This window comes from Nonomuraea sp. NPDC049378, from assembly GCF_055586745.1.
This window is the reverse complement of the sequence record NZ_JBVJHP010000023.1, coordinates 112,062-155,665: the sequence shown is the minus strand read 5'-3', so window position 1 is coordinate 155,665 and position 43,604 is coordinate 112,062. Positions and strand designations below refer to the sequence as shown.

Sequence of the window (43,604 nt, the reverse complement as noted above, 5' to 3'; positions counted from 1 at the left end):
AGGCCCGGGACCCGTACGTCCGGGTCGGCGTCCTTGTAATAGTGAACGCCCTGGACCAGCGACGACGCGCAGTTGCCGACACCGACAATGGCCACGCGAACCGAACCCATCGCACTCGCTCCCTTACTCATCAGTTGACGTGGTGTCTCTTCCGGGCTCTTCCGAGGCCCGGCGCTCCGTTGCGATCAGCTCGTTGAGCCAGCGCACCTCGCGCTCGACCGACTCGAGCCCGTGACGTTGCAGCTCGAGCGTGTAGCTGTCGAGGCGTTCCCTGGTGCGCGCCAGCGCCGTGCGCACCGCGTCGAGCCGCTCCTCCAGCCGGCTGCGGCGGCCTTCGAGAATGCGCAGACGGACTTCGGCCTCGGTGTGCCGGAAGAAAGCGAAGTGCACACCGAAGCTCTCGTCCTCCCATGCGGAAGGACCTGCCTGGGTGAGCATGTCCTGCAGGCGTTCCTTGCCCTCGGCGGTCAGTTTGTAGACGATTTTCGACCGGCCGCCGACGATCGTGGCGGGAGCGGGCTGCTCCTCCGCGATGAGGCCCTGAGCCAGAAGTGATCGCAAACAGGGGTACAGCGACCCGTAGGAGAACGCACGGAACATCCCCAGCAGGGCATTGAGCCGTTTGCGCAGCTCGTAGCCGTGTAGTGGCGTTTCGTGCAGCGACCCGAGCACGGCCAGTTCCAAGACTCTGCCCTGTCCGCTGGCCATGGGAACCGCCCCCCTCTCGTGTCGATGTATCGAGCCGATACATCTTGAGGATACGTCGTGGCGCTATATCGCCGCAATCTATGAATCCGCGGAGTCGTTGGGATGGACCCGCAAAACGCCGTAGTCTGGCGCTCATGTGGTCACAGCGAAGGGTGGTGGATTACGGTCTCGCGAAGAGAGCGGCAGTCCGCTCCCTGCGTTCCGGGCGAGCCTCGCGCGGTGACGTCTGTGACGCACAGCCCTACCTCCTTCGCGCGGCACGCCACTTCGGCGAGCCGACCGAACGACTCTGCCCGGTCTGCGAAAGGGAGAACGTCACTAATGTGACTTATGTCTACGGTGAGTGCCTCGGGCGCCATGCCGGCCAGGCAAAAGTCACATCAGAGCTCATCGCCATGGCTCATGATTACGATGAGTTCCGGGTGTACGTTGTCGAGGTCTGCCAAGGTTGTTCCTGGAACCACTTGACGGTTTCGTACGTACTCGGGAACGGACCGCCTGACCTCGTCGGCCAAGCGTGAAGACCGAGGGCGGCGAGGAGCCTCACGCCCTACCGCCGTTTCAGTTCCGACGACGTTGCGAGGACGTGTGAGTAACAGCATGAATGAGGGGACGGCACGCCAAGGAAGGCGCCGTCGCTCCAACTCATCCCGTTCTGTGCCCCAAGGTTCCTCTCGCCAAACCGGCGGACCCGGCTGGGGCGAGGAGCCGGAGGCCCGACGTCCTGAGGCGGCGTACGAGCAGACCGGCGCCATGGCCGCACAGCCGTACGACGAGCCTCCTCGACGCGGCGACCCGGCGGGCGAGCGCGGCGACCAGCCGCCGCCGCGCTCCCGCTCGCGCGAGGAGTCGCGCACGCTCGGTAACCAGGAGACGATGGTCAGCGACGCGCCGCGGCGCCGCAGAAGGGGGCAGGGCGGACCGCCCGAGCCTCCGGGACCGCCCGTCAAGAAGGGCGGCGGCGGCCGGGGCGGCTGGCGAAGGTTCGTGCCGAGCTGGAAAATCGTCGTGGCCGGCGTCGTGGTGCTCGCGGCCGGCATGTTCGGCATGGTCATGGTGGCGTACGCCAACACCCCGGTGCCGACGACCGTGCAGGCGGAGGCGACCGCGCAGCAGAGCACCATCTACTACAACGACGGCAAGACCGAGATCGCCAGGCTGGGCATGCCGCGCGAGAGCGTCGAGATCAACGAGATGGCCGACAGCGTCAAGGACGCCGCGATCGCCATCGAGAACGACACGTTCTACGAGGACTCCGGCATCTCCTTCTCCGGTATGGCGCGCTCCGTGTGGATGACCGCGACCGGTCAGCAGTTGCAGGGCGCCTCGACCATCACCCAGCAGATGGCCCGCGGTTACTACGACGGCCTCAGCCAGGAAGTGTCCATCGAACGGAAGATCAAGGAGATCTTCGTCGCGGTCAAGCTCGACGACACGCTGACCAAGGACGAGATCCTGCGCAACTACCTCAACACCGTCAACTTCGGCCGCGCGTACGGCGTCCAGGCCGCCGCGCGGGCCTACTTCGGCAAGAGGATGACCGCCGCGAAGCTGTCCCCCGAGCAGGGCGCCTACCTCGCCGCGCGGATCCAGCAGCCGGCCTGGGAACCCGACTCCCCGGCGCTGAAATACCGCTTCAACCAGACCATCAAGAGGATGGCCGAGCTCTGGCCCGAGAAATACGGCCAGCTCCCGCAGACCGCTAAGTTCCCCAAGACGAGGAAGAGCACCAGCAGCAACTCCCTGGGCGGTGACAGGGGCTACATGGTGCGGCAGGTGCTGAACGAGCTGGAATCGCGCGGCCTGACCCGCGACGAGGTCGAGAGCGGCGGCTTCAAGATCACCTCGACCTTCGACAGGAAACTGATGAAGGCCGCCCGGCAGGCCATGAAGACCACGATGCAGGGCATGTCGAAGGAGTTCCACGGCGGCCTGGCCGCGGTCAACCCGAAGAACGGCCGTGTCATCGCCTTCTACGGCGGCGACAACTACGTCAACGACCCGTGGAACGAAGCCTTCGAGTCGAAGAAGCAGGCCGCGTCGGCGTTCAAGCCGTACGTGCTGGCCGCCTGGCTGCAGGCCGGCTACTCGCTCAGCAGCTACGTGCCGGGCAACGAGACCGTGCCGAAGGAGCTGCCGGGGCAGCAGAAGGGCGGCATCACCAACAGCCACAACGTCGGCAGGGCCGTCGACGTGGTCAAGGCGACCGCCCAGTCGGTCAACACCGCCTTCGTCTCCATGGCGTACGCGCTGCCCAACCAGCTCGACGACGTGAAGAACCTCGTCGTGGCGGCCGGGTTCAACGAGAAGGCCATGACAGCCGACATCGAGGAGCACCACTACCAGTTCGCCATCGGCAGCGCCCCGGTGACGCCGGTCGAGCAGGCCGCCGGCTACTCCATCTTCGCCAACGCCGGGAAATACACCCGCTACCACGTCGTGCAGAAGGTCGAGCAGAACGGCCAGGTCGCCTACCCCGAGCAGCAGCTCACCAAGTCGGTCATCGACCCCGGAGTGGCCGCCGACTCCACCGTCGCCATGGCGGCGGTGCTGCGCAACGGCACCGCGGCGGGCAAAGGCCTGGGCAACAGGCCGGCCGCCGGCAAGACCGGCACCAACAACGACGAGAACGGCGCCTGGTTCGTCGGCTACACGCCGCAGATCTCCACCGCCGTCGGGTTCTACCGCGAGGAGTGCAGGACGAAGAGCGGCAAGGTCGTCCCGCCGCTGCACTCCAACTGCCCCATCACGCCCAAGGGCAAGGCGAGCAAGAAGTACGACGTCAACAACCCGTACACCAGACCGTACGAAGTGTCCCTGGGCTTCGAGGGCGCGGGCCCGCCCACGATCGCCTGGCAGCGGTTCATGCTGGCCGCGCACGAGGGCAAGCCGGTCGAGGAGTTCCCCGAGAAGGCCGAGATCGGCACGCCGGAGAACATCGTGCCGAGCCCGACGCCCACGCCGACGAAGACGCCGGAGAACCCGTTCGACGACGGCGAGAACCCCTTCGACGACGAGACCGGCGACGATCCCGACTGCCTCATCGGCTGCGACGGCGACACCGGCGACGAGCCCACCATCGACGATCCGCCGCCGGCCGACGACGGGTTCCCCGAGATCGACGACCCGAACGTCGCGGGCGGTGACAACGGGCCCGACAGGAGAGCCGCGGGCCCGGGGCCGGCCAACGGCAGGCTCGAGGGCCAGTGACGAGCACGGAGGTGCGCGCGCCGCTGGTGGCGCGAGCCATCCCGTACCTTCCCCTGGGGCTGTTCGCGGCCCTGGGGGCGTCTCTCGCGTACATCGTCCGGCTGCCGTGCCGCACCGGCGGCTGGAACGACCAGATCTCGACGTACACCAACTTCTGCTACACCGACATCTACCCGCTCTACTTCGACAGGCAGCTGGCCACCCAGAACCCCTACTTCGCCGATGTGCCGTTCGACAAGCAGGTCGAATACCCGGTGGTGCTGGGTGAGGTCATGCAGGCGTTCAGCTGGATCGTCCGGTGGCTGGAGCCCGACCAGGTGGCCCAGGCGGTCAGGTTCTACGACCTGACGGTCATCCTGCTCGGCGTCTCCCTCGTGGCCGGCGTGCTGCTGATGGCCGCGGTGGCCGGACCCACACGGCGGTGGGACCCGCTCTGGTACGCCGTCGCGCCCGCCGTGGTGCTGGCCGCGTACATCAACTGGGATCTCATCGCGGGCGCGTTGTCCATGGGCATGCTGCTGGCCTGGGCACGCAAACGTCAGGTGCTGGCCGGGGTGCTGCTCGGGCTGGCGATCGCCACGAAGTTCTATCCGCTGATGTTCGTGGGCGCGTTGTTCCTGCTCACCTGGCGGACGGGGCGATGGCGGCCGTTCCTGGTCACCATGGGCTCGACCGCCGCCGCGTGGCTGGTGGTCAACCTGCCCTTCATGGTCCTCGCATGGGACGGCTGGCGCCGGTTCTACGTCTTCTCCCAGGAACGCGGCGTCGACTGGGGCTCGCCGTGGTTGTTCTTCCAGAACAAGGGCTGGCCGGTCCTCGGCGAGGCCGACGTCAGCACGCTCGGCATGGCGTCGCTGGCCGTCCTGTGCCTCGGCATCGCCGTGCTCACGCTGGCCGCGCCGCGCCGGCCGAGGCTGGCGCAGATCTGCTTCCTGGCGCTGGCCGCGTTCATGATGACGAACAAGGTGTGGTCGCCGCAGTTCGTGCTCTGGCTGGTGCCGTTCGCCGTGCTGGCCAGGCCCAACTGGAAGCCGCTGGCGTTGTGGCAGCTCGCCGAGGTGTGGTATTTCGTCGCCATCTGGCTCTACCTGCTCGCGCAGCCGCCGCTCAGCAGGGACGACCTGGGCATCGGCGACGACACCTACTTCACCGCCGTCTGGGGGCGGGTCATCACGATCGGCATCATGATGGCGTTGGTGGTGCGCGACATCCTGCGCCCCGACAAGGACGTGGTGCGGCAGGCCGGGCTCGACGACCAGGCGGGCGGCGTGTTCGCCGACGCGCGTGACCGCTTCACCCTGGCGTCCATCACCCGATGATCACACGCTCGTCCGGCCGGGACGCGCTGCTGCTGTGGTGCGGCTCGCGGGCGGGGCTGCTGCTGGCGACCGTGCTCGGCGTGACGCTGGGCGAATATCTGGACAGGTGGCGCAAGTGGGATGCCACGCTGTTCATCACGATCGCCCAGTACGGCTACGACGGCGAGCCGGGCAGGCCGGTGGACGAAGGGCTGCCCGCGTTCTTCCCCGGGCTGCCCGCGGCGCTGCGCATGGTCTACCTGGTCGTCCCCGACTGGGCGGCGGCCGGGCTGCTGGTCTCGCTGGCCGCCGGGGCGGTCGCCATGATGGCGCTGGCCCGGCTGACCGAGTTCGAGGGCGCCTCCGGCTGGATGGCGGTGCTGGCGCTGCTGCTCTTCCCGATGGCGGTGTTCCTGGCCGCGGGCTACAGCGAGTCGCTCTTCCTGGCCTTCGCCGTCCCCGCGTGGCTGGCCGCCAGGCAGGGACGCTGGCCCGCGGCGGCGCTGCTGGCCGCGGGCGCCTCATGCGTGCGGATCACCGGGTTGTTCCTGGCGGTCGCTCTCATCGTGGAGTTCGTCACGAAGAAGGAGGCGCCGCGCCGGGCCGGATGGCTGGCGGTGCCCTTCGTCCCGCTGGTGGCGTACTCGTCCTACCACTACAGCAGGACGGGTGACTGGCTGGCCTGGAAGCACGCGCAGGAGGCCGGGTGGGGGCGTGACTTCGTGTGGCCGTGGGAGGCGTGGCGGACGACCTGGCACTCCGCCATGGGCGCCGACGACTTCGCGGTGGCCTTCAGGATGGAGATCGTGGGGGCCGTGGTGGCGGTCGCGGCGCTGGTCTGGCTGCTCGTGTTGCGCCGGTGGAGCGAGTTGGTCTACACGGGGGCGCAGGCGGCGGCGCTGATGACGTCGGCGTACTACCTGTCGATCCCGCGCTCGCTGCTGCTGTGGTTTCCCGTGTGGGTGCTGGTCGCCAAGGTGATGACCAGGAAGGCGTGGGTGCTGGCCCTCTATGCCCTGATCTCGGGGCCGCTCATGCTGGTCAACGCCGCCCGGTTCCTCGATGGCGCGTGGGCGGGCTGATCTTTCTACCCCCTTTCTTTCCTCGGTAATCCAGGGAAGTTATCCACAGGCTGTGTGTTTTCCCTGGAGGTTCTTCCTCAGGAAGGCGATGTCGTCGGCCTGGCCCTCGGCCGGCGTCTCCACCACGACGGGCGCCGCGGCCGCCCGGCAGACCGCCAGGATCAGCTCGGGGTCGATCTTCCCCTTGCCCAGGTTGGCGTGGCGGTCGGCGCCGGAGTCGAAGGCGTCGCGGGAGTCGTTGCAGTGGACCAGGTCGATCCGGCCGGTGATGGCCTTGACCCGGTCGACCAGGTCGACCAGCTCTTCGCCGCCCGCGTGGGCGTGGCAGGTGTCGAGGCAGAAACCCACGTCGAACCCGTCGAGCGCGTCCCACAGGCGGGCGATGCGCTCCAGCTTGCGCGCCATCGCGTTGCCGCCGCCCGCGGTGTTCTCGATCAGCACGGGGATGGGGCACTCCATGCGCTCGAACACCTTGCGCCAGTTGTCGAACCCGGTCTGGGGATCGTCGTCCTTGCCGACGTGGCCGCCGTGCACGATGAGGCCCTTGGCGCCGATCTCCACGGCCGCCGTGAGGTGCTGCTGCAGCAGCTTGCGGCTCGGGATCCTGATGCGGTTGTTGGTGGTGGCGACGTTGACGAGGTAGGGGGCGTGGATGTAGATGTCGACGCCCTCGACCGGTTTGGCGGGCAGCACGGGCTTCTTGTAGCCCTGGGGGTCGCCGAGGAAGAACTGCACCACCTCGGCCCCCACCTCCTCGGCGTGAGCGGCGGGGTCGTCCTGGTCGACGTGAGCTCCGATGCGCACCATGTCACCGAGCTTATCCGTTTGACCAGGGCGCGCCGGGGCAGTCGCCTGGTACCCCCGATCCGAGGAGAAACCATGAGCCGCTGGCGCTTACGAGCGCTGATCATCTTGATCTACGTGGTCATCGGCATCTACGTCGCATGGGTCTACGACTACATCACCCCAGGACTCCTCAAGGATCTCGCCGAGGCGCTGCTCTCCGTCTTCCTCTGGTTCCTGGTGCTGCTCGGAATAGACCTGCACATCAGCGGATAAGTCCGCATCAATGACGGCCCCGATCGGGGACGCCGGGACCGTTGACCTGGCGAAGGGCTCACGGATAGGGAAGGAAGCCGCCGTGGGCGATGCCGAGCGCGGCGCCCACGAACGCCCCCACGAGCCCGACGACGTTCAGCGTGCGCTGCGGCGTGGTCGCCGAGATGTACTGAGAGTAGAGACCGACGCCGAACCCCAGCGTGCCGAACCAGGACGCGATCATGTGCGCGGAAGCCCAGAACGTCGCCACGAACGCCACCACGCCGCAGACCAGTGTGACGACGGCCAGCGTGTTCTCCAGCGGGTGCGCACGTCCGTCGCTGTTGAGCCTGAGACGGAACCGCTCCTGTTCGGAGGGCTGAAGCACGTGTGGCACAACCACCACCCCCTCGGTTTCCTAAAGGCTTTCCCACCTTGTCGAGGCTGGTAACCTTGGGCACGCTGCGTTGTGATGGATGACCCGTCACCCCCGGGCGCCGAAAGGGGCGCCAGGGCTCAGACGTCAGCGTCCTCCTGTCACGGCAGAGTGTCGTGACCGCAAGAGTCCAGAGGAGGTTGGAGTCCCGCATGCGTCGTTACGAAGTAATGGTCATTCTGGACCCTTCGCTCGATGAGCGCACCGTCGCGCCGTCCCTCGACCAGTTCCTCACCGTGGTCCGCAACGACGGCGGCACCGTGGAGAAGGTCGACGTCTGGGGCCGTCGCCGTCTCGCCTACGACATCGACAAGAAGTCCGAAGGCATCTACGCCGTCATCGACCTGTCCGCGGAGCCCGCGACGGTCAAGGAGCTCGACCGGCAGATGAACCTCAACGAGGGCATCCTCCGCACCAAGGTCCTGCGTCCCGACGTGCACTGAGCAAGCTCGTTGCCCGGCATTCTGTCGGGCCGGGACCGTAGTCTGAGCCGAAACCCAAGCGAAGGCGTGCAGGAAGGCGAGCGCTAGCCATGGCAGCAGGCGACACCGTAATCACCCTTGTCGGCAACCTTGTCGACGACCCGGAGCTGCGCTTCACCCCGACGGGGCAAGCGGTGGCTCGATTCCGCATCGCATCCACTCCGCGGTTCATGGATCGCCAGACCAACGAGTGGAAAGACGGCGAGAGCCTCTTCCTGACCTGCAACGTGTGGCGGCAGGCGGCGGAGAACGCCGCCGAGAGCCTCCAGCGCGGCATGCGGGTCATCGTGCAGGGGCGGCTCAAGCAGCGGTCCTACGAGACCAAGGAAGGCGAGAAGCGCACGGTCTACGAGGTCGAGGTCGACGAGGTCGGCCCGTCTCTGCGTAACGCCACCGCCAAGGTCAACCGCACCTCCCGCCAGGGTGGCGGCGGCGGCTTCGGCGGCCCGGCCGACGACCCCTGGGCCTCCGCGACGCCCGCCCCGCCCCAGGGCGGCGGCGGTGGCGGCTTCGGCGGTGGAGGCGGCGGCCAGCAGGGCGGCGGTTTCGGCGGCGGCGGCAACGACTTCAGCGACGAACCGCCCTTCTAACACCCAAGATCCGCGCGAGCGGATGACTGTCCATTCCCGCCCTGGTGCGGGGCTCTGAGAGGAGCACCACGATGGCCAAGCCGGCACTGCGCAAGCCCAAGAAGAAGGTTTGCCTGTTCTGCCATGACAAGATCTCCTACGTCGACTACAAGGACACGGCGCTGCTGCGGAAGTTCATCTCCGACCGCGGCAAGATCCGTGCCCGCCGGGTGACGGGCAACTGCACCCAGCACCAGCGCGACGTGGCGACCGCGATCAAGAACGCCCGTGAGGTGGCCCTGCTGCCTTACACGAGCACGGCGCGCTAAGGAGGCATGTCGACATGAAGCTCATCCTCACCAACGAGGTCTCCGGCCTCGGCACCCCTGGCGACGTCGTCGAGGTGAAGGACGGCTATGGCCGTAACTACCTCATCCCGCGCGGCTACGCCATGCGCTGGACGCGCGGCGCCGAGAAGCAGATCGAGACCATCAGGAAGGCCCGCGACGCTCGCGAGATCCGCGACCTCGGCACCGCCAAGGAGGTCGCCGGCCAGCTCGGCGCCCTGCGCGTGCGCCTGGCCACCCGCGCCGGCGAGTCCGGCCGCCTGTTCGGCTCGATCACGACGGGCGACATCGCCGAGGCCGTCAAGGCCGCCGGCGGCCCGATCGTCGACCGCCGCCGCATCGAGATCGTCAACGCGATCAAGAGCGTCGGCTCGCACAAGGTCACCGTCAAGCTGCACCCCGAGGTGTCCGCCTCGATCGACGTCGAGGTCGTCGCAGGCTGACCTGCGCGAAGGCCCCCGCTCCATGCGGGGGCCTTTTCGTTTCACGGCGAGCCCGTGCGGGTGTGCCGTATCCATCCGTCACGCCCGCCGCACAGAGTGCTGCCTTCCTCCCCTTACGCGCTGCCGTGGCCCGCCACCCGCCGCACTTCGGCTGGGGGCCCTCCAGGAAACGGCCTCTGACCCGTCACCGGCTGAGCGCCGTGACGCGAGCCCACGTTGCCCGATTGCCGTGGTGAAAGGGCACCCGTGAACGAAATACCCTACTCGGGCAGCGTAGAATGCCGTCGTTCTCTCGCACGTCCCCCTGGAGGCTCGGCCATGGCCCGTCCCCTCATGCTGCTCGCACTCGCGGTGGCGGTCGTTGGTTGCGCACCCGTTGACGACACGGCGGCCGCCCCGACCGCGTCCACCGCGTGTGCCAAGGAGCAACTCCAGCTCGTCACCCCCGGCAAGCTGACCGTCGGCACCGACAAGCCGGCCTACGAGCCGTGGTTCAAGGACGACGACCCGAGCAACGGGCAGGGTTTCGAGAGCGCGGTGGCGTTCGCCGTGGCGGGTGAGCTCGGTTTCGACCGCACCGAGGTGCAGTGGAGCACGGTCAAGTTCGACTCGGCGTACGCGCCGGGCAAGAAGCAGTTCGACTTCGACATCAACCAGGTGTCCATCACGCCTGACCGGGCCAAGGCGGTCGACTTCAGCAAGGGCTACTACACGGTCAAGCAGGCCGTCGTGGCGGTCGACGGAGGCAAGGTGGCCGGGGCGAAGAGCCTGGCCGAGCTGAAGGACGCGAAGATCGGCGTACAGGTGGGGACGACCTCGCTCGACGCGGTGAGGAGCGTCATCCAGCCCGGCAAGGACCCCAACGTCTACAACGAGCAGGTGGACGCCGTGAACGCGCTGAAGAACGAGCAGGTCGACGCGATCGTCGTCGATCTGCCGACGGCGTTCTACGTGACGGCCGCGCAGGTGGACAACGCCAAGATCGTGGGCCAGTTCAGCTCGACGGGCGGCACGCCGGAGGAGTTCGGGCTGGTCATGGAGAAGGGCAGCGGGCTCAAGTCCTGCGTCGACAAGGCGGTGGACGCGCTGAAGTCGAAGGGCGAGCTGGCCAGGATCGAGCAGCAGTGGCTCGGCTCGGCGGCGGGCGCGCCCGAGCTGAAGTGATCCCTCGGTGAGCGAGTGGGTCAAGTCGGAGCGGCAGGCCGAACGCGAGCGGATGCGCAGGTCGCGCAGTCGCCGCACGGCCTCCATCGCGACGGCTTCGACGGTTGTCTTCGTCGTCATGGTCGTGTGGATCGTGACGAGCTCGCCGGGCTGGCCGCGGGTGCGGGAGACGTTCTTCGACTTCGGCCAGTTCCGCGAGGCGCTGCCCGACGTGCTGAGCGGGTTCCTGCTCAACATCAAGATCTTTCTGATCGCCGAGCCGCTGATCCTGATCGTGGGGCTGCTGGTGGCGCTGGCCAGAGGCATCAGGACGCCCGCGTTCTTCCCGATCCGGGCGCTGGCCACGCTCTACACCGACATCTTCCGCGGCGTGCCGACGATTCTGGTGATCTATCTGGTGGGGTTCGGGCTGCCCGCCCTCAACCTGCAGGGCATTCCCACCGACCTGGCCACGCTGGGCATCATCGCGCTGACCCTCTCCTACGGCGCGTACGTGGCGGAGGTGTTCCGCTCGGGCATCGAGTCGATCCATCCCAGCCAGGTGGCCGCGGCCCGCTCGCTCGGGCTGAGCCATGTCAGGACCATGCGGTTCGTGGTGCTGCCGCAGGCCACCCGCAGGGTGGTGCCGCCGCTGCTGAACGACTTCGTCTCGCTGCAGAAGGACACGGCGCTGGTGGCCACCATCGGGCCGCTGGAGGCACTGCGGCAGGCGCAGATCCACGCGGCCAGCACGTTCAACTACACGCCCTACCTCGCCGCCGCGCTGCTGTTCATCCTGCTCACCATCCCCATGGCGAGGTTCACCGACCATCTGGCCGCCCGTACGCGCAGGAGGCGTGGCGCATGAGCGTCCTTTCGATCGACGGGGTGTGGAAGTTCTTCGGCGGGCACGGCGTGCTGCGCGGCATCGACCTGGACGTGCGGCCGCACGAGGTGGTGAGCCTGATCGGCGCGTCGGGCTCGGGCAAGTCGACGTTGCTGCGCTGCGTCAACCTGCTGGAGACCGTGGACGACGGCACGATCCACCTCGACGGCGACGAGATCACCGACCCGCGCGCGAACGTCGACGACGTGCGCAAGCGGCTGGGCATCGTGTTCCAGGCGTTCAACCTGTTCCCGCACATGACCGTGCTCGACAACGTCACGCTGGCGCCCCGGCAGGTGCACCGGGTGGCGAAGGGGCAGGCGGAGGAGCAGGCTCATGACCTGCTGGCCAGGTTCGGGCTGGCGGACAAGGCGCGCGCCTACCCCGACCAGCTCTCCGGCGGCCAGCAGCAGCGGGTGGCCATCATCAGGGCGCTGGCCACCCAGCCGCGGCTGATGTTGCTCGACGAGGTCACCTCGGCACTCGACCCCGAGCTGGTGGTCGAGGTGCTGGGCATCATCAGGGAGCTCAAGGAGTCGGGGATGACGATGGTCCTCACCACCCACGAGATGGGCTTCTGCCGCGACATCTCGGACACGGTGTGCTTCCTCGACGGGGGCGTGCTGCTGGAGAAGGGGCCGCCTGAGCAGATCTTCACCGAGCCGGAGAACGCGCGTACCAGGGAGTTCCTGCGCAGCGTGCTCGAATCGGGACGGTTCTAGCGCCGGTGCCGCCCGCGGGGCGGCTCGACCGGGTCGCGGGGCCGGGCCAGCAGGCTGTGGCGGCGGCCGTACACGAGGTAGACCAGCAGGCCGAAGGCCATCCACAGGACGAACCACGCCCAGGTCAGCAGCCGCAGGTTGACCATGAGCCAGAGGGTGGCCACCAGGGAGAGCGCGGGCAGCAGCGGCGAGAACGGCACCTGGAATCCGCGCTCCAGGCCGGGCATGCGCCGCCGCATCACGATCACCCCCGCAGAGACGAACAGGAACGCGAACAGCGCGCCGATCACCACGAGCTCCTGCATCGTGACCACCGGCACGAACTCGGCCAGCATGATCGCCACGAACCCGATCAGCAACGTCACCCTGGTGGGTGTGTGGTAGCGGCGGCTGACGGAGGCCAGGCTCCTGGGGATCAGCCCGTCGCGGGCCATCGAGAACAGCACCCGGGTCTGCCCCACGATCAGCACCAGGATCACGGTCGTCAGGCCCAGCACCGCGCCCACGTCGATGACGTGCACCATCCAGTCGACGCCCGCCGCGCGGAACGCGCTGGACAGCGGCGCCTCCACCGAGATCCGCGTGTACGACACCATGCCCACCATGACCAGGGCGACCGCGAGGTAGATGACCGTGGTGAGCACCAGGCTGCGGATCATGCCTTTGGGCACGGCCCTGGAGGCGTTCACGGTCTCCTCGGCCGCGGTGGCGAGCACGTCGAACCCGATGTACGCGAACGCGATGGCCGAGGCCGCCGCGAAGATGCCGAACCAGCCGAACGCCTGGCTCTGCCCGACCACGATCTCCAGCACGGTGGCGGGCGGGGTCGGCAGCGTCCTGGGCGGCACGTGGAACTCGCCGATGTTCGCCACGTCGACCTGGGTCAGGCCCACGACGATGACCGCCCCGACGGCCAGCAGCTTGGCCGAGACCATGATCCACAGTGCCCGCAGCCCGACCCGCGCGCCGAGCGCGACGACGCCGGTGAGCACGAGCAGGATCGCGAGCACCAGCACGTCGCTCACGAGCTCCGCGTCCGGCACGCGCACGCCGAAGGCGGCGATGGCCCCGACCGTGATCGAGGCCCACGCCCTGGCCACCACGGCCACGGCGAACTGCAGCTCCAGGATCAGCGCCCAGCCGATGATCCACGCCCAGACCTCGCCGAAGATGACGTACGTGAAGGTGTAGGCGCTGCCGGAGGCCGGCATCGTGGAGGCCAGCTCGGCGTAGCACAGACAGGCGAGCAGGCACGCGATGCCCGCGATCATGAACGAGAGGATCACGCCGGGACCCGCCGTGGTGGCGGCCTGCCGGCCGGCGATGCTGAAGATGCCCGCGCCGATCATCACCCCGAAACCGAGCACCACGAGGTCGGCCGGGCGGTAGACCTCGGCCAGGCTGTGCCGCGCGCCTGTGCGCAGCCCGGTCGCCTCGGAAGGCGGCAGTCGTCGCAGAATCGTGGACACCGAACACCCCTCAGGGAGCCCACCATGTCTCACCTTGTGGGCGGCGGCAAGCACGAGCAGATCACGCCCCGGTCACCAGCCAGGCAGTGCCGGCGGCCCGGCGTACCAGGGTGATCAGGCGTGCGAACATCCACACCCCGAGCGCGCACCAGAGAGCGACCACGCCGACACCGGCGGCGAGGAGGGCGGCAGGCAGGTAGGCCAGCGTCGTCCACACCCCCGCCCACGCGAGGTAACGCTGGTCGCCCGCGCCGATCAGCACGCCGTCCAGCACGAACACCACCCCGCACACCGGCTGGAACAGCGCCACCGGCCACAACACGGCCAGCAGCAGCGCGGTGACCGCGGGGTCGGCGTCGAACAGCCCGGGCAGCAGCGGCCGCGCCGCGATGACGAGCACGCCGAGCACGATGCCCGACCAGATGCCCCACTGGACCATGCGCCTGGTCGCGGCCCTGGTGGCGGCGACGTCGCCCGCGCCGAGCGAGCGCCCCGTGATGGCCTGCCCGGCGATGGCGATGGCGTCGAGGGCGAAGGCGAGCAGCGTCCACACCTGGGTGGCGATGGCGAACGCGGCCAGCTCGGCCTGGCCCATCCTGGTGGCGACCATGGTGGCCACGAGCAGCACGACTCGCAGGCATGCCGTACGGATGAGCAGCGCGAACCCGGCCGTGCCCGCCTGCCTGAGCCCTTCGAGCCGGGGCGTCAGCGCCGTACCGAGCCGCCGCGCGCCCCTGACCACCACGACGAGGTAGACGGCCGCGCCGAGCGTCTGCGCGAGCACGGTGCCCCAGGCCGACCCGGCGATGCCCCACCCGAGCCCCAGCACGAACCACGCGTTGAGTGCCGCGTTCAGCGCGAACGAGCCCACGGCCACCACCAGCGGCGTGACCGTGTCCTGCAGGCCGCGCAGCACGCCCGTGCCCGCCAGCACGACCAGCATCCCGGGCGCGCCGAGCAGGCTGATCCGCAGGTACGTCACCGCCTCCGCGCTCTGCTCCGGAGCCGCCCCGAACACCTCCACGATGGCCGGTGCGAGCGGCCAGCACACGGCGATCAGCGCGACGCCGATGCCCAGCGCCAGCCAGATCCCGTCCACGCCGTTGCGCATGGCCCGGTCGTGGTTGCCGGCGCCCGTCTGCCGGGCCACGGAGGCCGTGGTGCCGTAGGCGAGGAAGACGCACAGGTTGACCAGCGTGGTGAGGACCGCGCCCGCCACGCCCAGCGCGCCCACCGCGGTGGTGCCCAGGCCGTGTCCCACGATGGCGTAGTCGGCCAGCAGGAACAGCGGCTCGGCGACCAGCGCGCCGAACGCGGGCACAGCCAGTCGCAGAATCTCCCGGTCTCTGGAGGTAATGGGCACTAGTCCATTATGAGCCTTACACGGCATGTCGGGGAAACTTTCTTCCCTCCACAGCCGGTGGACGGTCTTTTCCCAGCTCAGGACGGTCGCTGCGGAAACCCGAAAGAGTTATCCCCAGCCCCGTCCACAGGCCTTTCACAGGCTGGGGGCGATAGTGCACAGCTTGACCACAAGGTTGTCCACAGGCCACGTTGCCGACTGACCGCGACTCCGCGAAACTGTCAGACCGGTCGACTACAAGTGGGGGTGGTGCGACCGCCTGCGAGGTTCGAGGGGGCGCGGTGAGCATTGACGAAGAGACCGGTGGCGCAGGTCCAGGCTTCGAGCGCACCCCGCCGCACAACATCGACGCGGAGCAGTCGGTGCTCGGCGGCATGCTCCTGTCGAAGGACGCCATCGCCGACGTCGTGGAGATCCTGCGTTCCGACGACTTCTACCGCCCCGCCCACCAGATGGTCTACGACGTCATCACCGACCTCTACGGCCGGGGCGAGCCCGCCGACGCGGTCACCGTCTTCGACGAGCTGCAGAAGCGCGGTGAGATGGCCAGGGTCGGCGGCGCCGCCTACCTCCACACGCTCACGGCCGTCGTCCCCACCGCCGCCAACGCCGGCTACTACGCCAAGATCGTCCGGGAGCAGGCCATCCTCCGCCGCCTCATCGAGGCCGGCACCCGCATCGTCTCCTACGGCTACGGCGGCCAGAACGAAGAGGTCGACGACCTCGTCGACCGCGCCCAGGCCGAGATCTACAAGGTCACCGAGCGCCGCACGTCCGAGGACTACGCACCGCTGGCCGACATCATGCCCGGCGCCCTCGACGAGCTGGAGGCCATCGGCAGCCGCGGCGGCCAGATGGTCGGCGTGCCCACCGGCTTCCAGGACCTCGACCAGCTCACCAACGGCCTCCACCCCGGCCAGATGATCGTCGTGGCCGCCCGCCCGGCCATCGGCAAATCCACGCTCGGTCTGGATTTCGCCCGGTCTGCGGCTATCAAGCATGGGATGACCACGGTCATCTTCTCGCTGGAGATGTCCCGTAACGAGATCACCATGCGCCTGCTGTCCGCCGAGGCGAGGGTCGCGCTGCACGCCATGCGCTCCGGCATGATGGGCGACGACGACTGGACCCGCCTGGCCCGCCGGATGAGCGAGGTGGCGGAGGCGCCGCTGTTCATCGACGACTCGCCCAACATGTCGATGATGGAGATCCGGGCCAAGTGCCGGCGGCTCAAGCAGCGTAACGACCTGAGATTCGTGGTCATCGACTACCTCCAGCTGATGAGCTCGCCGAAGAGGGTCGAGAGCCGCCAGAACGAAGTCTCCGAGATCTCCCGTGCCATCAAGCTGCTGGCCAAGGAGCTCGAGGTCCCCGTCATCGCGATCTCCCAGCTCAACCGAGGCCCCGAACAACGCACCGACAAACGCCCCCAAGTGAGCGATCTGCGCGAAAGTGGTTCTATCGAGCAGGATGCCGACATGGTGATCCTTTTGCATCGGGAGGACGCTTACGAGCGTGAGTCGCCCAGGGCGGGCGAGGCCGACCTGATCGTGGCCAAGCACCGTAACGGCCCCACCGCCACCGTGACGGTGGCGTTCCAGGGCCACTACAGCCGGTTCGTCGACATGGCCCAGCACTAGCGGCTCGCCAAGGGCCGCGCGGCCGGGCCGGTGCCGTCAGCCGGTCTTCGCGGCGAAAGGGCCGCCGTCGCCGAAGACCAGCCGCGCGAAGTTCTCGCCGATGCGGCGGTGCCCTGCGGGATCGGGGTGGATCGCGTCGGGCAGCGGGAATTCGGCGTAGTCGCTCTCGCCGTACAGGGCACGGCCGTCGAGGTAGTGCAGGTTCGGGTCGTCGGCCCTACGCTGGTCGACGATCCGCGCGAGCTCGTCGCGGACGACGTTCAGTGTCAGGCGCCCGGCGGCGCGCTCTGCCGGGTCGCCCGTGGCCTTGAACCGCAGGGTCACGCCGTCGTAGTCGGGCGCGAGCGGGCCGGGGGTGTCCTCCTGGACCGGGCACAGGATGGGGGAGACGACCAGCAGCGGAGTGGTCGGATGCCCCTCGCGGATGGTGTCCAGGAAGCCGTGGACCGCGGGGGTGAAGGCACGCAGCCGCATCACGTCGCCGTTGACGACATTGATGCCGAGCTTGACGCTGATCAGGTCGGCGGGGGTGTCGCGCATCGCGCGGGCGGTGAACGGGTCCAGCAGCGCGCTGCCACCGAACCCCAGGTTGACCAGTTCCGCTTCGCCTCCGGCGGCTGCCAGGGCCGGCCAGGTCGCGGTCGGGTGGGCGGCGTTCGAGCCGTGGCTGATGGAGCTGCCGTGATGCAGCCACACCCTGCGCCCGCTGTCTCGTGCCGGCTCGACAGGGGCGTCGGTGCGCAAGGCGATCAGCTCGGTGATCTCCGTGTGCGGGAGCCAGATCTCGACGTCCTTGTCACCTGCGGGCAGGCCGGTGAACCGGGCGGTGCCGGCGGGTCCCTCACGCACCTCTGCGGACTGGGTGACCATGTCGGTGATCGTGTGGACTCGGCCGCCGGCCACCGTGGCCTGGGCGGCGAGGGTTCCCTCGACCAGCAGGTCGTACACGCCGTCGGCCGGGGGCGGGAACCCCTGGTAGACCCGCTTGGTGGGCAGGGTGTCCAGTTCGATCGTGGTGGCGCGGGTGCGGAGGGCCAACCGTACGCCGGAGGGCTGCGCCTCGGCCATGGCCAGCCGGTCGTCGGGGATCTGCCGGCGCGCCCGGGCGGGCAGCCGGTGCGGCAGCAGGCCGTGCGCGGTCGTCTCCACGTCGAGGAAACCGCGCAGCAGGTCCGCGGTGACGGGCGTGGTGATCCAATCGGTGATCATTATCTCTGCCGTTCTTCGAAGCGTTCATCCGCCGTCGCGACGGTGCGGGTCAGGACGTGGCCCGGTCGCGGAGCAGGGCGTCGAGGGAGTCCAGGATCCAGGCCCAGGACTCCTGCGTGCCGACGGGAGTGTGGCTGAAGCCTCCGGCCGTCTCCAGGCTGACGTAGCCGTGGAAGACGCTGCCCAGCATCCGGACCGCGTGCGTCTGGTCCGGCTCGGTCAGGTCGTAGCCGCGCAGGATCGCCCGCGTCATCTGCGAGTGCCGTACGCCGGCGCTGGCGGCCGCCGTCTCGGGGTCGAGCCGGAGCCGGGCGGCGGCGTAGCGGCCGGGGTGTTCGCGTGCGTAGTCACGGTAGGCGTCCGCGAATGCGGCCAGGGCGTCCTTGCCGGCACGCCCGGCCAGGGCGGCGGCCACTCGGTCGGCGAGTTCTTCCAGGGCGAACAGGGCGATCCTGGTCTTGAGCTCCTGGGAGTTCTTGACGTGCGAGTAGAGGCTCGCGACCTTGACGTCGAACCGCCGGGCGAGCTCAGAAACGGTCACCTGGTCGAAGCCGACCTCGTCGGCCAGTTCCGCTCCTGCCCGGGTCAGCCGTTCGGGGGTCAGCCCTGCTCTCACCATAAGCTTCCTCCTGTCTGCCGACAACTATAAGGCATTTGCCTAATAGCTTTAGGCAAATGCCGACCCGGAGGCGGGCGGTCACACCGCCGGGATGATTCCTCCGTCCACCCGGAACTGGGCGCCGGTGAGCCACTTCGCCCGGGGCGCCCGGGGGGAGGCGAGGAAGGCGATCATCTCCGCGACGTCCTCGGGCTCGCCCGGCCGCCCCATCGGCACGTCGAGGTGGTCGACGATCCGCTGCTTGAGCTCCTCCAGGCCGGTGCCCTGCCTGTCGGCGATCCGCTGGAGGTGCTCCGTCGCGCCCTCCGTGGTGACGAAACCGGGCAGGACACACACCACGCGTACGCCATGCTTGCCCACGTCGATGGCGAGTTCGCGGCTGTAGGCGTTGAGCGCCGCCTTGGCCGCCGCGTACGAGGCGTCGGACGGTTGCGGCAGGCGGCTCGCGATCGACGAGACGTGCACGACCACCCCTGAGCCCCGCTCCACCATCCCCGGCACCAGGGCCCGGTCGAGACGGACGGCGCTGAGCAGGTTCATGTCGAGGTCGGAGCGCCATGCCTCGTCGGAACGCTCCAACGTCGGTATCGCTCCGGTCGTCGCGCCCGCGTTGTTGACCAGCACGTCGACGCCGCCGACGGTGTCGATCACCCTCTGGGCGAGTTCCGCCACGCCCTGCGCGCTCGCGAGGTCCGCGCGGATGAAGATGCCGGGAGACCCCTCCGGGGGCACGCTTCGCGAGGCGGTCAGCACGTTCGCTCCGGCTTCGGCGAAGCGGCGGGCGGTGGCCGCCCCCAGGCCGCGGCTCGCGCCGGTGACCAGCACGCGCAGGCCCCTGAGGCCTTCTTCTGGCACTGTCATGACTCCTGCTCCTTCGATAAAGTGAACCGGACTCCGGAAACTATACTGAACCCGACTCACCTTATGGAGGGACTGTTGTCATCGTCACGGTCACTGCGTGCCGACGCCCAGCGGAACCGGGCCGCTCTGCTCGCCGCGGCACGTGCCGCCTTCATCGCCGGCGAGGACGGTGCTCACGTCGAGGACATCGCCCGTCGGGCGGGCGTCGCCGTCGGCACGCTCTACCGCCACTTCGAGACGCGCGAAGCCCTCGTCGAGGAGGTCTACCGGCAGGAGGTCGCCGAACTCTGCGCGGCGCCGCCGAGACTCCTGGAGCAGCACGCCCCTGGCGAGGCCCTGCGGCGATTCCTGCTCCTGCTGGTGGAGCACGCCGCGATCGGCAAGGGAATGGGCGCCGCGCTGGCGAGCATCATGGCGACGGACTCCCCGGTCTTCGACGACGCGCGCTCACAGATGGCCGCCAGTCTCGACCGCCTGCTCGCCGCCGGATCTGCGGCAGGCGCGATCCGTACCGACACCAACGGCAAGACTCTCCTGCGCGCCATGGGCGGCGTCTGCAACCTGCGCGCCACGGAGGGCTGGCGTGAGAACGCCACCCGGATCACCGCGCTCCTCTTCGACGGCCTTCGCTACCCCGCCGACATCGCGGCACGCGATGGCGGGGACGCCGATCCCGTCCGCCCGTGACGGTGTGACCAAGCAGACAGCGGGCCCCGGAATGGCGCCCGATCGCTTCGGTGCTTCACCGGTGGAGCTTCGGTGCTCTGCTGAAAGAGCGAAGCGAAGGGAAGAACGCCATGACCATCCTTGTCGCCTACGACGGCTCGGCCGACTCGCGCGCCGCCATCGAGTTCGCGGCCAAGCACCTGACCGCCCAGCCCACCGTCGTGGTCACGGTGTGGGAGCCGCTGCTCGTTCAGATCAAGAGACATCCGCTGGCCGCGGCGGCGTTCGACGCGGGTGCCGAGGACGCGGCCCACGCGCAGGCCGAGCAGCACGCCAAGGCGGGGGCCGAGCTGGCGATCGCGGGAGGGATGGCCGACGTCACCTATCGGGCGGTGGCCGACAACGAGTCGATCTGGAAGAAGATCGTGGACGTGGCGGACGAGATCGACGCCTCCCTCGTCGTCATCGGCTCGCGCGGCCTGGCGGGGGTCAGATCGGTGCTGCTCGGCAGCGTCTCCAACCATGTGCTGCACCACGCGGGCCGGCCAACGCTCATCGTCCCCCCGCGGAAGGAGCCGTCGTAGCGGCACCTGTGTCACAGCAACCCGTCTGAGGCGGGCACAGCCGGGTGTCGATGCGCCGCGCGCCCGGCCCTTCGTCGCCCAGCCGATCGTACGGGTTGGCCACCGGGCACCGGTCCAGCGACAGGCAGCCGCACCCGATGCACTCGGTGAGGTCGTCGCGCAGCCGCTGCAGCTGCTCGATGCGGTCGTCGAGCTCGCCGCGCCAGGCGGCCGACAGCCTGGCCCAGTCGTCGCGGGTGGGGGTGCGCTCGTCGGGCAGCCGGCTGAGGGCGTCCTTGATGGTCTTCAGGGGGATGCCGATGCGCTGCGCCAGCCTGATGAAGGCGACCCTGCGCAGGCTGTCGCGGGTGTAGCGGCGCTGGTTTCCGGACGTACGGCGGCTCGTGATGAGGCCCTTGGACTCGTAGAAGTGCAGGGCGGAGACGGCGACGCCACTGCGCTCGGCGAGCTGGCCTACGGTGAGCTCTCGTGTGTTCCAGGCGACCTTCGTCATACCTGGAGTTTACTTGAGGGTCCGTTCGAAGAGGGTCTGCAGGACGACGACCGTCTGCGTGCCCGTCACCCCGTCCACCTGGAAGACCTGGCGCAGCAGGTCCTGCAGTTCCTTGGGCCCGCTCGTACGCACCTTGAGCAGCACCGACGCGGGCCCGGCGATGACGTGCGCCTCCTCGATCTCCGGGATCGCGGCCAGCCTGTCCCCGCTGTCGCCCATCCACGTGTTGCCGTCGACCAGCACGTACGCGGTCACCGTGCGCCCGAGCGCCTCCTGGTCGACCTCGATCGTCGTGCGCCTGATGACGCCGCGCTCGCGCAGCTTGCGCACGCGTTCGTGCGCGGCGCCGCTGGACAGCCCCACCGCCTTGCCGAGCATCGCGTACGACCGCGTCGCGTCGTCCTGGAGCAGGCCGATCAGCATTCTGTCGATATCGTCCACGGCAAGATGATATATCGTAGTTCGTCGGAAGATCCGAACTACGTATGGTGGATGACATGACGGACACGATCCCCACTGAGTTCGAGGTGCTCGACGAGCGGTTCGCCGCCATCGGAGGAGACGACAGGGTCGAACGCCTCCACACCGGCACCCGCTGGGCGGAGGGCCCGGTCTACTTCCCGGCCGGCCGGTTCCTCGTCTGGAGCGACATCCCCAACGAACGCATGCTCCGCTGGGACGAGACGACCGGCGCGGTCGGGGTCTTCCGGCAACCGTCCGGCTACTCCAACGGCAACACCCTCGACCGCGAGGGCCGGTTGATCACCTGCGAGCACGGCAACCGCCGGGTCACCCGCACCGAGCACGACGGCTCGATCACGGTGATCGCCGACCGCTGGCAGGGCAGGCGGTTCAACAGCCCCAACGACGCGGTCGTGCGCTCCGACGGCTCCGTCTGGTTCACCGACCCGCCGTACGGCATCCTCAGCGACTACGAGGGCCACGCGGCCGAGCAGGAGATCGACGGCTGCCACGTCTATCGCGCGGATCCGGCGACGGGCGAGGTCCGCATCGTGGCCGACGACTTCGTCCGGCCCAACGGCCTGGCCTTCTCGCTGGACGAGAGCCGGCTCTACGTCGCCGACACGCGGGCCAGGCACGTACGCGTGTTCGACGTGCGCGACGACGGCTCCCTCGCGGGCGGCGAGGTGTTCGCCGAGGGCACCGAGAGCGACAACTTCGACGGGATCCGCCTCGACAACACCGGCCGCGTCTGGACCGCGGCGGGCAAGGCGGTGCTCTGCTACGACCCCGACGGCACGCTGATCGGCCGCCTCAGGCTGCCCGAGTTCACCGCCAACCTGGTGTTCGGCGGGCCCAAGCGCAACCGCATGTTCATCACGGCCTCGACCTCGCTCTACTCGCTGATGAGCAACGTGACCGGCGCGCCGCCTGTCTGGGCCGCGCGCTAGCCTCACTCCCACCGGAAGAGCCGTACGGCCAGCCCACCGAAGATCACCAGTCCGGCGGCCACCACCGCGAGGTGCCCGAGCTCGGGAGACTGTCCGGCCCAGGCGTCCTTGAGCGCCTGGGCGAACGGCCCCGCCACGGAGAAGTCGCTGACGGCGCGCAGCGCGTCCGGCATGATGTCGCGCGGCACCCACATCCCGCCCAGGAACATCAGCGGGAACATCACCACGGCGCCGATGCCCGGAGCGGTCTTGCCGTTCGGCGCGAGGGCGGCGATCACCAGCCCGATGGCCAGCAGCGCGGCGCTGCCGAGCAGGAGCACGAGGACGAAGACCACCGGCTGCCCCGGCAGCGGCGAGCCGAACACCACGGCCGCGGCCGAGATGAGGATGGCCGCGGACACCACGCCGACGACCAGGTTGATCAGCAGTTGCACGCCGAGCAGCCGCACCGGATGCACGGGCGTGGTGGACATCCGCCTGAGCACGCCCCGCTCGCGGTAGGTGGTGAGCACCGCGGGCAGGATGTTGCAGGCGAGCGTGAGCAGTGCGAGCAGCGTCATCATGCTGGGCATCTGCGTGTCCATCGGCCGCTCGCCCGACGCGTTCGCCTCGGTCATGAACGGGATGCTGAGGCCGAGTACGAGCAGGAGGCCGACCGGCAGCCCGACGGTGAACAACAACGACGGCCAGTCACGCAGGTAGAGCCTGGTCTCCACGATCAGCATCTTCTTCACGTGAGCTTCCTTCCGGTGAGCGCGAGGAACGCGTCGTCGAGTGTGGCCTGCTCGATACGCAGGTCTCCGGGCACGATCTGCTGCTGGGCGAGCGCCAGGGTGACGGTGGGGGCGAGGTTGCCGGAGCCGGTCACCACGATCTGGTCGCCGCTCCTGGTGACCCCGCGCACTTCGGGCAGGGCGAGCAGCACGGCGTCGTCGACGGGCGCGGACGGCCGGAACTTCACCCGCTGCTCATCGCCCACCTGCGCGATGAGCCCCGACGGCGTGTCGGTGGCGGCGACCCTGCCGGCGTCGATGAGCGCGAGCCGGTCGCAGAGGCGTTCGGCCTCCTCCATGAAGTGGGTGACGAGCACGATCGTCACCCCGGAATCGCGTACCTGCTCGACGAGCTCCCAGGTGTCCCTGCGGGCCTGCGGGTCGAGCCCTGTCGTCAGCTCGTCGAGCACCGCCACGCGCGGCCTGCCCACCAGCGCGAGCGCGACCGACAACCGCTGACGCTGCCCGCCGGAGAGCTCCTTGAACAGGGTGTCGCGCTTGCCGCCGAGCCCGACCTGCTCGATCAGCTCGGACCAGTCCGCGGGGTCGGGGTAGTAGGAGGCGTACAGGTCCATGGCCTCCCGCACCTTGATCTTCTCCGGCAGCTCGGCGCTCTGCAGCTGCATGCCCAGCACCCGCCGCAGCTCGATCCGGTCACGCTGGGGGTCGAGCCCCGCCACCTGTACGGTGCCGCCGTCCGGCGCCCGCAGGCCCGCGACGCACTCCACCGTCGTGGTCTTTCCCGCGCCGTTCGGGCCGAGAATGCCGAAGATCTCGCCCTCCGCCACCTCGAAGGACACGTCCTCGACCGCCACGTGGTTCGGATACTGCTTGCGCAGGTTCCTGACCTCGATGATTTTCATGCCATCGACGCTAGGAAGCCGTGCTCTTCCGGGGAATCCGGGTGGATGCCCGCCAAGGGTGTACTTAGATGCAGTGACCCTGGCGCGGCGTTGCCCCAGACTGGAGGCATGCTTCGAAGCTTCGGCCGGATTCTGGTGCTCCTCGCGCTTCTTGTCCTCGAGGTGCCCGCGATCCCGCTGGCCGGGCTCATGATGTTGCTGACGTTCGGCCTGGGCATGGTCTTCCTGTTCCCGTGGCAGGTGATGATGGTCCGGCGCCTGGCGGAGCTGAACCGGCGGCTGATGCGCAGGTGGACGGACATCGAGATCGAGCCCCCGTACCTGCCGGCACCGCCGCCCCCGGTGCCGCAGGCCGACGGCATGTACCGCTCCGACCGCACCCTCTACAAGACGCCACGGATCCCGGAGTGGAACAACCGGTGGAAGTGGCTGCTGTCCGACCCGGGCTCGTGGCGGGACCTGCTCTGGCTGGTGCTCGACGTGGTGGTGAAGCCGCTGCTGGTGCCGCTGTTCATCGTGCTTCCCGCGCGCGGGCTGCGCCTCTACGCGCAGTGGAGCGAGCTGCTGCTCGGCGCGACCACCGCCAGCCGCCTGGCGGGCCAGGTGAGCCATCTCAAGCGCACCCGCAACCTGGCCAACGACTCCCAGGCGGCCGAGATGCGCAGGATCGAGCGCGACCTGCACGACGGCACGCAGGCCAGGCTGGTGGCCATCGGCATGACACTGGGCGCCGTTGAGCAACTCGTCGACAAGGACCCCACGGCGGCCAAGGCGCTGCTGGCCAAGGCCAGGGACGCCTCCTCCGAGACGCTGACGGAGCTGCGCCAGGTCATCCGGGGCATCCACCCGCCGGTGCTGGCCGAGCGCGGGCTGGCCGACGCCATCCGCGCGCTCGCCATGGACAGCCCGATGGACGTCACCGTGGACGTCGACCTGCCCCACCGGCCCGACGCGCCGGTGGAGGCGGCGGTCTACTTCGCGGTCAGCGAGCTGCTCTCCAACGCGGCGCGGCACGGCAACGCCCGCAAGGTGCTGGTCGACGTCAGCGCCAACGGCCCTCACCTGCGCATCTCGGTCACCGACGACGGCATGGGCGGCGCCGACCCGTCGAAGGGCACCGGTCTTTCCGGCATCGAACGGCGGCTGGCCGCCTTCGACGGCGTGCTCGCCCTGTCCAGCCCGCCGGGCGGGCCCACCACCGTGACGATGGAGATGCCCCGGGTGCTGCCCGAGCACTGGGCGGGCGACCTGCACAAGATGCCGCGCTGGAAGACGGTGGCGGTCGTCATGTTGTGGGCGACGGCCTGGTGCCCGACGATGCCGCAGGGGGTCGTGGCGGGCGTCTTCAAGGCCTTGGGCGTCGAGCAGAAGACCTGGTTCCTCGCGCTGTACATGCCGGAGTTCTGGCAGTGGCCTACGATCATTGGCATGATCACGGTGGGTCTCGTCATGCACGTCCTGGCCATCCGGATCCCGGCCGCCCACAACCGCGAGCGCTTGCTCGCCGGCGAGCAAGCGGCCAAGGTGTTCTGCTGATGAAGAACCGCGTGCTCGTCGCCGAAGACCTCTACCTGCTCAGAGACGGGCTGGTCCACCTGCTCCAGGCCCACGGCTTCATGGTCGTCGCGGCCGTGGAGAGCGGGCCCGAGCTGCTCAAGGGCCTGGTGGAGCTGCGCCCTGACGTCTCGATCGTCGACGTGCGCCTGCCGCCCACGTTCACCGACGAAGGGCTGAAGGCGGCGCTGGCGGCCAGGGAGAAGGTGCCGGGCCTGCCGGTCCTCGTGCTGTCCCAGCACGTCGAGCAGCTCTACGCCCGCGAGCTGCTGGCCGACGGCTCGGGCGGGATCGGCTACCTGCTGAAGGACCGCGTCTTCAACGCCGAGCAGTTCGTCGACGCCGTACGCCGGGTCGCCGAGGGCGGCACGGCCATGGACCCCGAGGTGATCGCCAAGCTGCTGGCCAGCAACGCCAGGGACGAGCCGCTGGCCGCGCTGACGCCCCGCGAGCGCGAGGTGCTGGAGGCCATGGCCGAGGGCCGGTCCAACGCGGCCATCTCCCAGCGCCTCTACCTCAGCGAGAGCGCCGTGGCCAAGCACACGGCCTCCATCTTCGGCAAGCTCGGCCTGGCGCCGTCCGACGACGACAACCGGCGGGTGCTGGCCGTGCTCGCTTACCTCAACAGCCGTTAGCCGTAGTGACCACGGCGGCCCGCCACGAGTTGTCGGTCGTAGCGGCTATTTTCGTAGGGGCACGGCGACGAAGAGGTGGTAACAGGTGAAGATCCGGGTTAACCGCGATGTTTTGGCAGATGCGGTGGCGTGGGCCGCCCGTGTCCTGCCCAGCCGCCCTGTGGTGCCTGTCCTGTCCGGGTTGCTGCTGGAGGCGGGTGACGAGCTCACCCTGTCCGCGTTCGACTACGACGTCTCCGCGCGGGCCGCGGTCGACGCCGACGTGGCCGAGACGGGCAGCGTGCTGATCCCCGGCCGGTTGCTGGCCGAGATCAGCCGGAGCCTGCCCGCCGACGACGTCGAGATCGTCACCGAGGGCGCCGAGGCGGTGTTGACCTGCGGCAGCGCCGAGTTCGGGCTGATCACGATGCCGGTCGAGGATTTCCCGACCATGCCGGCCATGCCGCCGAGCGTCGGAGCGATCGGCGGCGGCGTGTTCGCCTCCGCCGTCGGGCAGGTCGCGCCGGCGGCCAGCCGCGACGACACGCTGCCCATGCTCACCGGCATCAGGGTCGACATCGAGGGCGAGTCGGTGGCGATGGCGGCGACCGACCGCTATCGCATCGCCGCCCGCGACTTCACCTGGCGCCCGGTCGCCTCCGACGTCGCCGTCTCCGCGATGGTGCCGGCGCGGGTGCTGGTCGAGGTGGCCAGGTCGCTGCGCGGCGGCGAGGTGTCGGTCTCGATGGGCGACGGGGTCGCCGGGTTCGAGAGCGTCGGCCGCAGCACGACCGTGCGCCTGCTCGACGAGCAGTTCATCGACTATCGCGCGAGGCTGACCGACGACTGGTCGATCAGGGCCGACGTGGCCGTGGCGCCGTTCGTCAACGCGATCAAGCGGGTGGCGCTGGTGGCCGAGCGCAACACCGCGATCCGGCTGTCGTTCAGCCAGGGCCAGGTGCTCATCCAGGCCGGTGGCGGCGACATCGGGCGCGGCACCGAGGTGGTCGAGTGCGAGCTGCGCGGCGACGACATCCAGATCGCCTTCCAGTCGCAGTTCCTGCTCGACGGGCTGACCGGCATCGAGAGCGAGCTGGCGCGCATCAACATGGAGTCGCCCACCAGGCCCGCCCTCATCCAGGACGTGCCCGGCGACGCCGAGCCCGCCTTCCGCTACCTCGTCATGTCGCTGCGCCAGTCATGACTCCTGCCTGACGTTCAGGCTTCGGCTTCGGTGAGGGCGATGAGGATGTGCTCCATGCAGGCGTGCCCGGCCCGCTCGGCGGCGGAGGCGTCGCCGGCGGCGATGGCCCTGGCGATCGCGTCGTGGGGGATGTAGCTCTTGTTCAGCGACGTGCCCGCGGCCGTGATGCTGGCCCGCAGCGCCGCGGAGAAGTCCTCGTAGAGGTCGATCAGCACCAGGTTGTGCGTGGCGTGCGCGACCGCCATGTGGAAGGCCAGGTCGGCCTCCACGAAGAGATCGGGGTCGTCCAGCTCCCAGGCCCGGTCGCGCTCGGCCAGCGCCGCCTCGATGCGCTCGATGTCCTCGTCAGTGCGCCGGGTGGCGGCAAGGCGCGCCGATTCGACCTCGAGCGCGCGGCGCACCTCGAAGATCTCGAGCTGCTCGGCCTGGCGCAACCGCCGCAACATCGCGCCGGACAGCTCGCTGGTGGCCCGGACGTAGGTGCCGTCGCCCTGGCGGCATTCGAGCAGCCCGGCGTGCGTGAGCGCGCGTACGGCCTCCCGAACGGTGTTGCGACCAACACCGAGCTGCTCAGCAAGCACCGTCTCGGTAGGGATCTTGCCGTTCATCGGCCACGTCCCTGAGGTGATCTGCTCCTTGAGCTGATCGATCACCTGGTCGACGAGCGAAGCTCGCTGCGCCGTACGCAGACTCACAGTCCGCCTCCTCCGGGAAACCAATCATCCTATGAGTGAATGACTGGTAGACCCTAATTATTCCAGACTCGAAAAGCCAAATCTGGAGCTCCCGGAGGTTCAGCGAGAAACTGTGGCGTCGACCGTCACCCCCGCCATGGCGGAGCGGACTCCGGCCGACTCGAGCGCCTTGTGGTAGGCCGCGGTCTGCTGGGTCACGGATCCCATCCTGCCGTAGAGGTCGCCCAGCTCGCGCCAGCAGCGTGCGGCCTGCCGATCGGAGCCGAACACCGGCCGGTCGAGCCCGGCGAGCAGGCCCTGCGCGTCGCGCACGTGGGCCGCGGCGTCGCCGCCCAGGTCGAGCGCGACGGTGGCCAGCACGAGGTGCGCCTCGGCGGCAGTCGTGCCCAACCGGTCGTGCGACAGCCCGAGGGCCACCGTGGCGAGCTCGCCGGCGCGCGCCGGGTCGCCGGCCCGCAGCCGGACCCGCGCGTGCACCACAAGGCTCTCGCCGTGCTCGCGGACGGTGCCGGAGAAGGCGGCGAACGCCTCGGAGGCGGCCGTGACGAGCCGCTCGGCCTCGTCGATGTCCGCCGTGGGCAGCCGCGACCAGTGCATGGCGGCCCGCGCGAGCTGCAGCGCCAGCCGCGTCTCGCGCCCGGCCATGATCGCGTCGTCGGCCAGGCTGACGGCCAGCGCGGAGTCCTCGCCCGCGGCGGCGGCCGAGCTCGCCTCCCACAGCGCCCTGATCTCTCCGGAACGGTCCACAACCTGTGGGACACCGGTCGCGTCGAGCACGCTCTTGACGTAGTCGAGCTCGGGAGAGTCGTCTTCGCGCTCGCTGCGCGACTCCACCAGCGCGGTGGCCAGGTCGATGGCGACCTCACCCTGGGTGATGGACAGCCGCTCGGCCTGCCGCAGCGCGGAGACCGCGAGATCGTGGGCGCGCAGCCGGTCGCCCGCCCGCTGGTAGCAGCGGCTCAGCGAGATGGCGAGCGGCAGGTCGGCCAGCCGCTCGGGGTGAGCCGACGCCTCCCTGCGCAGGCGCTCGAAGGCCTCCACGGCCTGGCCGAGCCGGCCCTGCGCCTCCAGAGCGCGCGCCCTGCCGAAGCGGGCGTGCGCGGTCAGCATGGCGTTTTCCTCGTCGGCCGCCTTCACGATCTCCGTGAAACGGTCGGCGGCTGTGGACGGGTCGCCGTGCTGCAACTCCAGCTCGGCATGGCGCAGCCCCAGCTCGGTGTCGATCCGCTGGCGGGGCTCGATCCCGTGCAGCAGGAACTCGGTCGTGCAGCCGAGTCGCTCGGCGAGCAGCCGGGCCACGACAGGAGTCGGCGTGCGCTTGCCCGACTCTATGAGCGAGACATAACTGTCAGACAGGTCGGGTCCGGCCAGTTGGGCCTGGGACATCCGCCTGTTCAGCCGCAGTCCTCGGACGCGGTCACCGATGGTTCCCTGACTCGGCATCTCATCTCTCAAGGCGGGGAAGGGTCAACAACACGCAATGATTGCATGAAGTAGCCGAATCGGGTATCCCCGCGTGAAGAATTCCCCGCAGGGAGATTAATCGTCGCCGTCGTCCTTGCCGGGGAAAAGCATCTGGCAGACCTCGAGGTACAGGGTCTCCGGATACGGGATGTACTCGACCGTTGACAGTGCCTGGTCCTGACCTGCCGACTCCAGGATGAACTCACCGTAACCGAGCATGCGCCCAAGCAGAGATCTTTGGAAGCTCATGTCGGTGACCTTGCCCAAGGGCATCATCGCGACCTTGCGGGTGATGAGCCCGGTGGTCAGCAACATTCGTGTGGACGTCACCACAAAGTAATCGACCGACCACTCCGCCACTTTCCATACGAAACGGATCAGTAGCAGGAGCCACAGCCACCAGACGACGACGAGCGCCGTGCCACCCGCCTCGGCGCCGCCGAAGAAGCTGCTGAGCAACCCGGCGACGACGAGGCCGCCGAAGACCTCGGCGACCGGACGGAGCAGGATGGCAGGGTGCCGCCGCACCATGAGGACCTGTTGTTCGTGGGGGAGGAGGTAGCGGTTGACCGACGACGGAGCGGAGTCCCCGTGGGTCACAAGTCTCATGCGAGGCTGTTCACGAATTGGGCCAGCGAGTCGGCCGCGTTGAACACCGTGTCGAACGCTCCCCTCACCGCATCCGCGGCGTCAGCTGGTCGCGCGAACAGGTAGTACGCGACAAATGCGATACCACCGTATGTGAGGACTTTTTTGACCTGCACTGTCGCCTCCGTGCCACTTACCCACTCCACCCACCGTCTACATTACCCACCCGGGTGCCCGGGTAAAGGTAACTTGGCGGGTATGTTCGGATCTTGCTAACCACGTTCGCTGGCCACCAGAGCCAGCACGTGTAGGTGCTTACGCGCGATGCGCTCCACGAGGCTGGGATGGGCGTAGCCAGTGACCTCCAGCGCGCCGTAGTGCGCTGCTTCGACACAGCGCGTTACGGTGGTCGAGGAATGGATGCCGGCGAACTCGTCGCGCAGCAGCGCCTCTACCTCCGCGTACGGCATCGGATCGGCCTTGGTGTGATCGTTCACGAGAACACCTCGGCACCGGGCATGTCGCTCATCGTGCTCCCCCACGCGCAATGCGGAAGTTGCCTTCCTGTCTCTTCGTACCCACTCAACCACAGTATGTAACGAAGTGACGACTCCGCGTGACGGAAAAAGGACTTTTCGCGACAGTGCTTCTGCTCACACCGCTCAGACCACGCCGTAGAGCCGGTCGCCGGCGTCGCCGAGCCCCGGCACGATGTAGCCGTTGTCGTTGAGCCGTTCGTCGAGCGCGGCGGTCACCACGCGGATCGGCTTGCCGGAGCTGGCGAACACCTTGTCCATGTGGGCCAGGCCCTCGGGCGCGGCCAGCAGGCAGATGGCCGTGACGTCGACGGCTCCCCTGTCGAAGAGGAACTGCACGGCCGCCGCCAGCGTGCCGCCGGTGGCGAGCATGGGGTCGACCACGAAGCACTGGCGCCCGGACAGGTCGTCGGGCAACCGCGTGGCATAGGTCTCCGCCTGCAGCGTCGACTCGTTGCGGATCATGCCGAGGAACCCGACCTCGGCCGTCGGCAGCAGCCGGGTCATGCCGTCGAGCATGCCGAGCCCCGCGCGCAGGATGGGCACGACCAGCGGGTGCGGCTTGGCCAGCCGGACGCCGTGGGCGGGGGAGACAGGCGTGTCGACCGTGACGTCGGTGACGCGCACGTCACGGGTGGCCTCGTACGCGAGCAGCGTCACCAGCTCGTCGGCGAGCCTGCGGAACGTCGGCGAGTCGGTGCGGACATCACGCAGCGCGGTCAGCTTGTGTGCCACGAGCGGATGGTCGACGACGAGGGTTTCCATAGAGGACCACGCTATCTCGTGACGGCTGGGGACGCAGATGGTGCTGCGTAGGGCCGCTCACCTCATCGGTTTTGATCACAATTTGGTCGGAGAGGCACACGGCCGGTGGCCGACTCTGGAACCATGAGGTGTTGGTGATATCTGTCGTGTCAGAGGTCGGGTGGAGATGGCGATGACAGACGAAGACGCTCTCGACTTCGCCATCGTGGTTTATCGCGAGGACGATCGCTGGGATGCCGGGCTGTTGCCCAGCACGCTCACGTCCGACTTGAAGGGGCTGATCCACGCCCTCAGGCAGCAGCCCAGTGAGAGCAGCACGATCGGCCTGGTCGCCGTGGGCGACGAGTTCTTCGTGGCGCTGCGGGTCCTGGGCGAGCGGGTCGAGGTGTTCCTGTCCGACATCGCCGCCTCGTGGGACTTCCCGCTGGCGGAGCAGGTGCTCGACTACCTCGACGTGCCCGTCCCCGACGAGGAGGAGCTCGACGAGATCCTCCAGGACGAGGAGACCGTGCTTCCCGCCGGAGATCTGTCGATCTTCGCCGATCTCGGGTTGGACGAGATGGAGCTGGGCATCCTCTCCGGCGACATTGACCTGCTGCCCGAAGACGTGTTGTCCAGCATCGCTGCCCGGCTCGGCTTCTCCGAGCCGTTCGAGCGGGCCATCGAATCGGTCTTCGGCTGACCCCCTGGAGCGCGGACATGGCGGCCAACACCTTCTCTGCGGCTTTTGTCAGGACTTCTGATGGTTGGAGCGGCGCCGAGGTCGATCTGGATGACGCCGAGATCGTCGACGACTTCGGTGACGCCGTCATGGAGACGCTGGGGCTCGCGGGCGACGAGCTCGCTCTGCTCTGCGTCGAGGTGGAGGACGAGTGGTTCGCCCTCGTCCGCTACCGCGGCGACGACGAGCCGCGCGTCTTCCTGTCCGACGTGCACGCGGTCGTCTCCCACAGCCTGGGCGAGCTCTTCGCCGAGTTCGCCGGAGTGGTCCCGGAAAAGGAGGGCAACGGCCTCGGGGTGCGCCCTGCCGGCGACTTCGAGCTGCTCAGCGACCTCGGGCTGAGCTCGGAAGAGCTGCTGGAGCTGAGCGTGGAAGAGGGCATGCTGCCCGCCGACATCCTGTCGGTGATCGCCGAGCGGCTGTCGTTCGCCGACGAGCTCGACCGGTTGCGGTGACCCACGAGGAGGCCATGCGCCTGGCCCTGGCGGAGGCCGCCACGGCCGGCGACAGGGGAGAGATCCCCGTGGGAGCCGTCGTGCTCGACCAGTTCGGCGAGGTCCTGGCCGCGGCGGGCAACGACCGCGAGTCGTCCGCCGACCCGACCGCCCACGCCGAGGTGCTCGCGCTCCGCCGGGCCGCCGCCCGCCGCGGCCAGTGGCGGCTGACCGGCTGCACGCTCGTGGTGACCCTCGAGCCCTGCACGATGTGCGCGGGCGCCGCGGTGCTGGCGCGGGTCGACAGGATCGTGTACGGCGCCGTCGACGAGAAGGGCGGCGCCGTGGGCTCGCTCTGGGACGTCGTACGCGATCGCCGGCTCAACCACCGGCCCGAGGTCGTCATGGGGGTCCTGGCCGCCGAGTGCTCCGCCGTACTAAAGCGGTTCTTCGCTACTCGCAGGATCCGGTAAGCTCGTTCGCGGTGGTGTCGCCTAGTGGCCGAGGGCGCACGCCTCGAAAGCGTGTGATGGGGCAACTCATCCGTGGGTTCAAATCCCACCACCACCGCCATCCGCCCAAGGGCCTCCGAGATCTCGGGGGCCCTTTCGCGTGCCCGCGCACCGGGGCGCGGGCAGCGCTCATTCGGGCAGCTCCAGGACCCTGGCGTGCAGGATCGATCGTTGGTGGAGCGCGGCGCGCAACGCGCGGTGCAGGCCGTCCTCCAGATAGAGCTCGCCTTGCCACTGCACCACGTGCGGGAAGAGATCACCATAGAACGTGGAGTCGGCGGCGAGCAGCGAATGCAGGTCCAGCATGGCCTTCGTGGTGATCAACGAGTCGAGCCGGACCTGCCGTGGCGGGATCTGCGCCCACTCTCGGGGCGTCAAACCGTGTTCGGGATAAGGGCGTCCGTCGCCGACAAGCTTGAAGATCACCCCCCTGATTTTAGGAGAGAATCCGAATCCTCGCGTTATCCACGGTGCGTCGGCCCAGCTGAGCACGCGCATACGAGTTTTCCCGGCCCTGTGGGAAAAGGGGTTTCCCGCGCTTCTTGATCGGCTTTTCGGCTCAGATGTCCCCCGAGAAGGTGTCGCACTGCCGGGGCCGGCCGCTCTCATATCCTCTGCTGAACCATTTCGCGCGCTGCCGTGAGGTGCCGTGCGTGAAGGCGTCGGGGTTCACCCGGCCCTGGGAGCGCCGCTGGATGCTGTCGTCGCCGACCGCCGCGGCCGCGCTGAGTGCCTGGTGGATGTCGGCCTTGGAGAAGGGCTCCTGGTAGAAGCCGGTCCTGACCGCGTTGCGCGCCCAGACGCCCGCGTAGCAGTCGGCCTGGAGTTCCAGGCGTACGGACGCGCTGCCGGCGCCGGGCAGGCCGGCGCCGCCCAGCCGTTCCATGGTGCCGAGCAGGTTCTGTACGTGGTGGCCGTACTCGTGGGCGACGACGTACGCCTGCGCGAAAGGTCCGCCTTCGGCGCCGTAGTCCCGCTGGAGGGCGTCGAAGAACGTCAGATCCAGGTAGACCTTGCGGTCGGGCGGGCAGTAGAAGGGCCCGACGGCGGAGTTCGCCGTGCCGCAACCGGTGCTGACCGTCCGGGAGAACAGCACGGTCCTGGCCGGCCGGTACACCATCTGGCCCTGCCGCCCGAACTCGTCCCGCCAGTACGACTGGATGCTGTTGACCGTGCCGACGATGCGGCAGTCCTCGGACTGGTCGGCGTCGGCGCCGGTCCGGCAGCGTTCGGCCAGGTTGCCGCTGCGGCTCGGTGAGAGGGCCGGAGGGCCGCTCGGCGCCTGCCCGTCACGCTGCTCGCCATCCTGCCGGCCGCTCTCGTCGCCCTCGAACGGCGAGGGGACGATCCCGAACAGGAGCAGCCCGGCCACCGCCAGGGCCAGCGTCAGGCAGCCGCCGCGCCGGCCGAGGGGCACCATGCAGCCGCCGGGCATGCCGCCACCGCGTGGTCGGGGGCGCGTGGCGCGTGCGTCCTCGACCTGCGACGGGTCGAGCGGCGCGTCGTCATCGAATTGCATGTCACCTCCGCAAGGGTCATCCCCAGTAGTTCGGCGAATACGCAGGGTGGCCAGCGAAGGTGTTTTTTATGGATATACCGGATAATCTACCGACATGACGGTAGGAATAATCGGGATTGCGCTGGTCTCCCTGGGCATGGTTCTCACACCCGGCCCCAACATGGTCTATTTGATCTCACGCTCGATCGCCCAAGGCCGCAGGGCCGGCCTGATCTCCCTCGCCGGAGTCGTCCTCGGCTTCACCGTCTATCTGGCGGCGACGTGCCTCGGGTTGACGGCCTTCTTCGCGTACGTGCCGGCCGCGTACACCGCGCTCAAGCTGGCCGGCGCCGCCTACCTGCTCTGGCTGGCCTGGAACGCCGTCAAGCCCGGCGGCACGTCGGCCTTCCGGCCGCGCGACCTCCCGGCGGAGCGGCCGGCCAGGCTGTTCGGCATGGGCCTGCTGACGTGCCTGCTCAACCCCAAGATCGCCATCCTGTACCTGTCGCTGCTCCCGCAGTTCATCGACCCGTCGATGGGCCACGTGCTGCTGCAGAGCCTCGCGCTGGGCTCCGCGCAGATCGTGGTCGCCACCACGGTCAACGGCCTGATCGCGGTCTCGGCGGGGGCGCTGGCCGCGTTCCTGGCCGGCCGCCCGGCCTGGCTGCGCGTGCAGCGCTACATCATGGGCAGCCTGCTCGGCGGCTTCGCCGTACTCATGGCGACCGACCGCTCCAAGGCGCTCGCCCCCGCCTGAGCCACGCGGTCGCGGAGCGCGGGAAAAGGATGAGACCTCGGAGCGGCGGTCTGTCAGCATGCACGCTCACGGACGACTTCGAGCCGACCCGCGCGACCCTGGCCGCCATCGCCGCCCGGCACGGGAGCCCTGCCGAGACCGTGCGCCCGACGCACTCCGGCGTGGCCAACCGGGCCTACCTGCTCGGCGACGACCTGGTGTTGCGGATCCCGCGCACCGAGCGGTTCCTGGCCGATCTCGCGAAGGAGGCGGCGGTCATCCCCGCCGCCCGGCGCCTCGGCGTACGGACTCCCGACGTGGTGACCTTCGACGACACCTGCACCGAGGTGGACGTGCCCTACATGGTCCTTGAGCGGGTGCGGGGAGCCGACCTCGAGCGGCTCGACCTGCCCGCGGACCGGGCGGAGCAGGTCTACCGGCAGGTGGGACGGGAACTCGCCAGGCTGCACCGGCTGCCCGCAGACGCCGGCCTGTCCGCCGTCCCCCGGGACGGGAGCCCCGGGGATCCGCGGGTGCTCGTGGACCGGCTCCGCGCCGACGGCTGGATCGACGCCGACACCGCCCGCTGGCTCACCGGGTGGTTCGACGCGCTCAGCCCGTACGTTCCCGCCGAACCGCCCATGGTGCTGGTGCACGGCGACATCGCCCCGCAGAACCTGCTCGCCGCGGAACGAGGGGCCGTACTGACCGGCATCGTGGACTGGGGCGACGCGCAGTGGGCCGACCCGGCGATCGAGTTCGCCAAGACACCGCTGGGCGCCGTGCCCGCCATGCTCGACGGATACTCCCAGGAGGCCGGCGAGGGCACCTCGGTGCGCTCCTGGGAGGGGCGGGTGTTGTGGGTCCACCTCGTCTGGGCCCTCGGCCGCCTGGCGGATCCCGTACCGAAGCCAGGAGAGCGCCACTGGACCGCGCCGCCGGCCAGCCGGCTCCTGGGCCTTCTGCGCTTCTTCGCGTCCGATCCGCCGTCGCCCTGGGCGGATCTCGTCCGGGCGGCGCCCCCGGCTCCGCGAAGCGCGTCCGGGGAGGCGGGCCTGGGCTGAGCGTTCGGGGGAGTTCAGCGGCCCGGCCGGAGCAGGCGGCCGGCCTCTCTCACGCGATGGGCCAGCCTGTGCCGGTTACCCCAGAGGTGCACGCCCGCGGTGACCAGAAAGGCCACGGTCGCCGTGCTGTGCCACGGCCTGGCGGCCGGTACGCCGCTCCACTGCACGAGGCCGGTGACGGTCAGCGCGATGCCTGCGGCCAGCAGCAGGCCGTCCCGTATCCCGACGCGCCGCATCGTCCCCCGCAGCCCTCGCCGTGACAGCAGCCGGCGGGCCGTACGCTTGATCCAGCCACGCTGGTCGACCAGGTGCAGGCCGACCGCCGAGGCCACCGCCAGCCCGATCACGCTGTGGATGCTCAGGCCGCCGGGCAGGACGCCGATCAGGAACAGGTCGGCGAGCACCAGCACGAGCATCGCCGGATAGATCCAGGACATCCTGGACCGTGCCGGTTTTGGGCGACTTTCTCCCATCCGCACACCTTAGCCGTACCCAACGGGGCGGCCACGGCCGGCGCCGCACTCACGCTCCCGGCAGGTAGCCGATCAGGGGCGCGTGGTCGGAGTATCCGTTCGGCGGGCCGCTGTCCGGCTCGTTCGCGGTGCGGTCCATGAGCGACTGGTCGGCGTCGCAGGAGGTGAAGCGCCTGCTCGTGCCGGCCTTGGTGGCGAAGACGTGGTCGCGCTTGCGGTAGACGTGCTTGCCGTTGGTCCAGGCGTGGTGGGTGACCTCGTTGCGCTTCGCGCCGCCTGCGTCGCACTCCTCGTACGCGCTGGACAGCGGCCGCAGCTCCGCCGAGCCGGGGAACAGGTTGAAGTCGCCGCCGAGCACCACGTCGAGGCCGCCTGCGGACACCGCGGTCTTGATGTTCCTGACCTGCTGCGGACGGCGTGGGTCCGCGGGGTCGGCGAGCACGTGGGTGGTGCAGATCCGGGTGCCGGTCCAGTTCGCCGTACGCACGCACAGCGTCGGCAGGGTCTGCTTGCTCTTTCCCGTGGTGTCGGGGGGCAGCGTCTGCGTGACCTTGGTATCGGTGATCCGCGACCTGACCGCGATGCCGAGGCCGAGGTTGCCCGACAGGGAGCCACGGCAGTCGACGCGGCCGTCGGGGCGAGCGCCGTCGGCTCGGGCGAAGGACCAGCCGGGGCCGAGGGCCGCCTTCAACAGCTCCATGTGGCTGTCGGCGGCGACACCGCAGACCTCCTGGAGCAGCACCACGTTCGCCTTGTGCTCGGACACGAGACCGGCGATCTGCTGCACCTTCTTGTCCGGTTCATTGCGGTACGGGCAGTAGCCGGCGTCGCCGCGTTCGCCGCCCGCCTCGCCGCAGATGTTCCATGAGATGACGCGGAGCTCCGGCGCCGCGGCGGCGGGCAGGGACAGAAGCGGCACGGCCAGCACCACGGCCGCTCCCGCCCATAGGGATTTCGTGAACATGGGGCGCAGCGTAGACAAGAGCGATTTCGGTTTGTTTTAGGAGCGGCGGCGCCCCGCGCACGTCGTAGCGCATGGCCCACGCCGTCGACGGTTGGCCGTCGCCTGGGGTCCTATTCTGGAGAGCGTGATGAACCGGGGACGATCGGTGTCGGGGGAGCTGCACATCACGCGTGCCAACGCACGGTTCCAGCAGTGGCAGGCGCTGCTGGGCAACCGGGCCAAGCGGCAGCGGGCCGGAGAGTTCCTGATCCAGGGGGTGCGCCCGATCAGCCTGGCGGTCGAGTTCGGCTGGCCGGTGCGTGCGCTCATCTATGACGCCGAGCGGCCGCTGTCCACCTGGGCGAAGCAGGTGTTGAAGGTGGCCGGCGGCGGGCGGGTGGCCATGTCCGCCGAGCTGCTGCGGGAGCTGGGCGGCAAGGACGAGGACACGCCCGAGCTGGTGGCGGTGGCCGAGCTGCCGGACGACGAGCTGTCCCGCGTCCAGGCGGGGCCGTCCTTCCTGGGCGCGGTGTTCGACCGGCCGAACAACCCCGGCAACATCGGGACGATGGCACGCTCGCTGGACGCGTTCGGCGGAAAAGGGCTGATCATCACCGGCCACGCCGCCGACCCCTACGACCCCCGATCCGTGCGTGCATCCACCGGGTCGCTGCTCGCGCTGCCGGTGGTGCGCTGCCATTCGCACCGGGAGGTGCTGGCGTGGGTCGCGGAGCTACGCGACCAGGGGCTGCCACTGACGGTGGTGGGCACCGACGAGAACGGCACTCCCGACCTCGCCGACCTGGACCTGACCGGCCCCACCCTGCTGGTCTTCGGTAACGAGACCACCGGGCTGAGCGCGGGATGGCGGCAGGCGTGCGACACGATGGCGCGCATCCCGATGTCCGGCTCGGCCAGTTCGCTGAACGCCGCCAGCGCGGCGACCGTGGCGTTGTACGAGGCCGCCCGCCAGCGCGGGGCGAGCCGCCCCCGATGAGCTACCGCCACGCGACCGTACGGACCGACTACCGCGACCTGTCCAGCGGCTCGGTGCTGCACTCCGCCGCGGGGTTTCCCGCTTTCCCCATCCGGCTGGCCAGCGAGATCCTCCAGCGCGCGCTGGCCCTGCGTGGCGGCGACCGGCCCGCCGTGGTCTGGGATCCATGCTGCGGCAGCGGCTACCTCCTGACCGTTCTGGCGTTGTCGCACCGGAGCCGGATCGCCTCCGTGCTGGCCTCCGACCTCGACCCCGAAGCGCTGAGCCTCGCCGGTCGCAATCTCGCCCTGCTGAGCCGGGCCGGCCTGGCCGCCCGCGCCGCCGACCTCGAGGCACGCTCCGTCCGCTTCGGCAAGCCGGCCTACGGCGCGGCGGCGCATGCCGCCCACCGGCTCGCCGCCGAGCTCGACGCCGCCGGAGGAGATGTGCCGCACGCCGTGCGCCAGGCCGACGTGTTCGACCCCGACCAGCTCCGGCGGGCACTCGGGCACCCTGTGCCCGACATCGTGATCACCGACGTCCCCTACGGCGAACAGACCCGCTGGCACGGCTCCGGGGCGACGGCGGGAGTCACCGGCATGGTCGCCGCCCTGACGGCGGTGCTCCCGCCTGGCAGCGTGATCGCGGTGACCGTACGAGGCCGCAAGGTTCCCGTGGACCACGGGACACGGCCCCGGACGTCCTTCAAGATCGGCACTCGGGCGGTCGCGTTGTTCCGGACCTCCGCCCCTGAACAGATCCGCTGACTCCCGGGTGGCCGGTTCAGTCCCCAATGACATGCACGCCGGGCTCAGTGCCGGCGCTGCCGTGGGATCACTTGAAGGCGGGCATGGCGGAGATCTCGCCGGAGGGTCCGCCTGCGGAGGCGGAAGAAGCGGTCGCAACGCCGATGCCGAGCGCGAGAAGACCCGCCGCGGCCACGACGGCGAGCTTCTTGAGCAGCCTGGCGTGCTTCACGAGGCCTCCCACGCGATGCGCACCAGGGGTGATGGTCTTGGACGCAGAAATCACGACACGCTCCTCCATGTAAGGCTGGGGTACCGACCCTATTGCACGGGAGGAAGGCGACTGCGTCAGGTGAACACCCGACAAACGCGGGACATCCTGCCAGAGTGATCGGTGGCCTGGCGGTGTGAAAGACACCTGTAAGTGCGCACGTTTATACCTGCACAGGCGAAGCACGACACCGCCGTTCCAGCGGCGCGATCGGCCTCGCCCGTCCCATTGCCGACTTCCTCGAAGGAGAGTGCCGCTCCTCGTGACGCTGGAGATCCGATTCCTCGGCCCGTGGCAGGTCCTGGCCGCTGACGGACCGGTGCAGCTCGCCGGGCATCGACGTATCGGTGTGCTGGCCAGACTCGCCCTGAACCCGGGGCAGGCCGTGAACGCCGAGCGCATCCTCTCCGACATATGGGGAGACAGCTCCGCGGCGACCGCGGCCAAACAGCTCCACATCGTGATCTCCAAACTACGCCAAACGCTCGGACCCCACACCGCCGAAGAGATCATCCACACCGTGCCCGGCGGCTACCGGCTCGCGCTCGAACCCGTCCACATCGACGCTCACCTGTTCCTGCGCCTGGCCAAACGCGCCCGCACCGGCCAGTCGCAGGGCGCATCGGCCACCGCGGACGCCCTGTTCCGCGAAGCTCTGCAGTTGTGGCGGGGCGAACCCCTGGCCGAACTGACCGCTCCCTGGGCACGCATCGAAGCCACCCGCCTGGAGCAAGAGCACCTCACCGTCCTGGAGGACCACGCCGATCTCCGCCTCGCCGCGGGGGATCATCACGCGGTGGCCGCCGAGCTGGCCGTGCACGTGCGTGCTCACCCCCTGCGCGAACGCCCCGCGGCCCAGCTCATGCTCGCGCTGCACCGCGCCGGGCGCTCATCCGAAGCGCTCGCCGTCTACCAGGACACCCGCCGGGTCATGATCACCGAACTCGGTCTCGAACCCGGCACCGAACTCCGCCGCCTGCACCAGGCCGTCCTGGCCAAGGACCCCGTCCTCGACCTGACCACCCCGGCCCAGCAGGTCACGGTCAGCGGACGGTACATCCCTGCCGAACTGCCCGCCGACACCCACACCTTCACCGCCCGTGCCGCCGAGATCCACCAGCTGCGCACCGCACTCGGCCCGGACGGGAGCCTGGACCACGGACCGTCCGTCACCGTGATCGACGGCCCCGGCGGCATCGGCAAGTCCGCACTGGCCGTCCACGTCGCCCACGCCACGGCTGCCCGGTTCACCGACGGCGTCATCTACGTCAACCTGCACGGATCCACTCCCGGACTCGATCCGCTGACCACGGCCCAAGCCCTGCGCCATCTGCTGAGCTCCCTGGGCCTGGACGGCGCCGCGACCTCCACCGATCCCGACGAGGCAGCCGCCCGCTACCGCTCCCTGACCTCGACGTGCAACCTGCTGGTGATCCTGGACAACGCCCGCGACGTCCGCCAGATCCGCCCGCTCATCCCCGCCGGCCCCGATTGCCGGGTCCTGATCACGTGCCGGGACGGGCTGGCCACCCTGGACAACGCTCGCCACCTCCACCTGGGCACGCTGAACGCCGCCGACGCCGTCGCCCTGCTGTCCCGTCTGGCCGGACCCGACCGGGTACACGCCGAACCACACGCGGCCGAACGGATCGTCCACCTGTGCGGCGGCTTCCCGCTCGCCCTGCGGATCGTCGGCGCCCGCCTGGCCGCCCGCCCCGACTGGACCCTGGCCGACCTGGAGAAGCGGCTGGCCGACGCCACCCGCCGCCTGGACATGCTGGAGTACGACGACCTGGCCATCCGAGCCGGCATCGCGGTCAGCCATCATCACCTGCGAGAAGAACCCGCCGGCCGCGACGCCGCCCACCTGCTGCCCCTGCTCGGCCTGCTCGACCTGCCCACCTACACCTCCGCCGCCACCGCCGCCCTGACCGGCTGGACCCACCACCGCGCCGAAGCCGCCCTGGAACGCTTACAGGACGCCCGCCTCCTTGAGCCCGGCGCCGACCGCTACCGGTTCCACGACCTGGTCGGTCTCTATGCCCGCGAGCGGGCGCACCAGGACCCGTCCGAAGAGGAACGCACCACCGCCGTACGGCGTGTGCTTCACCACTACCTGACCACCCTGTGGATGGCGAGCACCGTGATCAACAGCGATCCCGTACTGCGATGCCCCGTCGAGTTGCCCGACAACATCTTCAAGGACCTGGCCGAGGCGGGACGATGGGTCCAGAGCGAGCGGGACAACCTGGTCGCCGCCGCGCAGCAGGCGCTGGCCGGCCCTGACCCGGCAACCGCCATCGGCCTGGCCGTCGGACTCCACTGGCCGTTCTGCTTCCAGGGGTGGCACACCCAACTGGCCGATCTCTACCTGCACGCCATCGAGGTGGCCGATCGTGTCGGGGCTTGGGAGGACAAGGCTCAGCTCCGCAGCTTTCTCGGCTGGGTCTACCGAGACCAGGGCCGCTACGACGCCGCGATCGCACACCTGGAGACGGCTCTCCTCGACTGGGACCGCGCCGGCCTGCCTCGGCGCAAGGCGGGGGCGCTCAACAACCTCGGGGTCATCAACACGATCGTGGGCCGTCTTGACGAGGCCCTCGGCTATCTGGAGTCCGCGTTGGAGCTCAACGACGACGCCGGACGCCCTGGGGCCGCGGCCACGATCCGCAACAACCAGGTGCACGTCTACTACCGACAGGGGCGCTTCGACGAGGCGATCGCGGAAGCACGCCGGCTGGTGGAGCCGCGGGAGGGAGGAAACCCGCTCGCCGATGCGGGCGTGGCGCACGGTTCGCTGGGCGACGTCTACCGTCACGCCGGCCGGCCGACCGAGGCGGCCGAAAGTTATGCGACGGCCGTGCGGCTGCTCGGGGAGTCGGGATACCGCCTGAAAGAAGCAGTCACACGATGGTGGTTCGGCACCACGCTGCACGACCTCGAACGCCACGGCGAGGCCCGGGAACAGTGGGAGGAGTCCGTCCGCCTCCTGTGCGAGGCCCGACTGCTCACGCCCAGGGAAGCGACCGGGATCCTCGCCCAGGAGGTGCCGGAAACGCCTCAGCCGATCAAGAACATGCTCTGAAACGAGTGGCGGATCTTATCCGGCCTGAGACCCATTCCTGCGTACCCTTGCCACGTGCTGATGGGCTTGGTGATCTTATACGTCGTTTTCGCAATTCCCGTGGCGTTGGCGTGCGGCTCGGTGGTCTTCGCGGCTGAGTCTGCCCGGCACACCCATGTGAAGTCACGGCTCCTGGCGTGGGGGGCGGCTCTGGCGTTCGCCGGTCTCTTTGTGATGGCCCTCGTCGCCTGGTCAACACGCGAGGACAAGCACTATGACGACTTCGGATCCGCTCTGCAGACCTTGGCGGCCCTCATCGGAGGGTCGCTGTTTCTCACCGGGCTGGGGCCGGCCACTCCGTGGCTGCTGAACATCCTGCGGCGGCGCGCCGCCCGGCTGTCGCCGGTGATCCGGTTGGCCGCCCGTGACG

General features: G+C 69.3%; 50 protein-coding genes, 1 tRNA gene and 1 pseudogene (1 of these 52 only partly in view). 29 read left to right on the top strand and 23 right to left on the bottom strand.

Translation table 11 applies throughout. The features are described from left to right. Both ACZ6SA_RS39850 and ACZ6SA_RS39845 read right to left on the bottom strand, forming a co-directional pair. Positions 1-110, bottom strand: a pseudogene (locus ACZ6SA_RS39850) (inositol-3-phosphate synthase); the annotation flags it as partial. A gap of 13 nt (positions 111-123) precedes the next feature. Next, a complete protein-coding gene (locus tag ACZ6SA_RS39845) occupies positions 124-708 on the bottom strand; it encodes a PadR family transcriptional regulator (protein ID WP_132512827.1) in 585 nt (194 codons plus the stop codon). Between the two features lie 80 nt (positions 709-788). Here ACZ6SA_RS39845 and ACZ6SA_RS39840 point away from each other — a divergent pair, with 80 nt between their 5' ends. The 4 genes from ACZ6SA_RS39840 (at position 789) to ACZ6SA_RS39825 (ending at position 6,298) form a co-directional block, all read left to right on the top strand. Next, positions 789-1,229, top strand: a complete 441-nt coding sequence (locus tag ACZ6SA_RS39840) for a DUF5318 family protein (RefSeq protein WP_465834090.1) — start codon at positions 789-791, stop codon at positions 1,227-1,229. A gap of 232 nt (positions 1,230-1,461) precedes the next feature. Next, a complete protein-coding gene (locus ACZ6SA_RS39835; protein WP_347647521.1) occupies positions 1,462-3,918 on the top strand; it encodes a transglycosylase domain-containing protein in 2,457 nt (818 codons plus the stop codon). Beyond that, the gene (locus tag ACZ6SA_RS39830; RefSeq protein ID WP_347647522.1) at positions 3,915-5,237 is read left to right on the top strand and encodes a glycosyltransferase family 87 protein; all 1,323 of its coding nucleotides are present in this window, start codon (positions 3,915-3,917) and stop codon (positions 5,235-5,237) included. The genes ACZ6SA_RS39835 and ACZ6SA_RS39830 overlap by 4 nt, the downstream gene beginning before the upstream one ends. Beyond that, positions 5,234-6,298, top strand: a complete 1,065-nt coding sequence (locus ACZ6SA_RS39825) for a mannosyltransferase family protein (protein ID WP_347647523.1) — start codon at positions 5,234-5,236, stop codon at positions 6,296-6,298. Before ACZ6SA_RS39830 ends, ACZ6SA_RS39825 begins: the two co-directional genes overlap by 4 nt. Positions 6,299-6,337: 39 nt before the next feature. On the opposite strand, the gene ACZ6SA_RS39820 is transcribed toward ACZ6SA_RS39825, so the two are convergent. Further along, positions 6,338-7,105 carry a deoxyribonuclease IV gene (locus ACZ6SA_RS39820; RefSeq protein WP_465834087.1) on the bottom strand — a complete coding sequence of 256 codons (768 nt, stop codon included), beginning with the start codon at positions 7,103-7,105 and terminating at the stop codon, positions 6,338-6,340. A 72-nt stretch (positions 7,106-7,177) separates the two neighbouring features. Between ACZ6SA_RS39820 and ACZ6SA_RS39815 the strand changes: the two genes are divergently transcribed. Next, positions 7,178-7,357 carry a hypothetical protein gene (locus ACZ6SA_RS39815; RefSeq protein ID WP_132597084.1) on the top strand — a complete coding sequence of 60 codons (180 nt, stop codon included), beginning with the start codon at positions 7,178-7,180 and terminating at the stop codon, positions 7,355-7,357. Positions 7,358-7,415: 58 nt separating this feature from the next. Here ACZ6SA_RS39815 and ACZ6SA_RS39810 read toward each other — a convergent pair whose 3' ends face one another. Beyond that, complete coding sequence (locus ACZ6SA_RS39810; protein WP_347647525.1) at positions 7,416-7,733, bottom strand: hypothetical protein; 318 nt, start codon at positions 7,731-7,733, stop codon at positions 7,416-7,418. Positions 7,734-7,924: 191 nt separating this feature from the next. Here ACZ6SA_RS39810 and rpsF point away from each other — a divergent pair, with 191 nt between their 5' ends. From rpsF to ACZ6SA_RS39775, 7 genes are all read left to right on the top strand, one after another. Next, the gene (gene rpsF, locus ACZ6SA_RS39805; RefSeq protein WP_026214314.1) at positions 7,925-8,215 is read left to right on the top strand and encodes a 30S ribosomal protein S6; all 291 of its coding nucleotides are present in this window, start codon (positions 7,925-7,927) and stop codon (positions 8,213-8,215) included. Between the two features lie 89 nt (positions 8,216-8,304). Beyond that, positions 8,305-8,844, top strand: a complete 540-nt coding sequence (locus ACZ6SA_RS39800) for a single-stranded DNA-binding protein (RefSeq protein ID WP_443155949.1) — start codon at positions 8,305-8,307, stop codon at positions 8,842-8,844. 71 nt (positions 8,845-8,915) lie between these two features. After that, entirely contained in the window at positions 8,916-9,152 is a 237-nt protein-coding gene (gene rpsR / locus ACZ6SA_RS39795) for a 30S ribosomal protein S18 (protein WP_020543048.1), read from the top strand. Positions 9,153-9,166: 14 nt separating this feature from the next. Continuing rightward, complete coding sequence (rplI, locus tag ACZ6SA_RS39790; protein WP_347622957.1) at positions 9,167-9,613, top strand: 50S ribosomal protein L9; 447 nt, start codon at positions 9,167-9,169, stop codon at positions 9,611-9,613. A gap of 318 nt (positions 9,614-9,931) precedes the next feature. After that, positions 9,932-10,777, top strand: coding sequence for an ABC transporter substrate-binding protein (locus ACZ6SA_RS39785; RefSeq protein WP_465834082.1), 846 nt, complete (start codon positions 9,932-9,934; stop codon positions 10,775-10,777). Between the two features lie 7 nt (positions 10,778-10,784). After that, a complete protein-coding gene (locus ACZ6SA_RS39780; protein ID WP_465834080.1) occupies positions 10,785-11,624 on the top strand; it encodes an amino acid ABC transporter permease in 840 nt (279 codons plus the stop codon). Then, the gene (locus ACZ6SA_RS39775) at positions 11,621-12,364 is read left to right on the top strand and encodes an amino acid ABC transporter ATP-binding protein (RefSeq protein WP_347647529.1); all 744 of its coding nucleotides are present in this window, start codon (positions 11,621-11,623) and stop codon (positions 12,362-12,364) included. The genes ACZ6SA_RS39780 and ACZ6SA_RS39775 overlap by 4 nt, the downstream gene beginning before the upstream one ends. Here ACZ6SA_RS39775 and ACZ6SA_RS39770 read toward each other — a convergent pair. Together ACZ6SA_RS39770 and ACZ6SA_RS39765 are read right to left on the bottom strand one after the other, a co-directional pair. After that, complete coding sequence (locus ACZ6SA_RS39770; RefSeq protein WP_347647530.1) at positions 12,361-13,833, bottom strand: APC family permease; 1,473 nt, start codon at positions 13,831-13,833, stop codon at positions 12,361-12,363. The two genes, ACZ6SA_RS39775 and ACZ6SA_RS39770, sit on opposite strands and share 4 nt — an antisense overlap. A 61-nt stretch (positions 13,834-13,894) precedes the next feature. Next, positions 13,895-15,196: an MATE family efflux transporter gene (locus tag ACZ6SA_RS39765; RefSeq protein ID WP_347647531.1), complete on the bottom strand. Its 1,302-nt coding sequence runs from the start codon at positions 15,194-15,196 to the stop codon at positions 13,895-13,897. A gap of 287 nt (positions 15,197-15,483) precedes the next feature. On the opposite strand from ACZ6SA_RS39765, the gene dnaB reads away from it, so the two are divergent. Continuing rightward, positions 15,484-16,836: a replicative DNA helicase gene (dnaB, locus tag ACZ6SA_RS39760; RefSeq protein ID WP_465834095.1), complete on the top strand. Its 1,353-nt coding sequence runs from the start codon at positions 15,484-15,486 to the stop codon at positions 16,834-16,836. Between the two features lie 36 nt (positions 16,837-16,872). Here dnaB and ACZ6SA_RS39755 read toward each other — a convergent pair whose 3' ends face one another. The 3 genes from ACZ6SA_RS39755 to ACZ6SA_RS39745 form a co-directional block, all read right to left on the bottom strand. Then, complete coding sequence (locus ACZ6SA_RS39755) at positions 16,873-18,045, bottom strand: GDSL-type esterase/lipase family protein (protein WP_347647533.1); 1,173 nt, start codon at positions 18,043-18,045, stop codon at positions 16,873-16,875. 49 nt (positions 18,046-18,094) lie between these two features. Next, a complete protein-coding gene (locus ACZ6SA_RS39750; RefSeq protein WP_347647534.1) occupies positions 18,095-18,664 on the bottom strand; it encodes a TetR/AcrR family transcriptional regulator in 570 nt (189 codons plus the stop codon). Between the two features lie 78 nt (positions 18,665-18,742). Next, a complete protein-coding gene (locus ACZ6SA_RS39745; protein WP_465834076.1) occupies positions 18,743-19,525 on the bottom strand; it encodes an oxidoreductase in 783 nt (260 codons plus the stop codon). A gap of 75 nt (positions 19,526-19,600) precedes the next feature. Between ACZ6SA_RS39745 and ACZ6SA_RS39740 the strand changes: the two genes are divergently transcribed. Continuing rightward, positions 19,601-20,212 carry a TetR/AcrR family transcriptional regulator gene (locus ACZ6SA_RS39740; protein WP_347647536.1) on the top strand — a complete coding sequence of 204 codons (612 nt, stop codon included), beginning with the start codon at positions 19,601-19,603 and terminating at the stop codon, positions 20,210-20,212. Positions 20,213-20,322: 110 nt separating this feature from the next. After that, the gene (locus ACZ6SA_RS39735; RefSeq protein WP_347647537.1) at positions 20,323-20,775 is read left to right on the top strand and encodes a universal stress protein; all 453 of its coding nucleotides are present in this window, start codon (positions 20,323-20,325) and stop codon (positions 20,773-20,775) included. Here ACZ6SA_RS39735 and soxR read toward each other — a convergent pair. Further along, positions 20,744-21,268 (bottom strand): redox-sensitive transcriptional activator SoxR, encoded by a 525-nt coding sequence (gene soxR / locus ACZ6SA_RS39730; RefSeq protein ID WP_347647538.1) that lies wholly within the window; start codon positions 21,266-21,268, stop codon positions 20,744-20,746. The genes ACZ6SA_RS39735 and soxR overlap by 32 nt on opposite strands. A 9-nt stretch (positions 21,269-21,277) precedes the next feature. Further along, positions 21,278-21,709, bottom strand: a complete 432-nt coding sequence (locus ACZ6SA_RS39725; RefSeq protein WP_347647539.1) for an Lrp/AsnC family transcriptional regulator — start codon at positions 21,707-21,709, stop codon at positions 21,278-21,280. Positions 21,710-21,765: 56 nt separating this feature from the next. Between ACZ6SA_RS39725 and ACZ6SA_RS39720 the strand changes: the two genes are divergently transcribed. Further along, positions 21,766-22,680, top strand: a complete 915-nt coding sequence (locus tag ACZ6SA_RS39720) for an SMP-30/gluconolactonase/LRE family protein (protein WP_347647540.1) — start codon at positions 21,766-21,768, stop codon at positions 22,678-22,680. A 2-nt stretch (positions 22,681-22,682) separates the two neighbouring features. On the opposite strand, the gene ACZ6SA_RS39715 is transcribed toward ACZ6SA_RS39720, so the two are convergent. Further along, positions 22,683-23,405: an ABC transporter permease gene (locus ACZ6SA_RS39715; protein ID WP_347647712.1), complete on the bottom strand. Its 723-nt coding sequence runs from the start codon at positions 23,403-23,405 to the stop codon at positions 22,683-22,685. A 5-nt stretch (positions 23,406-23,410) separates the two neighbouring features. Then, positions 23,411-24,316, bottom strand: coding sequence for an ABC transporter ATP-binding protein (locus ACZ6SA_RS39710; RefSeq protein ID WP_465834072.1), 906 nt, complete (start codon positions 24,314-24,316; stop codon positions 23,411-23,413). Between the two features lie 108 nt (positions 24,317-24,424). Between ACZ6SA_RS39710 and ACZ6SA_RS39705 the strand changes: the two genes are divergently transcribed. The 3 genes from ACZ6SA_RS39705 to dnaN all read left to right on the top strand — a co-directional run bounded on the left by ACZ6SA_RS39705 (position 24,425) and on the right by dnaN (position 27,688). Then, positions 24,425-25,852 carry a sensor histidine kinase gene (locus ACZ6SA_RS39705; protein ID WP_347647542.1) on the top strand — a complete coding sequence of 476 codons (1,428 nt, stop codon included), beginning with the start codon at positions 24,425-24,427 and terminating at the stop codon, positions 25,850-25,852. Further along, positions 25,852-26,505: a response regulator transcription factor gene (locus ACZ6SA_RS39700; protein ID WP_347647543.1), complete on the top strand. Its 654-nt coding sequence runs from the start codon at positions 25,852-25,854 to the stop codon at positions 26,503-26,505. Before ACZ6SA_RS39705 ends, ACZ6SA_RS39700 begins: the two co-directional genes overlap by 1 nt. Positions 26,506-26,590: 85 nt before the next feature. Next, entirely contained in the window at positions 26,591-27,688 is a 1,098-nt protein-coding gene (gene dnaN / locus ACZ6SA_RS39695; RefSeq protein WP_347647544.1) for a DNA polymerase III subunit beta, read from the top strand. Positions 27,689-27,702: 14 nt separating this feature from the next. Here the strand turns inward: dnaN and ACZ6SA_RS39690 are convergent, their stop codons facing one another. The 5 genes from ACZ6SA_RS39690 to upp all read right to left on the bottom strand — a co-directional run bounded on the left by ACZ6SA_RS39690 (position 27,703) and on the right by upp (position 31,736). Beyond that, the gene (locus ACZ6SA_RS39690; protein WP_347647545.1) at positions 27,703-28,383 is read right to left on the bottom strand and encodes a FadR/GntR family transcriptional regulator; all 681 of its coding nucleotides are present in this window, start codon (positions 28,381-28,383) and stop codon (positions 27,703-27,705) included. Between the two features lie 99 nt (positions 28,384-28,482). Then, positions 28,483-29,826, bottom strand: a complete 1,344-nt coding sequence (locus tag ACZ6SA_RS39685) for a helix-turn-helix domain-containing protein (protein ID WP_465834069.1) — start codon at positions 29,824-29,826, stop codon at positions 28,483-28,485. A 96-nt stretch (positions 29,827-29,922) separates the two neighbouring features. Beyond that, positions 29,923-30,456: a PH domain-containing protein gene (locus ACZ6SA_RS39680; protein ID WP_347647547.1), complete on the bottom strand. Its 534-nt coding sequence runs from the start codon at positions 30,454-30,456 to the stop codon at positions 29,923-29,925. 251 nt (positions 30,457-30,707) lie between these two features. After that, positions 30,708-30,932 (bottom strand): hypothetical protein, encoded by a 225-nt coding sequence (locus tag ACZ6SA_RS39675; RefSeq protein ID WP_443155964.1) that lies wholly within the window; start codon positions 30,930-30,932, stop codon positions 30,708-30,710. A gap of 165 nt (positions 30,933-31,097) precedes the next feature. Next, positions 31,098-31,736: a uracil phosphoribosyltransferase gene (gene upp, locus ACZ6SA_RS39670; protein ID WP_347622978.1), complete on the bottom strand. Its 639-nt coding sequence runs from the start codon at positions 31,734-31,736 to the stop codon at positions 31,098-31,100. 166 nt (positions 31,737-31,902) lie between these two features. Here upp and ACZ6SA_RS39665 point away from each other — a divergent pair, with 166 nt between their 5' ends. From ACZ6SA_RS39665 to ACZ6SA_RS39650, 4 genes are all read left to right on the top strand, one after another. Continuing rightward, positions 31,903-32,418 (top strand): tRNA adenosine deaminase-associated protein, encoded by a 516-nt coding sequence (locus tag ACZ6SA_RS39665; protein ID WP_443155965.1) that lies wholly within the window; start codon positions 31,903-31,905, stop codon positions 32,416-32,418. 17 nt (positions 32,419-32,435) lie between these two features. Then, positions 32,436-32,912 carry a tRNA adenosine deaminase-associated protein gene (locus tag ACZ6SA_RS39660; protein WP_347647548.1) on the top strand — a complete coding sequence of 159 codons (477 nt, stop codon included), beginning with the start codon at positions 32,436-32,438 and terminating at the stop codon, positions 32,910-32,912. Next, positions 32,909-33,364, top strand: a complete 456-nt coding sequence (gene tadA / locus ACZ6SA_RS39655) for a tRNA adenosine(34) deaminase TadA (protein WP_347622981.1) — start codon at positions 32,909-32,911, stop codon at positions 33,362-33,364. The genes ACZ6SA_RS39660 and tadA overlap by 4 nt, the downstream gene beginning before the upstream one ends. Before the next feature lie 10 nt (positions 33,365-33,374). Further along, positions 33,375-33,464, top strand: a tRNA-Ser gene (locus ACZ6SA_RS39650). A gap of 68 nt (positions 33,465-33,532) precedes the next feature. Here ACZ6SA_RS39650 and ACZ6SA_RS39645 read toward each other — a convergent pair. Together ACZ6SA_RS39645 and ypfJ are read right to left on the bottom strand one after the other, a co-directional pair. Continuing rightward, the gene (locus tag ACZ6SA_RS39645) at positions 33,533-33,829 is read right to left on the bottom strand and encodes a type II toxin-antitoxin system VapB family antitoxin (RefSeq protein ID WP_347647549.1); all 297 of its coding nucleotides are present in this window, start codon (positions 33,827-33,829) and stop codon (positions 33,533-33,535) included. 133 nt (positions 33,830-33,962) lie between these two features. Further along, positions 33,963-34,922, bottom strand: a complete 960-nt coding sequence (gene ypfJ / locus ACZ6SA_RS39640; protein ID WP_347647550.1) for a KPN_02809 family neutral zinc metallopeptidase — start codon at positions 34,920-34,922, stop codon at positions 33,963-33,965. A 94-nt stretch (positions 34,923-35,016) separates the two neighbouring features. Here ypfJ and ACZ6SA_RS39635 point away from each other — a divergent pair, with 94 nt between their 5' ends. Together ACZ6SA_RS39635 and ACZ6SA_RS39630 are read left to right on the top strand one after the other, a co-directional pair. Next, positions 35,017-35,658 (top strand): LysE family translocator, encoded by a 642-nt coding sequence (locus tag ACZ6SA_RS39635; RefSeq protein ID WP_465834064.1) that lies wholly within the window; start codon positions 35,017-35,019, stop codon positions 35,656-35,658. A 29-nt stretch (positions 35,659-35,687) separates the two neighbouring features. Further along, complete coding sequence (locus tag ACZ6SA_RS39630) at positions 35,688-36,701, top strand: phosphotransferase family protein (RefSeq protein ID WP_465834062.1); 1,014 nt, start codon at positions 35,688-35,690, stop codon at positions 36,699-36,701. Between the two features lie 14 nt (positions 36,702-36,715). Here the strand turns inward: ACZ6SA_RS39630 and ACZ6SA_RS39625 are convergent, their stop codons facing one another. Next, on the bottom strand, positions 36,716-37,138 hold the full coding sequence (locus ACZ6SA_RS39625; protein ID WP_347647553.1) for a hypothetical protein: 423 nt from the start codon (positions 37,136-37,138) through the stop codon (positions 36,716-36,718). Positions 37,139-37,223: 85 nt separating this feature from the next. Next, the gene (locus tag ACZ6SA_RS39620) at positions 37,224-38,138 is read right to left on the bottom strand and encodes an endonuclease/exonuclease/phosphatase family protein (protein WP_465834060.1); all 915 of its coding nucleotides are present in this window, start codon (positions 38,136-38,138) and stop codon (positions 37,224-37,226) included. A 127-nt stretch (positions 38,139-38,265) separates the two neighbouring features. Here ACZ6SA_RS39620 and ACZ6SA_RS39615 point away from each other — a divergent pair, with 127 nt between their 5' ends. Together ACZ6SA_RS39615 and ACZ6SA_RS39610 are read left to right on the top strand one after the other, a co-directional pair. Next, positions 38,266-39,114 carry a TrmH family RNA methyltransferase gene (locus ACZ6SA_RS39615; RefSeq protein WP_347647555.1) on the top strand — a complete coding sequence of 283 codons (849 nt, stop codon included), beginning with the start codon at positions 38,266-38,268 and terminating at the stop codon, positions 39,112-39,114. Then, positions 39,111-39,860 (top strand): rRNA methyltransferase, encoded by a 750-nt coding sequence (locus ACZ6SA_RS39610; RefSeq protein WP_465834058.1) that lies wholly within the window; start codon positions 39,111-39,113, stop codon positions 39,858-39,860. Before ACZ6SA_RS39615 ends, ACZ6SA_RS39610 begins: the two co-directional genes overlap by 4 nt. Before the next feature lie 67 nt (positions 39,861-39,927). Here ACZ6SA_RS39610 and ACZ6SA_RS39605 read toward each other — a convergent pair whose 3' ends face one another. Next, positions 39,928-40,140: a hypothetical protein gene (locus ACZ6SA_RS39605; protein ID WP_347647557.1), complete on the bottom strand. Its 213-nt coding sequence runs from the start codon at positions 40,138-40,140 to the stop codon at positions 39,928-39,930. A 232-nt stretch (positions 40,141-40,372) separates the two neighbouring features. Between ACZ6SA_RS39605 and ACZ6SA_RS39600 the strand changes: the two genes are divergently transcribed. Both ACZ6SA_RS39600 and ACZ6SA_RS39595 read left to right on the top strand, forming a co-directional pair. Further along, positions 40,373-43,195 carry an AfsR/SARP family transcriptional regulator gene (locus ACZ6SA_RS39600; RefSeq protein WP_465834055.1) on the top strand — a complete coding sequence of 941 codons (2,823 nt, stop codon included), beginning with the start codon at positions 40,373-40,375 and terminating at the stop codon, positions 43,193-43,195. Positions 43,196-43,249: 54 nt separating this feature from the next. Next, on the top strand, positions 43,250-43,604 hold the beginning of the coding sequence (locus ACZ6SA_RS39595; protein WP_465834053.1) for a hypothetical protein. 1,085 nt of this gene lie beyond the right edge of the window; the window shows 355 of its 1,440 coding nt (coding positions 1-355); it begins with the start codon at positions 43,250-43,252; the stop codon falls past the right edge of the window.

Excerpts from the sequence above, each read along its gene's own strand:
- ACZ6SA_RS39845 (WP_132512827.1), bottom strand. The coding sequence starts at position 708 with ATGGCCAGCGGACAGGGCAGAGTCTTGGAACTGGCCGTGCTCGGGTCG.
- ACZ6SA_RS39840 (WP_465834090.1), top strand. The coding sequence starts at position 789 with ATGAATCCGCGGAGTCGTTGGGATGGACCCGCAAAACGCCGTAGTCTG.
- ACZ6SA_RS39835 (WP_347647521.1), top strand. The coding sequence starts at position 1,462 with ATGGCCGCACAGCCGTACGACGAGCCTCCTCGACGCGGCGACCCGGCG.
- ACZ6SA_RS39825 (WP_347647523.1), top strand. The coding sequence starts at position 5,234 with ATGATCACACGCTCGTCCGGCCGGGACGCGCTGCTGCTGTGGTGCGGC.
- ACZ6SA_RS39820 (WP_465834087.1), bottom strand. The coding sequence starts at position 7,105 with ATGGTGCGCATCGGAGCTCACGTCGACCAGGACGACCCCGCCGCTCAC.
- ACZ6SA_RS39815 (WP_132597084.1), top strand. The coding sequence starts at position 7,178 with ATGAGCCGCTGGCGCTTACGAGCGCTGATCATCTTGATCTACGTGGTC.
- rpsF (WP_026214314.1), top strand. The coding sequence starts at position 7,925 with ATGCGTCGTTACGAAGTAATGGTCATTCTGGACCCTTCGCTCGATGAG.
- ACZ6SA_RS39800 (WP_443155949.1), top strand. The coding sequence starts at position 8,305 with ATGGCAGCAGGCGACACCGTAATCACCCTTGTCGGCAACCTTGTCGAC.
- rpsR (WP_020543048.1), top strand. The coding sequence starts at position 8,916 with ATGGCCAAGCCGGCACTGCGCAAGCCCAAGAAGAAGGTTTGCCTGTTC.
- rplI (WP_347622957.1), top strand. The coding sequence starts at position 9,167 with ATGAAGCTCATCCTCACCAACGAGGTCTCCGGCCTCGGCACCCCTGGC.
- ACZ6SA_RS39785 (WP_465834082.1), top strand. The coding sequence starts at position 9,932 with ATGGCCCGTCCCCTCATGCTGCTCGCACTCGCGGTGGCGGTCGTTGGT.
- ACZ6SA_RS39775 (WP_347647529.1), top strand. The coding sequence starts at position 11,621 with ATGAGCGTCCTTTCGATCGACGGGGTGTGGAAGTTCTTCGGCGGGCAC.
- ACZ6SA_RS39755 (WP_347647533.1), bottom strand. The coding sequence starts at position 18,045 with ATGATCACCGATTGGATCACCACGCCCGTCACCGCGGACCTGCTGCGC.
- ACZ6SA_RS39750 (WP_347647534.1), bottom strand. The coding sequence starts at position 18,664 with ATGGTGAGAGCAGGGCTGACCCCCGAACGGCTGACCCGGGCAGGAGCG.
- ACZ6SA_RS39745 (WP_465834076.1), bottom strand. The coding sequence starts at position 19,525 with ATGACAGTGCCAGAAGAAGGCCTCAGGGGCCTGCGCGTGCTGGTCACC.
- ACZ6SA_RS39735 (WP_347647537.1), top strand. The coding sequence starts at position 20,323 with ATGACCATCCTTGTCGCCTACGACGGCTCGGCCGACTCGCGCGCCGCC.
- soxR (WP_347647538.1), bottom strand. The coding sequence starts at position 21,268 with ATGACGAAGGTCGCCTGGAACACACGAGAGCTCACCGTAGGCCAGCTC.
- ACZ6SA_RS39720 (WP_347647540.1), top strand. The coding sequence starts at position 21,766 with ATGACGGACACGATCCCCACTGAGTTCGAGGTGCTCGACGAGCGGTTC.
- ACZ6SA_RS39715 (WP_347647712.1), bottom strand. The coding sequence starts at position 23,405 with ATGCTGATCGTGGAGACCAGGCTCTACCTGCGTGACTGGCCGTCGTTG.
- ACZ6SA_RS39710 (WP_465834072.1), bottom strand. The coding sequence starts at position 24,316 with ATGAAAATCATCGAGGTCAGGAACCTGCGCAAGCAGTATCCGAACCAC.
- ACZ6SA_RS39705 (WP_347647542.1), top strand. The coding sequence starts at position 24,425 with ATGCTTCGAAGCTTCGGCCGGATTCTGGTGCTCCTCGCGCTTCTTGTC.
- ACZ6SA_RS39700 (WP_347647543.1), top strand. The coding sequence starts at position 25,852 with ATGAAGAACCGCGTGCTCGTCGCCGAAGACCTCTACCTGCTCAGAGAC.
- ACZ6SA_RS39685 (WP_465834069.1), bottom strand. The coding sequence starts at position 29,826 with ATGCCGAGTCAGGGAACCATCGGTGACCGCGTCCGAGGACTGCGGCTG.
- ACZ6SA_RS39680 (WP_347647547.1), bottom strand. The coding sequence starts at position 30,456 with ATGAGACTTGTGACCCACGGGGACTCCGCTCCGTCGTCGGTCAACCGC.
- upp (WP_347622978.1), bottom strand. The coding sequence starts at position 31,736 with ATGGAAACCCTCGTCGTCGACCATCCGCTCGTGGCACACAAGCTGACC.
- ACZ6SA_RS39665 (WP_443155965.1), top strand. The coding sequence starts at position 31,903 with ATGGCGATGACAGACGAAGACGCTCTCGACTTCGCCATCGTGGTTTAT.
- ACZ6SA_RS39660 (WP_347647548.1), top strand. The coding sequence starts at position 32,436 with ATGGCGGCCAACACCTTCTCTGCGGCTTTTGTCAGGACTTCTGATGGT.
- ypfJ (WP_347647550.1), bottom strand. The coding sequence starts at position 34,922 with ATGCAATTCGATGACGACGCGCCGCTCGACCCGTCGCAGGTCGAGGAC.
- ACZ6SA_RS39635 (WP_465834064.1), top strand. The coding sequence starts at position 35,017 with ATGACGGTAGGAATAATCGGGATTGCGCTGGTCTCCCTGGGCATGGTT.
- ACZ6SA_RS39630 (WP_465834062.1), top strand. The coding sequence starts at position 35,688 with ATGAGACCTCGGAGCGGCGGTCTGTCAGCATGCACGCTCACGGACGAC.
- ACZ6SA_RS39625 (WP_347647553.1), bottom strand. The coding sequence starts at position 37,138 with ATGTCCTGGATCTATCCGGCGATGCTCGTGCTGGTGCTCGCCGACCTG.
- ACZ6SA_RS39620 (WP_465834060.1), bottom strand. The coding sequence starts at position 38,138 with ATGTTCACGAAATCCCTATGGGCGGGAGCGGCCGTGGTGCTGGCCGTG.
- ACZ6SA_RS39615 (WP_347647555.1), top strand. The coding sequence starts at position 38,266 with ATGAACCGGGGACGATCGGTGTCGGGGGAGCTGCACATCACGCGTGCC.
- ACZ6SA_RS39610 (WP_465834058.1), top strand. The coding sequence starts at position 39,111 with ATGAGCTACCGCCACGCGACCGTACGGACCGACTACCGCGACCTGTCC.
- ACZ6SA_RS39605 (WP_347647557.1), bottom strand. The coding sequence starts at position 40,140 with ATGGAGGAGCGTGTCGTGATTTCTGCGTCCAAGACCATCACCCCTGGT.